The following is a 56,922-nucleotide window of genomic DNA, read 5'->3' on the forward strand; positions in this document are numbered from 1 at the left end:
CCAGCCATGAGGCGCCGTATTATGTTGAGCATGGTGTGATTCATTCTGCTATTACCAATATGCCAGCTGCCGCACAGCTTACAGCCAGTGAAGCGCTGTCACATGCGATTACACCATATGTGTTGATGCTTGCAGATGACAAATGGTCTGAAAGCTTGAAAGAAGCCATTAACGTGAAAGATGGTCAACTTATGATTGACACAGCACAAGCTTCTTAAAGCTAAAACGAATAAGAGAAAGCCGCAGTTATGCGGCTTTTTTCTTTTGTCTTGCTATAAACAGACAAAATGAACATAATGCAGGCCATGGTTGCAAAAATTCAAACAATCAGTTTAGAAGGTATTCAAGCTTCATCTGTAGAGGTGGAGGTTCAAATTGCGCCAGGTCTTTCAAGTTTTCAAGTGGTTGGTTTACCAGATAATGCCGTTAAAGAATCAAAAGACCGTATTCGTGCAGCCTTTTATAGTTGTGGTGTTGCGCTGCCAGCTAAACGTATTACCGTAAACCTTACGCCTGCACATGCCCATAAATCTGGGAGTCATTATGATTTTGCTATTGCTGTAGGTCTTCTTACCGCTCTTAAAATTGTACCGTTAGATATGGCTCGGCAAGCTCTTTATATGGGTGAACTTGGCTTAGATGGTACGCTTCACCCGGTGCCAGGTGTTCTTCCAGCTGTGCTCCATGCCATGCAAAATGATATTGAGCAAGTGTTTGTACCTGCAGTGAATGCACCTGAAGGGGCATGGTGTGAAGATGTTGCTGTGATGCCTGTACGTAATTTAACAGAGTTTTTAAGCCATGTTTCAGGTGAGGCGCCTTTACAGCCTTTGGTGCCACAGAGTATCTCAACTCAAGATATTAAAATTCAAGACAACTTCAGTGATGTGAAAGGCCAATATGCTGCTAAGCGTGCTATGGAAATAGCAGCAGCAGGTGGGCATAACCTGCTTATGTGTGGGCCTCCCGGGTCTGGTAAAAGCATGATGGCAAGCCGTTTCCCAGCTCTTCTTCCAAATATGAAAACAGAAGATGTTCTTGAAACATCTATGATTCATAGTATTGCAGGACAGTTAACAGGTGGTTTGAATTTAAAACGCCCGTATAGGTCTCCGCACCATAGTGCTTCGGCTGTTGCACTCAGTGGGGGTGGGCATAAAGCACTACCTGGTGAAATGTCTCTTGCGCATAAAGGTGTGCTTTTCCTGGATGAGCTTCCTGAGTTTCCACGAAACGTACTTGAAACATTGAGGCAGCCTTTAGAGAGTAAAGAGATTACAGTATCTCGTGCTAATCATCATGTGACTTATCCAGCATCCTTCCAGTTTATTGCTGCCATGAACCCTTGCCCTTGTGGGTATATGGGAGATGATACGCAAGTATGTCGCTGTTCTCCGCGCCAAATTGAGTCTTACAGAGGTAAACTTTCAGGACCTCTTATGGATCGTATTGATCTTCATGTTGGTGTGGAGGCTGTACCCATTGACGCACTTACGGCAGGAAGCAAAGAAGAGCCTACAGAGACTATAAAAGCGCGTGTTTTACGTGCAAGGCACCGCCAAGAGGAGCGCTACAAGGAAAATGGTTATAGTTGTAACGCAGAAGTAGGGGCCGGAGATGTTGAGCATTATATGCCATTATGTCAGCAAGGGCTTACTCTCTTAAACAAAGCTCATGAAAAATTTGCGGTTTCTGCTAGAAGCTTCCATAGAATTGTCCGTGTGGCGAGAACCATTGCTGACCTTGAAGGGTGTGACGCAATTGGCCCACAGCACGTTGCTGAATCTCTAGGTTACCGCTATCGCCCCTATACAGGATAGGCCTTTTCCTGCATAGTTAAAGAATGCGGGTATTAGGGATCCTTTTCTTATGTTTTTTATATGTTGTACCGTCCTTTTCTGAAGGGCGCCCTTTGCCGCGTTATGCCAGCCTAAGAAGCTCAGAAGTCAATGTGCGTACAGGCCCCGGTACACAGTTTCCTATTCTTTGGGTGTATCGTCGCTCTGGATACCCCGTCAAAATTATTGCAGACTACGATTCATGGCGCCAAATTGAAGACGAAGATGGTGAGCAGGGTTGGGTCTATAAAGGGCTTCTTTCATCAACACGTACTGTGACTGTACAAGGAGCAGAACCAGCAAGACTGTTTAGAAAGCCAGATGGTGTAACGGTTTTAAATTACCTTGAGCCAGGTGTTATTGCTTATTTGCTTCAATGTAACCCTATTCTATGTAAGGTTAAAGTGGATGGCCGTAAAGGTTGGGTGATGAAAGAGAAGCTCAGTATGGTTGAGGAGTTAAACAATGGCTAAAATTCAGCTGAATATCCCTCTTATGATGGCGTCTACCTCTATTTTTCGCAGGCGCATGCTAGAGGAAGTGAAACTGCCTTGTTCTTTTGAGAAACCATTGGATGAAGAAAACGATATTAAAGGTAAGGTGAGGCATCTTCCTTTCCCTGAACAGGCATTGGCTTTAGGAGCCTACAAAGGCCAAACTTTGAGTAAAAATCACCCAGATACTTATGTAATCTCAAGTGATCAAATGGCGGTATGTGAAGGTAAGGTTTATAGTAAACCTAAATCTTTAGAAGAGGGTGTAGAGCAGCTTATGGAGCTCTCTGGCAAAGTGGTTGAGCTTCATACCGCTGCAATCATTCAAAAGAGCTCACAGACAGTATGGTCTCATGTAGAAACCCCAAGAGTTCAAATGCGAAAATTCACCGAAACAGAGGCGCTTTCATATTTGCAAATGGAGCCAGAAGCCCTGTATTGCTGCGGAAGTTGCAAGCTTGAAGGCACTGGATGTTACCTTGTGCATTCTATTGATGGAGACCCTTATACGATTCAAGGCTTACCAGTCAACGCCCTTATTAATTGGCTCATGGAAGAAAAACATGTGGAGCTGGTTGCATCATGATTGTTGGGTTAACAGGTGGTATTGCAAGTGGTAAGAGTACAGTTGCACGTATTTTGAAAGAGTTTGGTGCTATTGTGTTAGATGCAGATGCTCAAGTAAGAGCTAACCAAATGATTGGTTCTGATGGGTATGAGAAGACCAAAGCCATTGTTGGCGAAGACTGTGTGTTAGAAAGCGGTGCATTTGATAGGGAAAAAATCCGAAGTAAAATTTTAAAAGATTCTACTATTCTTGACGCTCTTGAGGATAACCTTCATCCAATTGTCAGAGATTATTATGCAAAAGCCCTTAAAGATGTAGATACAAAAAATGATCTCGTTATTTTAGATGTGCCATTACTGATTGGTTACCCTACAGAGCTCTTGTGTGAAAAGATTGTTGTGACTATTTGTGCGGATGAAGAGGAGCGTAAAAAGCGTGCTTTTGACCGTGGCGGTATGTCAGAAGAGTGGTGGCAGTTTATTACCTCACGTCAACTCACAGCAGATCAGTTTAGAGATCGAGCGGATTATGTCATTCCGACAGAGTGTTCTATGGATGAAACCAAAGAGCATGTGAGGAAACTGATAAGCTTACTTACCAATACAGAAGCTTGAGAAGACCACGTCTAGCACGTCCTCACTACCAGTTTTCCCTGTAATATCTCCAATAGAGTGTGCCGCCTCACGTAAGTCTTGTGCGATGAGATCGCTCAAGCTGTAACGCGCATCAGAAGCGTTTTGCAAAACTGAAAGGGCGCGATCAAGGTGAGAAACTGCAAGCTCAGCAGCCTTTCTGTGACGTTCCCTGGTAATGAGTTGGCTATTCATATGGGCGCCATACTCTTTTTGAATCATAACTTCAAGTTCTTTAAGAATGACAGTCAGTGCAGTTTTTTCAGTAAGGTTTTCAAAAATGGAAACACCTGTTTCAGGTAAAGTGACATCACCTGATTGATCTTTCTTAGAGAAGACAGTAAGGAGTTTATCTTTTTTGTGTTCTGGAACTTTATCCAAAACAGAGAGGTCCATATCATCTGCAGCAATAACCGCAATAATCAGATCCGCTGAAGAGATACGCGCTTCTGCTTTTTCAACACCGATTTTTTCAATCACATCTTCTGTTTCACGAATACCTGCGGTATCTGCAATCGTTACAGGGAACCCGCCAATGTTAAGTCTTTTCTCAACCACGTCGCGCGTTGTTCCTGCAATAGGGCTAACAATAGCAGTGTCCTCACCTGTCAGAAGGTTAAGGAGTGTAGATTTACCAGCATTAGGCTTCCCGACAATACTGAGGGTAAACCCGTCACGCACACGCTCACCAAAGTTATTATTTAGGGCTGAAGTGAGTGTGTTGTGCATGGCTTCAATTTTTTGTCTCACGCCTGCATCTTCTAAAACATCAATTTCCTCATCTGGAAAATCAATAGCTGCTTCAACGTGAGCCAGCATATGTAGGATATCTGAGCGCCAGCCTTCAAATAGAGATGTGCTTTCTCCCTTAAGTTGGGTGAGAGCTTGTTTACGTTGAGCTTCTGTTTCACTGGCAACAATATCTGCAATACCTTCAGCTTGCAGGAGACTCATTTTTCCGTTCATAAAAGCACGACGGCTAAATTCACCCTGAACTGCAGGACGAACATGTTCATGCGCACACAGCGTTGTCATAATTTTTTCAATAACAGCCATACCACCATGACAGTGAATTTCAACAACATCTTCACCTGTAAAGGAGTTTGGACCTTTAAAAGCAAGCACAAGAACTTGGTCAATTTCTTCGCCTGAATCATCTTTAAGTGTACAGTAATGAGCATGCCTTGGTTTAAGGCTACTTGTAACACTGACCTTATTTAAGGCATCAAGGGCGTGTGGGCCTGAAAGACGTAGAATAGCAACCCCTGCGGCAAGAGGGGCAGTAGCAAGTGCGATAATCGTTTTAGAGTCATGTAGCATGCCTTGTGTTATAAAGAGATTTGTGTTTGTATGCAACCTTTAATGAAAGAGTTTAATGGATGCCAGAGCTGCCTGAAGTAGAAACCGTTATGCGCGGTATGGAAAAAGAGATGTTAGGAAAAACCCTAGATAGGGTTGCTGTACATATTCCTAAACTTCGTTGGGAGGTTCCTGTTGAACTTAAAAGCATTAAAAATGAAAAAGTTAAAGCATTTAAACGCCGCTCTAAATACGTACTTATTTATTTGGAGAGTGGGCGTATTATCATTATCCACCTTGGAATGAGTGGCCGTATACTGTTTGGAAGTGAAAAATCGCATACAAAACAAAAGCATGACCATATAGTGTTCTATTTTGGGAATGAGCAAGTTGCCATTTATAATGATCCAAGGCGCTTTGGTATGGTGGACTTAGTTGATGAAAAGGCTCTTGATGACAGCCATTATATGAAAACCTTAGGCCCTGAGCCTCTAGGTAATTGTTTTACAAAAGATTACTTCTATAAAACCCTACAAAATAGCCGTTTAGCGATAAAAACAGCTATTATGCAACCAAGGGTGGTTGTTGGGGTCGGTAATATCTATGCAAGTGAGTCTTTGTTTGCTGCTGGGTTAGACCCAAGGATACCTGCAGGAAGTTTAACACAGGCTCAGATGGATACATTGCATACATGCATTGTAGAGACTTTAAAGGATGCCATTGAAGCAGGTGGCTCTACTTTGAAGGACTATGTTCAGGCAGATGGGTCACTTGGTTATTTTCAACACTCCTTTAAGGTATATGGGCGTGAAGGGGAGCCATGTAAGACTTGTAAAAGCCCTATAAACAAGGTAGTTTTAAACCAAAGGAGCACGTTCTACTGCCCTAAATGTCAAATATAATGAACGACTTAATTTAGGTGAGTGTTTATTTACTTACAGTTTTGGCGAAATATGACCATGGGTTGTGCCCGTATAAAGAAAGAAAAATAGTTTAAATGAAGACAGAGCGTATTCTTGCTATTGAGAGTTCATGTGATGAAACCGCAGTTGCACTTGTTGATGTATCAATAAGTGATGAAGGTGTATTCACAAGTTCGGTGATCTCAAGCAATGTTCTGAGTCAAATTGATACCCATCGCGCATATGGGGGCGTTATACCAGAAGTTGCATCAAGGGAGCACTATGAAGCCCTCTCAGGGTTAGTTAAGAATTGTATTCAATCTGCGAGTGTTGAGTTGAATACAATTTCTAGAGTGGCAGCAACAGTTTCACCTGGTCTTGTGGGTGGGCTTTTGGTTGGAAGCGTCTATGCAAAAAACTATGCCTTTGGTTTGGGTGTGCCTTTTTCAGGTATAAACCATATTGAGGGGCATGTGCTTACTGTTGGCTTAACAGATGAACGCCAGCCTCCTTATTTGGTACTTCTTGTTTCTGGTGGGCATTGCCAATTTGTTTCGGTAAAGGGTATTGGTGAGTATGAGCTTATTGGTAAGACTGTGGATGACTCTGTAGGAGAGTGCTTTGATAAAGTTGCTCAAATGTTGAATCTTCCATATCCGGGAGGCCCTGAAATTGAAAAGCTTGCCATGAATGGCAACCCTGAAGCTTACGAGTTACCAAAACCAATGCTCCATAATGGTCTGGATTTTTCATTTTCTGGTTTGAAGACAGCTGTGCGTCAATTGATTGACTCTGTAGATATGACAGAGGAAGTAAAGACTGATATCTGCGCGTCTTTCCAACAAACAGTCGCTGACCTATTTGCACATAAGCTTAAAAAAGCTCTTAAAGAAACAGGCCACAATGCTTGTGTGGTTGCTGGTGGTGTTGCGGCAAATAAAACAATTCGTGCAGCGCTTGATACAGTGTGTCAAAATAATGAAGCTAAATTTATCGCGCCTCCGCTTAAGCTTTGTACAGATAATGCGGAGATGATTGCCTATACAGCGGGTGTGCGCGCACTGCTTGGTGCTGAAGACTCAGAAGCTGCTGTAAAGCCACGTTGGCCATTAGAAGATATGAACTGGAGATATGCCTAATGAAAGTTGCTGTGATTGGAGCTGGGCAATTTGGTGTTGCACTTGCCCATGAGCTTGCGCTTTCAGGTCATCATGTAAATTTATATGGTAGAGATAGGGATGTGTTTTTAACATGGTCCTCAAATGGTAAGTTTACCGGCCTATATGATGATCTTAGCCTTCCACGTCTTCTATCATTAAGTACTGACATGTCAGATGCGATTCGTGATGTGGATGTCATTTTATCTGTGGTGCCTTGTGCGGCAAACAGATCTATCGCTTTACAATTGGCACCGCTTTTAAATGAAGGACAGAAGGTTGTTCTCTGTTCTAAAGGGTTTGCTAATGAACGTGGAGATTTTCTGACAGATCTATGGAAAAGGCACGGTGTTCCAGAAGAACAGCTTCTTGTGCTTTCAGGCCCTGGCTTTGCAAAGGAAATTATTGATGGACAACCAACTTGCGTGTCACTTGCCTGCACAGATAAAAAGAACCTGCTTTCAGTAGGCTCTTTATTTTCTGGTCGTAAATTTAGACTGTATTACACAACAGATATTATTGGTGTGCAGGTTGCTGGCGCCATGAAGAACGTATTTGCTATTCTTGCAGGCCTTGTAAAAGGTTTAGGTTATGGGGACAACGCTTCTGCGGCGCTCTTGACGATGGGCCTTAGAGAAATGAGCATGGTTGTTGAAGCTCTTAAAGGAAAAAGAGAAACCCTTCTTGGGTTTTCTGGTGTAGGGGATCTTCTTCTAACTGCGACATCTCTGCAATCACGGAATACGCAATTTGGTGTAGCCCTCGCTAAATATGCAGATAAGGATAAAGCCGTTGCTGAAGTTGGTGCTACAATTGAAGGGATTGCGACTGTGGAGAAGAGTTTAGCGCTTGCGAGCCGTCTAAGCCTCAACCTTCCACTTGTGGAAGGTGTACATAGTGTGATTAGAGGGTATATAAAGGCAGAAGATCTTATTGATATTCTGTTTGATCAGGTAAGAGAGTTTGAGACACATGAAAAGAATCCTATTTAGCATCTTAGCAGTTAACCTTGTTTGGAACTTTAGCGCTGCCGCTCAAATTAGCTTAGATGAAGAGTTGGTTGATAAAACGGCTCAGGAAACATCTAAAATTACAATTCGCGTTCTTTTTGAGGGGGAGAACTTTCCTTCTTATACGTGGGATGTGCCGCAGCCTCAAAAGCCGATTCTTTTTACATGGTTAAAAGACATGGCTCGTGGCGATATTGATCGTGATCCTGTTTTGGCTGTGCATGGTAAAGTAAAAGAGTATCGTGGCCTTGAGATAGAATTCTTTGATTATGATGGCGGTAAACTTGAAACGATTACACTTTATAACGAGCTTGTGAAGAATGACTTTGGCGATATTCTTTTCCGTGATCTTGGCCGTTACTTTGAATACTGGGTGTGGAGTACAACAGATGTATTTGAGCTCCAAGATGTTGCAGCAAAAGTTCTCCCTATTTATGCGTTTGAGCAGTGCTTACGCCTAGGTAATCCTATTATTGAGACATACCCACGCCAGTGTTTGCTTGCTGATGGTGATATCTTCCTTGAAGTAAATGAAAAACCAACGCTAGAAGCGCTTCTGATTAATAACTTTGATGATTGTTTAGAGAAGGGGCAGGCTTTGATTAACACCTTCCCACGCCGTTGTGTTGCAGCTGGTGGTCACGTTTATACTGAACCTCCACGTCTTTTCACAACAACGAAGCGTCGTGAAAACACAGATAAGAAGAAGCCAGAAGGCCGGGACATCTATAAGTTAAACTAGATGATTAGATAAAGAGAAGCGCCCGTAAAGGGCGCTTTCTTTTGTAGGCGTAAGGGATTATACGTCTAGGTTCTTTACGTTCAGGGCGTTGTCCTGAATGAAGTCACGACGAGGTTCTACAACGTCACCCATGAGCATTGTGAAGGTTTCATCTGCCTTCATGACATCGTCAATCGTTACTTGTAGTAGTGAACGGTTGTCAGGGTTGAGTGTTGTTTCCCAAAGTTGGTCAGCGTTCATCTCACCAAGACCCTTATAGCGCTGTAGGTTCATACCTTCACGGCCTTTGGCAAGAACAGTGCTTACAAACTCATCAGGCGTTGTAATAGGGTTCTCAGTTGATTTGTATGTGTAGTTTCCTTCACCAAGTAGAGTCAGAACTTCGTCCTTCATCTTAATAAGGCCACGCATGCTTGTGCGGTCTAGGTGGTTTGGTGTCAGTGTAACTGTCTCTGTAAGACCTTCTTTCTGGCGAGAACATACAATTTGGAAACCATCCACTTCAAAGGCTTGAACCACTAGGCTCCATTGCTCATTGCTTGCTTCTGTCTCGTTAAGGATATCTACAAGCTTTCCTTTAAGCTTTTCAGCATCAGCTTGTGTCTTCAGGCTGTTTGCTTCAACACCAGCTTTAATGAGGCTGTATGTGAAGTTTTTAGTCAGGCCGTAACGGACACTGTTTTGGATCGTGTTTACGTAACCAGAGATCTTCTGACATGTGTGGAACGTATCTGTTAGGTCAGCACCACTACGTTGTTCACCATTTGCAAGCGTTAGCACAGCACTGTCTAGAGCCAGTGTTGAGAGGTATTCTTGAAGCTCTTCATCATCCTTAATGTAAACCACGCTCTTACCTTTAGCCACACGGTATAGAGGAGGCTGGGCAATAAATAGGTGGCCAGCTTCAACAAGGTCCGGAAGGTTACGGTAGAAGAATGTAAGAAGAAGCGTACGAATGTGCGCACCATCGACGTCGGCATCGGTCATGATGACAATCTTATGGTAACGGAGTTTTTCAATATCAAACTCGTCTTTACCAATACTTGTACCCATCGCTTTAACAAGCGTACCAATTTCTTCGTTCTGGAGCATACGGTCAAAACGTACACGCTCAACGTTAAGAATTTTACCACGTAGAGGAAGGATCGCTTGGAAGCTACGGTCACGGCCTTGCTTGGCTGTACCACCGGCACTGTCCCCCTCGACAATGTAGATTTCACATTTCTCAGGCTTACGAGACGAACAGTCTGCAAGTTTACCTGGAAGGTTTGCAACATCAAGGGCACTCTTACGACGTGTCATTTCACGGGCTTTACGCGCCGCTTCACGTGCAGAGGCACTCTCTACAACTTTTTGAACAACAGCTTTCGCAAAGTCAGGGTTCTCTTCAAAGAACTCTGCAAGCTTTTCACCAACAACGTTCTCAACAACACCACGTACTTCACTTGAAACAAGCTTGTCTTTTGTTTGAGAGCTAAATTTAGGGTCTGGAACTTTAACACTCAGTACGCATGTAAGACCTTCACGAGAGTCTTCACCGCTTAGAGAAACTTTGCTCTTTTTCATAAGGCCAGATGAGTTTGCATAACCGTTAATGATACGTGTCAGCGCAGCACGGAAACCTTGTAGGTGCGTACCACCATCACGCTGTGGAATGTTGTTTGTGAACGGGAATACGTTCTCTTGGTAACCATCGTTCCACTGAAGTGAAATTTCAACACCAACGCCGTCCTTTTCGCCTTCCATGTAAATTGGAGCTTCAACAAGGGCGTTACGGTTACGGTCTAGGTGTTTTACGAACTCAATCAAGCCACCTTCGTAGTGAAGAACAACTTCTTTCATTTCTTCTTCACGGTGATCCTGAAGGCGGATTTTAACACCTGAGTTTAGGAATGAGAGCTCACGCAGACGCTTTTCGAGCGTTTCAAATGAGAACTCAGTCGTTGTAAAAATTTTATCAGATGGGATAAAGGTAACTTTAGTACCAGTCTCGTCCGTTGTACCAACTTCTTTAAGAGGGAAGGCTGCTTCACCCATGTTGTACTCTTGGTGCCATTTTTTGCCACCACGGTTAATGTCTAGGTATAGGAAATCAGAAAGGGCGTTTACAACAGAGACACCAACCCCGTGTAGACCACCTGAAACTTTGTATGAGTTGTTATCAAACTTACCACCCGCGTGGAGCTGCGTCATAATTACCTCTGCCGCACTTACGCCTTCTTCTGGGTGCATGTCTGTTGGAATACCACGACCGTTATCGCTGACTGATACGCCGCCATCAGCGTTAAGAGAGACAACAATGTCATCACAGTGGCCAGCTAGGGCTTCATCAATGGCGTTATCAACAACCTCGTAAACCATGTGGTGAAGACCACTACCGTCGTCTGTGTCACCAATGTACATTCCTGGGCGTTTACGTACGGCATCAAGGCCTTTTAGGACCTTAATCGAGTCTGCGCCGTAATCTGGGTTATCTACTGGAACTTGTGGTGTATCTGTCATCGCTGTCGCCATATCTGTCATTGTTCTTTTTTCCTTAAACCTATTGAAGATTTACATAGGCTAAAAATATAGCACAAACGGCTAAAATTCGCTTTTAAAAAAGCAAAAAAGAGACGGAAAAACAGAGGTTTTGCCTAAAAATTAGTCAAGAGTGAGGGTGCCGTTCTCAACTTTGCAGAAAAGGGCGTCGGAAATGTTCTCAAAAGCGGCTTTTTCAGTCCCTGTCATCCAGATTTGCGCACCGTATTTTGTGAGGGCTTCGAGCATCATGTTTTTATTCTCTGCATCAAGGTGTGCAACAAACTCATCAAGTAGAATAAGGGGTGCGTTACCTTTTTGTTTATGGAGGAGCTCCGCGTGAGCTAGAAGCACATCAAGCAGTGCTTTTTTGTGCTGCCCTGTCGAGGTGCGGTTGAGCCTGTTACCTGCTGGTAGGAATGTGCCAACCACATCTGTGCGGTGTGTGCCAAAGTGTGTGCTTTGGTAAATGCTGTCACGCTTTCTGTGGCTTTGCCATTTGCTGGCAATATCTGTAGCACCCATACCTTCTAGAATAAATTTATGGAGTGGACATTCAAGTTCGAGTTCTACAAGAGAGAGAGTTTCAGCAAGGGCCTCAAAGTAATTCTTACGGTTGATAGCAATCTGGTAAGCAAGCTCGCTCGCCATGTGCTCTTCAGCGCCAATCCAATCGCTGTCTGCGTTTTCTTTAAGAAGTTTAAGACGATTTTTAATGTGGGTTTTGTAACGGTTGATAAGCGCACCATGGTTTGGGTAAAGTCCAAAAACGAGGCGATCAAAGAAATCACGTCTTGGCGCAGCGCCATCATGGAAGAGGCGATCATACCTTGGAGTAAACCAAACAATATGGCCGAGCCGTGTGAGGTCTGTTTGATGCTCTACAATATCTCCGTCCAGCATAATCTTACGGTCTTTGCCATCATAGGACATGCCGAGAGAGAAAGATTCTTCCCCACCTGTAAGTTCACTGTATAGGCCCCAAGAGAGGGAACCATCTTGGACTTGTTCAGCGCGTTTGGCTTTATGGATACCAAAGCCTGGTGAAAGAAGAGAGAGGGCTTCTAAGATGTTTGTTTTGCCGGCACCGTTTTCCCCGTACAACACAACATGGGATTTCCCTTCTGTTTGAAGGTCCAAACTTTCAAAGTTTCTAAATGTTGTGAGTTTAAGGGTGTTAATATGCATAGAGGCACTGTAACAAAAGCAGCCGTATAAGCAAAGCCCCGCAAACTGCGGGGCTTTAAATATCGATTAAAAGAGAAAGGCACAAAAAATCAGCAGGCCAATCACAGCAAGGGCTTTTTGCAGTCGAGGCTGAAGCTTTGTTTCAACTTCTTTCAGCATATCTTTGAGCATTTCAAGAACCTCTTCTTGAGACAGCTCGCGCCCTTCCTTTTGTTCAAGAGCTTTTTTGAGTTGAGTGAATTCCTCATCGTCTTCTTTGATGATGTTTGGGTCGGTAATGTATTTTGCACCAAATTTTATGGTTTTAATGCCAGCCCATACAAAGAATGCGTAGATCGCAGCACAAAGTGCAAGAATGATAAATAATGTGGTCATGATAACCTCCAAAAGGAAAGAATAAAGATATAAATCAAAACCACCCTAACAGAGTAGGGTGGCTTATCAAGTATAAATCAGCTTTTAAACTATTTATTTGTCAGAGTTTTAAGGAGGTCAGCTCCAGACATTGTGGCTGGTTTTTCTTGTGGCCTCTCTACAGGTGTGACAGGAGCAGGTTGTGCTGCTGGCTGTTCTGTACTGTGACCATTTTCTTCTTCGTGTTCGGCGCTGTGGTCTGCAAAAGGTTCCGCAACACCATCTTCACCATCATACTTTTCAAGGTCACCTTCTTCAGCAAGGCATTGGAAGTAACCACGGACACCACCTTTAACGCGGTTGAGCTGGATTACACCGTAAATATCGCTCACCAACTGGCGGCGTAAAACGTTAATGGCAGATTCCATTGTGTCACCATTAAGAAGGACACGGTTAATAACGGCATCAATGGCACTCTTAGGGTCGTTGGCGTGAATGGTTGCCATAGAACCTGCGTGACCCGTGTTAATGGCACTACAGAATGTGAAAGCGTTCTCTTTACGAATCTCACCAAGCAGGATTCGGTCTGGACGCATACGGAGTGCAGCGTTAAGAAGGGCGTTAATGTCAGGAGCATTATCTTTTTTCTCACCACTGCTAAATGTTAGAGCAACCCAGTTATGTAGAGGAACTTTAAGTTCTCGAACATCCTCTAGAGTCAGAACACGTTCTTCTTTAGGCACATACTGTAAGATCACGTTCATGAAAGATGTTTTACCTGAGCCTGTACCCCCAGAGATCAGAAGTGTCTTGTGGTTCTGTACGGCATCAATAATGTCTTTTTTATCTTTTTCACTAAGCATGTAATCATCAATGGTGAACTCACGCTCGTTGAAAAGACGAATCGCCATAGAGAAACCCATCTGGTTTTGTTCACCAGCAACAACCTGTGCACGGTGACCTCCCGGGAGGCGGAATGATAGAATAGGGTTTTTAACGTTATAACTTTCGTTGTAACGGTCAGCAAACAAGCGAAGAATATCAAGAAGTGCAGCTTGAGTTAGCTCTGGCGTTTCAATACGCTCCCAATCACCGGCAAAGGTTTCGTAAATAGCCTCGCCAGGAGTATTGATGACTAGCTCTTTACGGCCTTTTGTGTTTTCTGGAGCAAGAAGGTTCATCAGTGGTTCTGCGAGCTTCTTCTCCGTAGGGCTCATTGCAAAATCGCCTTGTTTCGCCATGCGTTTTCTCTTTCTATTTTTGTTTATGACGCGTTCTTATGGGAAGCCTTAGGAGCGTCGTGTTTATGTTTATCAATATCTCTATGTCTTAGGGTGACACGGAAGCCTTTTTCTTTAAGAGCCTCTTCAACATTCATGGCCATTGTGACACTACGGTGAGCTCCACCAGTGCAGCCAATAGCGACAGTTGCATAAGGGCGGTCTAGTGTTTCAAAGATAGGAAGCTGGAATGCCAGGAGGTCTAAAATACGATCAGCTGTTGGGGTAAAGTTATCGTCAGTTTTTACGTAAGAGCGCACCTTTTCGCTTTCGCCTGTGTATGGCTTAAGGCTGGGTTCCCAATGGGGGTTTTTTAGGTGTCTTACATCAAAGACCATGTCCGCCATAGTGGGCATGCCATGCTTAAACCCGAAGCTGGTCACAAACACTTGCATATGGGTGTGTTGTGTATCATCAAACTGTGCTTCAAGAACACTCCAGAAGTTTGCTGGTGTAAAACCAGAGGTATCAATAGAGAACGTAGCTTTATCTTTGAGAGGGGCAAGGAGAGTTTCTTCTAGGGCAAGGCTTTCATCAATAGGGCGTCCCATAGCGAGTGGGTGGCGGCGACGGTTTGTTGAAAAGCGTTTAAGAAGTTCAGCAGGTGAAGCTGTGAGATACAGAATATCAACTTTAATATCTTTAAGATGATCTAGCTCTTCTGCAAAAGTGCTTGCATGTGTTTCCAGCTCTCTTGTGCGAACATCAACGCCAAGGGCCAGTTTGTCTGGCAGAGCTGATTGATCAGAAAGGAGTGGGGCCATGAGGGAGAGGGGCATATTATCAATACATTCAAAGCCCATATCCTCAAGGCATTTAAGTGCCTCAGACTTACCAGCACCAGACAGGCCTGTCACAATCACGATACGTTTTTGAGTCATATGATCTTTTTCTTCTTTTTATCCCTATCAAATTTTTATCCCTATCAAAAAGTATGCGGGGTAAAAACCCCGCACACAATATTTTTTCGGTTTAGCCAGCAGCCTGAAGCTGTTCTGTACCTTCCCTGTGTGGCTCAACCCACCCAATCGTGCCAGATGGCTCACGGTAAACTACGTTGAGGTCACCTGATTTCGGGTTTTGGAAGATGAAGAAGTTTGTGTGAAGCAAGTCCATCTGCATCACAGCTTCGTCCACTGTAAGGGTTTGAATATTACGTACATCTTTATGCTCAATCTTTGGCATAAACTCAGCAAACATGTCATCTGGGAAATCTTCTAGAGAAGACTCTTCAACTGTTTGGTGACGTAGAGAGATGGCTTGTGCCTGCTCTTCAATAGCAACCAGACGTTCGTTTTTCTCCATACGACGGTTCAGGTGCTTGTTCATGCGACCTTTGTACTTATCAATTTGTTTGAGCAGTTTGCTGCATGCATCGTCTGTTGCAAGGTAAAGGTCTGCGCCTTCACCTGCTGCGCGCATGTTAAGTCCGCTTGCAAAAAGCGTAATTTCAGACACAAATTTGTGACCATCTTTTTTAAGACTCACATCAGCTTCATGAATTTGGCTGAAAATGTTCGTCAGTTGAGAGAGTTTTTCCTCAATATGTGCTTTGAGTGTGTCACCTGTGTCAACGTGTAGTCCTGCGATAGATAGCTTCATTTGCTACTCTCCCTTTGTTTTTTATTTTACTAAAATTAGTATAGCGCAGCTTGTGCCCCATCTAAAGATTTATGGGGTGGTGCACCAATATTTTTTCCTTAAAAACCAACAAAAATTGCATACAGAAAACATCCTTAAAAAGCCTTACTTTTAAGGGGATGTTTACCTATTTAATTTGCTGATTTTTTAGAAACGGATGCGGCGCCCCGTTGTCGATGGAATGTTCATCGCTTCACGGTACTTGGCAACGGTACGACGAGCGACGTCGACACCTTCGCGTTTTAGCATGCCCACAAGCTTCTCATCGCTGAGAGGTTTGCGTGCGTCTTCATTATCAATTAGGCGCTTAATCATTTGTTTCACACTTTCAGAAGCCACGCCAACTTGGCCACCTGTTGTGTTGATTGCGCTTGAGAAAAAGTATTTGAGCTCAAATACACCCATTGGTGTTTGCATGTACTTGCCGTTTGTCACACGTGAAACTGTAGACTCGTGAACATCAACAAGTTCAGCAACATCTTTAAGGGTGAGGGGCTGAAGGTACTCAGGACCAAACTCGAAGAAATCTTTTTGTTTTTCTAGAATAGCGCCTGCCACCTTATGGATTGTACGCGCGCGTTGCTCTAGGCTTTTCATGAGCCATTGGGCACGGCTCATGCGTTCGTTAATAAATTGTTTTTCTTCAGTGTTCTTTGTTGAGAATCCACCATTGACAAGAACCTTAGGCATCGCTTCAGCATTAAGCTCTTGCATCCATTCACCTTTTTCGTTCTTACGAATAATCACATCTGGGATGACATTTGAAGCGTTATCGCTGCCGTATTTCAGGCCTGGTTTAGGGTTGAGTGTTGTAATCGAAGCAATGAGTTCTTCAATTTGATCATGAGAAACCCCTGCCATTTTGGCAAGTTTACCAAATTCTTTGCGGGCCAAAACTTCAAGGTTATCAAGGATAACATCATGGGCTTCACTGTAGAGGCCTTCGCTTACAAGTTGAAGCTTCAGGCACTCTGCAAGGCTTCTTGCGCCTACGCCAGCTGGCTCAAATGTTTGGATCATAGAAAGAACCTGAGTGATCTGGTGTTCTTTTAATTTGAGGCGTTCTGCCATTTGTTTGGCATCTGCTTGCAAGTAGCCAGCATCGTCAATGGCATCAATCAGGTAGTGTCCGATAAAGAGTTGAACAGGATCGTTTACGGCTTCACCAAGTTGTGTTGTCAGGTGATCCTTAAGTGTAAGCTCTTTTGTAGCTGTATTTTCCCAGTAGCTATCATCTGTATCATTAAAAGATCCACCAGAAGAACTTGCTCCCATACTTGGGCTTTCATACATGTTGTCCCATGAGTGATCAAGCGCAAGGCTCTCATCATTATCGCTCATAGAGGTGTTTTCAAGGTGATCTGCTGTGTCAGTTGTTTTTGTTTCAAACTCAGCAGAAGACTCAACTTCTGTCACGCCATCATCTTTTTGAAGGAAAGGATTTTCGAGAATTTCTGAATCAATAAACTCGTTCAGGTCAACCATAGGCATCTGCAAAAGCTTAATTGCCATCTGCAATTGCGGCGTCATAACCAGGCCTTGGCCAAGTTTGATATCTAGCTTCTGTGTAAGTGCCATGATTCTTCCCCTATTTGATTGTATTATACGCTAAAGAGGCGCAGTGCTCTATATTCTATGGGAAGATAGCCAAGGGAATTGTGCTTAAAAAATCACAACTTACGAAAATCAAGGGGTTAAGAGGAGGTTTTTCCTGACATGTTTGGCATATTTTTTGCATATTGTCAGAAAATCAATCATAAGCGGCTCTCCTGACAGTACGAATTATCCAATCAATACTTTATATGGGCGATTATTTAGTTTTCTCATCGCTTAAGTACGCTTTGCTTATACTTTACACTCTTCTAAAAATAAATTTTCATCCCATAGCGCCCTTTTTAGGGCTTAAATGTATTCTTGAATAATTCGGTAAAGCTAAGAAAGCTTAAAGTCCTCACCAAGGTAGACTTTACGTACACTTTCGTTGTTTACGATGTCTTCAGGTGTGCCTTCCATAATCACACGGCCTTCATGAAGAATATACGCACGATCTACAATGCTGAGCGTTTCGCGTACGTTATGATCGGTAATGAGAACACCAATACCACGTGTTTTCAGATCAGACACAAGCGCTCGAATATCACCAATGGCAATTGGATCGATCCCCGCAAAAGGTTCATCAAGGAGAATATATGTTGGGTTAGATGCAAGGCCGCGGGCAATTTCAACCCGACGACGCTCACCACCCGACAAGGCAACAGCTGGTGCATGACGAATGCGACCAAGGCCAAAATCTTGTAGGAGTTGTTCAAGGCGGTTTTGAACCCAAACCTTATCTTTGCTCATGACTTGAAGAATGGCGCGAATGTTATCTTCAACGCTCATGCCTCTAAAAATAGATGGTTCTTGAGGAAGGTAACCAAGACCTTGACGGGCACGTTTATAAACAGGCCAGTCTGTTACGTCCTTGCTGTCCATCGTAATTTCACCAGAATCAACAGTGTTAAGACCTGCAACAGCATAAAACGTAGATGTTTTACCTGCGCCGTTAGGGCCTAGGAGGGCTACAACTTCACCACGGCTGACATGTAGCGATACATCGTTAAGAATTGTACGCTTTTTGATAACTTTTTTGAGGCCTCTCGCTACAAGACCTGCATCAGTTTGTGATGGTTGTGCTTTTTTGTTCATTATTCCCCGAGTGTAAAAGAGCCTTTAACGCGTCCAGACTCTGTTCCTTTTAGATTGATGTCCCCTGTCTCTAAGTTATAGGAGAGTGCGCTTCCTTTCAAGGCGTTTTGTCCCTGAAGCAGCACAACGTCACCAGTAAGGGTTATAACAGATGATGTTGGGTTATAGATAGCTTTTTTACCTGAAGCTGTCGTCTCATCATAAAGAATTGTTACGTTACCCTCAGCAACAATAGAGCGGAAATCATTCTCGTCTCCATCAAAATGCGCCTTAATATGATCAGCACCAATTGTGATTCTGCCTTGTGAAATCTTGACGTTACCTGTGAAATTGGCAACTTTATAGGTTTGAGAAACGTGAAGTTTATCCGCTTCAATATTGATCTTTTCTTTTGTAAGGCCTTTTTCTTCAGCGTGAAGAGTTGTAGGCAAGCTGAGGAGTAAAGTTAGGGCTAAGATTGTTTTCATTTTTTAATAAAGCCTCCTTTTTTCATATCCCAAAGAGAGGGGTCAATCGTGACTTGGATGTTACGAAGTTCGATTTCTTTGCCGTGATTGCTGGCAATAAGCTGGTCAGAAAGTAGGGACATACCAATACCGCTCATACTCAGAGGGCCAACCGTTTCAATTTCTCTATCTTTAATATTGCCAGTGATGCCTTCTGTTTTAAGAGTATAGCCATAACCAAGAACAGCAACGCTACCTGTTAGAGCAATGTCTTGTGTAATAGGGTTGAAGTGGCCTGACCTTGCATCAATTTCAATATGGCCACCGGTTGAAAGAGAAAGAAGCGCTTTAATGGCTTGTAGGCCAATATCGCTTTGGTTTTCATCTTCTGTGTGAGTCGCACTTTCCGCTTGGATATCCCATGAGCGGCCATCAGCATCCTCACCTGTATAGCGAGGAGACATCATTTTAGTTTCCCCTACGGCTTCTTGGATATCATCTGAGGTGAAAGAGCGTTTTTCGGCAGCAGGATCAAACTGAATGCGCTCAATATCATCATTACCACCCGTTGTGAACAGCAGCACAGTTGCAAGGCCTGCAAGGCCAATAAGTGCAACTTTAATAAACCAAATACGGTTGTTCACGGAAGTATCCTAACTTAGATAACGCCAGCTTGTAGGCAGTGGTGAATGTGAATCAGGCCTTTAACCTTGTTCTCGCTGTCCACAACAAAAATAGCTGTTTTGTTTGGTGGAGACGTCATCAGCTTTACAGCTTCAACAGCAAGGGCTTCATCCGAAATTGTGATTGGTGAAGGTGTCATAACATCTTCAACAGTCTTTTCAAGAAGGCCTTCACCCATGTGACGTTTCAAATCACCATCTGTAATCATACCTTTCAGAGTGCCAGTTGTATCAATGATACCTACACCGCCAAGGTTCTTTTCTGTCATCTCAAGCAGAGCGTCTGCCATAGATGTGTTTTCATCAACAAGAGGTAGATCTTTACCTGTCGCCATAATGTCGCGTACAGAAAGCATTTGGCTACCAAGTTTTCCACCAGGGTGGAACTTATGGAAATCTTCAGCTTCAAAACCTTTGCGGTGCATCACAGTAATCGCTAGAGCGTCACCGAGTGCCATTGTCGCTGTTGTTGATGTGCTCGGTGCCTTACCAACAGGGCAAGCTTCGCCGCTAATATGTGTGTTGAGGATAATATCAGAGGCTTTAGCCAGTGTAGACTCAGGCTTACTGACCATGCAAATAAGAGGCACACTGTAACGCTTGCAGTAATGAATCATATCACTGAGTTCTTTTGTTTCGCCGCTATTGCTAAGCGCAATAACAGCATCTTCTTCTGTAATCATACCAAGGTCACCATGGCTGGCTTCAGCTGGGTGAACAAAGAAACAAGGTGTACCTGTGCTGGCAAATGTTGCAGCCATTTTGTTACCAACATGGCCAGATTTACCAATACCAGTAATCACCACACGACCTTTTAGGTTTTCAAGACATTCAACAGCTTTTTTAAAACTGTCATCTAGCATGTCTGCAAGGTGTGTAAGGGCTTGTGCTTCTTCGTTTAGGACACGCTTCGCTTCGTCCAGTGAAACTTCAGAAGATTGTTTAAGGGCAACGACGTTCATAATGTGACTCTCAATACTTTAAATTAACGGTGCGAGAAAATATCTGCTTCTTCCCAACCACCAAGGTCGAGTTGAGCGCGCACAGGGAGATAGTTAAATGACGCATCGGCCAGTTCAACACGATCAAGCTCTTTGAGTTTTTCATCAAAGTAAATTTTAAGCTGGTGAAGGTAAATCACGTCACTTGCAGCGTAATGCTTTTGGCTTTCTGTAAGCTCAGGCGCTGACCAGTCGCTGCACTGCTCGCCCTTATCCATGTTTGTGCCAACAATTTGACCAACAAGAGCCTTAAGGCCGTGGCGGTCTGTGTAAGTGCGTACAAGTTTAGAAGCAATTTTGGTGCAGTATACTTTTTCAGTCATGACACCAAGGTAATGCTTCATTACGGCAATATCAAAACGGCCGTAATGGAAAATCTTTAGAATTTTAGGGTTTTGAAGAAGAGCTTTTAGGTTTGGTGCATCGTAGTTTGTGCCATCAAACTTAATGAGCCATACGTTACCTTCACCATCACCTACTTGAACAAGGCAAAGGCGGTCACGCTTAATGTTCAGGCCAAGCGTCTCTGTATCGACAGCTGCAATGCCATTATTAAAAACTACGCCATCAGGTAGGTCACCGTGGCATTCTACAATGTTTACACTCATTTCAAATATTTCTTTCTTGTGTGACACAATAAGTTTGTTTCTGGAGTTTAGGGACTCTTTTGAGGTTTTTCAAGGGGAAAGGCAAGAAAAAGCCCGCGCAAATGCGCAGGCTTTCTCGGGAGTTCGATTTAGCTGTCTACCAGACTGTTTTTGTACTCATTCAGAGCACGAAGCAGCCCTCGGGTTTGGTGTTCACACATGGTGCCTTCAAATACGAAGTAATCCAGGAAGTTTTCAGTGATATGGATCACATCTTCAAGCATGTGAATTTCAGCTGTTATGTTGCCGTTAGCAGCGACCGTGATGGTATTGATCAAGCCGTTGACATCATAGATGAGCGGGTGCATAGAGTCGTAGTGATTCGCATGCAGCTCCACATGTGCCATTTGGCGTTCATTGGAGTAAATGATCAGTGCTGCGTCTGAAACGGGAGTACCAGAATAAACATCCACAAACAGGTTATCTTTCTTGGACTTTCCAACTGTCCACTCTGCAATCGCTTGGCTGAGAGAGCATCCAAAAAAGCCATGGGCTTCACTCTCAACAACATAGATGCTTGCACCTTCATCCTCAATGGCTTCACTGACGGTATCACAAAGGAAATCAGCAATTTTGACATCAAGGAGTTCGGTGTTTTCAAGGCCGTTAGGCAGCATGCTTCCTGCAGCTTCTTCGGCTTTTGCACCTGGGTAGGCCATATCAACAAAAGCGCAGATGCTTTTGATGTCGCTGAGAACTTTGTTGCTCACGCCCTCTTTTTTCCAAGTGAGGGATGCAAACGTTTTGATTTTCTCAATTTCACTGCGAACAGAGAAAGCATCAATCATCTTGCTGACGATTTCGGCTGCATTGGGCAGAACGTTATCACGAATTGTTGTGAACTCTGTCAGGTGCAAGCGCCCCCACAGGAGGTTGTTGACAAGTGTTAGGCCGCCGTGGCTAAACGTCAACATACGCATGCCGTTATCAAAGATCACAAAATCCAGTGTGACGGAGTCTTCCTCGTCAAGGTAGAGCTGCAGGCTACTGCCTTCAAGAAGGTCGCCGTGAAAGTTATAACGAACTTTAGGAGCAAAGTTGAATTGCAGACCTATGAAAGGGTTTTCCTCCAAAGAGGTCAGAAAGCTGCCAAGTACAGGGCCAAAATCTTTGAAATTTTTGGTTTTGTACAAGGTGTCTACGTATTCTCCTTCAATGTCGCCATTAAAGGTTTCCGCATAGAACTCTACAGAGCTGATGAGAGCATCAACTTGAGTTTTCGTAAGTTGTTTGTTCATGTAGAACTCCTAGAAAAAGAACGGAAGAGATGTAATAAGTTCTGGGAACTTAACAAAAACCGCTAAAAACGTCTAGGTTATTCTGGTAAAAAACCGCCCGCTTGCATGCTCCAAAGCTTAGCGTAATGGCCTTTTTTGTTCAGGAGTTCTTTATGAGAACCATCTTCAATAATCTCACCATTATCAAACACAAGGATACGATCCATGTTGGCAATAGTTGAAAGACGGTGAGCAACTACCACAACCGTTTTATCTTCCATGAGGGTATTGAGGCTATCTTGGATATCTTTCTCTGTCACACTATCAAGGCTTGATGTGGCTTCATCCATAATCAGGACAGGTGCGTTTCTAATGAAGGCACGAGCAATGGCAATACGCTGCCTTTGGCCACCAGAGAGTTTAATGCCACGCTCACCTACAAGGGCATTGTAACCTTCAGGCGTTCGCTCAATAAAGTCATGGGCTTTAGCAAGCTTTGCAGCTTCAATCACTTCTTCGTCTGTCGCATCTAGGCGGCCGTAACGAATATTTTCCATCAGCGAGCGGTGGAAGAGGATAGGGTCTTGAGGAATCATCGCAATACCTTCACGCAAACTATCTTGCGTGTGAGTGCTCACATTTTGTCCATCAATTTTAACCGCACCACTGTTTGCTTCAAAGAAGCGAAGAATCAGGTTAACAAAGGTACTCTTACCTGCGCCAGAAAACCCAACCAGACCGACTTTTTGACCTGCAGGGATTTTAACATTTAGGCAATTAAAGACTTTTTGGCCATCTGTGTAAGAGAAGCACACATCATCAAAGTCAATTTCACCTTTTGTAACTGTCATGGCTTTTGCTTCTTGTGTATCTATAACTTCGTGCGGTTGAACAATAATATTTACGCCGTCGTTGATGTTTCCAAGGTATTCAAAGAATTCAAGGAAGCGGCGTGCAAGGCCACGTGCTTGTTCAATAAGCATGAGGGCAAGGCTCATGACCATGGCAAACTCACCAACAGTAATTTCGCCTTTTGTCCAAACATTCAGGGCTGTTAGCATCATCAGGATCATAAGGCCAAGAGCTGCGGTAAACTGGAACCAACGCATGATTTCCATAAACCAGAATTGGCGACGGGCCATCTTTACTTCGTATGTGAGGTGTTCATCAAGGTTTTTACGCTCGTAACCCATGTGCGCAAACATACGTGTGTTCATGATGTTGGTGACAGCATCTACAATTTTACCGCTCACCGCACTGCGGGCAGAGGCAAAATCTTTGGCGTATTTGCGGCATTTGCTGGCAAGGATAAATGATACAAAAATGTAAACAGAGATCCAGCTGGCAAGGGCGACCGCGAGAGATTCATGTGCGCCATAAAGTAGCGTAAGTGAAACTGCGAACGTAATTGTGATAGGTAGGAAATCAAACATGATGGTCCAAAGCAGGTGGTTTACACTCATAGAGACTTCAGCAACGCGGTTTGCTAGAGCACCAGCAAAGTTACCCATAAAGTAACGTTGTGAATGGTTTTGCAAGTAATGGTAAAGGGTTGCACGAACACGTTTACGTAGTGCTGGGGCAAGAATAACAAGCACCGTACCACTTGTACGGCTAAAGAGAAGTACACCAATGTTAAGGCCAATAAAGAGCGTGATTGGGTCTTTAAATGTTTCCCACATGGTGCCAGCCATCTGGCCATCTAGAGCCGTTGCTGTATCAATAATAGTCTTGATGGCATATGGCAAAAGAATACCGCAAGCGGCTTGGCCAACTTCTAAGAAAATCATGATAAATAGGAACCATTTATATTGGCCCAAGAAATACGTTACAAACCGAAAAGGATTAGACGGCAGACGAGGCGCCCCTGGCGCGATAGTGTGTGTAAGTTCTTTTTGCATACATGTATGCTACTACAAATAAAGCCAGCCGAGGAGAAAAATTCCAAGTGTGATGCGGTAGAGCACAAATGGCAGGAAACCAATACGGTTTACAAATCGCATGAGAAGGCCAATAGCAATGTAAGCTGTGATGAAGGAAAGCACAGCACCTGCAATAAGGTGAGAGGACTCAGCATGATTGCTAACCAATCCATCACTTGTTATAGCACTTAAAATGGCAAGCGTTGTAAGGACACCAATCACAGGAATCGCCATAAGCATAGAGAAGTGCGCGCTTTCTGTACGTGAAAGACCGAGGAAACGACCTGCTGTCATTGTGATACCACTTCTTGATGTTCCTGGAATGAGGGCAACTGCTTGGAAGAGGCCAAAAACAAAAGCATCTTTATGAGAGATATCTGTTTTATCACTTTTCTTTTTATCTGCAATCCAAAGCAATACGCCAAAACCAATGCTTGCGAGAGCAATGGGCAAAATACCGCGGAGGTCTTGCTCAATGAGATCTTTTAGAAGGGCAGCACAAATAAGAAGAGGGATAGTCGCAATAGAGAGTTTAATGAAGAGTTTACTGTTATCATGAGAGAGCTTACCCAATAGAGTATGCTTTATACCGCTAAGCATACGCAGCGTATCTGATTTGAAATAGAGCATCACTGCGCCAAGTGTTCCAAGGTGCACAGAGAGATCAAAAAGAATACCTTGCTCTAACCATCCAGTTATTTCAGGCACCACGATAAGGTGTGCACTGCTAGAGATTGGCAAAAACTCTGTAATGCCTTGAACCACACTGAGGATAAAAACTTGTAACCATTCCATAATGGCTAGCATAGGCGTTTCTTCTTCAAATGGCAAAAAAAAGCAGCCCTCCATTTCTGGAGGGCAACTTTTATCGACTTTAGATAACCAAAGAGATGACCGTGGCAACAATTGCAGCAACGGCACCTGCGCCGATGGCACCAAGAATGATGTATCTGCGAATCTTGGCACGGGCGCGTCTTTTGACTTCACCTGCGGCAAGGTCAGCAGCAGCACCAACCAATGGGGCAGCATTTTTGGCCGCTTCTACAGCGCCTCTGGCAACCTTGCCGGCAGCACCTTTTGCTGCTTCCCTAACTTTAGGGCTAGCAGCAACTTGGCCAGCTTTTTTGGCGCCACCTTTGACAACCTTACCAGCAGCGCCAGCAGCACCACCGATAATTTTTTTGAGGAATTTTCCAGGTTTAGGCATAAGGCCTCCTTGGGGTTATTGCAGGAAGGACAACAGACCGCCAAACTCAGAGAGTAAGCCGATGCCGTCGAGAATGTCTGCGAAGGGATTAGGGATGAAAACCAGCAGTGCCAGCATGACCACCAACATGATGAAATCATCATCTTGCAGGTCATTCAGGAAGTCGCCGAAAACTTGGCTGCCATGTTGTTCAGCAAACTTGAGTAAGCCGCCGCGAAGCGGGTCAGCATCCAAGCGTGCGCGCAACAGCATTGCAGCTGCGGAAATCGCAGGGCCAACCAGAGGGGTTTCGTCTTGGAATTTCCGCAGCTTTTTGTACATCTCTGGCAGGGTATTCAACACGTCTTGAGTGTTGGGCACGTCCGGTAGCATGTTTTTGCAACTGGTTGCAAAACTGCTGATGGTTTCAGTTGGGATGTTATTGGTCAATGTGTCGACCACGTTGATATTGGTCACAGCGCCTGCAGCTTTGCCAGCAACATCACTTGCTGTATCAGCTGCTTTACCTACAGCATCTGTGGCTGTATCAGCAACTTTACCGGCAGCGTCTTTTGCAAGATCTGTCAGCTTTTTTCCAAACATTTGGAGTCCTTTCGAGAGGAGAAAGAGGGACATTGAAGATAATAATCCCCTCCAGATATAGAGGGGATTGTATTCAATTTCAAGGGAAAAGTTTAAGAAACAGCTCCAAGAAGTGAAAGTGTTTCAGGTGTGCTGAGCACTTTTTGGGCCTGTGCTTTCGCATCTTCCATTGTTACGCTTTCAATGGCTTTTAAAACTTCATCCAGCTCGCGGTAGCGATCAAAGACAAAATAGCTCGATGCAATGCGGTTCATACGAGCTTCAGTACTTTCAAGGCCCATGCGCAGACCAGAGCTCATTTGAGTCTTGGCGCGGTTGAAAGCATCTTCTGAAAGGTTGTGAGCTTGATCGTTCAAAACGTCACGCGTAACTTTGAGAACTTCATCTACACCATCTTCACCGCAACCTGCATAGACACCAAAGATACCTGTATCGCTAAAGCTGCTATTGAATGAGTAGACGCTGTAAACAAGGCCGCGCTTCTCACGTATTTCTTGGAAAAGCGGAGAGGCCATACCGCCACCTACAGCATTACTCCAAATATCAAGAGCAAGACACTCTGGGGTGCCGCGTTTCAAGCTTTGGTAACCGAGAAGAACGTTGGCTTGTTCAAGGTCTCGGCGTTCAACATGTTTACCGCCTTTATACAGGCCTGCTTCTGAAACAGATTTTTGCCCCCCAGTAACGCCGTTGAAGCTGCTTTCTAAAAGAGCAAAGAGCTCTTTAGGTTCTACGTTACCTGCTACAGAGATCATCATGTTGCCAGTGTGGTAATGCTCTTTTACAAAGTTTTGAAAATCAGCACGCTGCATGTTTGAAACGGTTTCAACTGTGCCAAGGATATCGCGACCAAGAGGTTGATCTGGGAAGGCTTGGTGCTGGAAGTTATCAAATACCGCGTCGTCAGGTGTATCGTTACACATGCCAATCTCTTGTAGGATGACACCGCGTTCGCGTTCAATTTCTTCCTGAACGAACGTGCTACGAAGCATAATGTCAGAGAGGATATCAATTGCAAGCGGCAGGTGCTCTTTAAGAAGACGAATGTAATACGCAGTAGATTCACGGCTAGTGAAGGCATTCATGTAACCGCCAACATCTTCAATCTCACGAGAGATATCTTCTGCGCTGCGATTTGTAGTGCCTTTAAATGCCATATGTTCAAGAAAGTGCGCAATACCGTTTTGCTTAAGTGCGCTTTCAAAGCGAGAGCCAACAGCGGTGTAAACGCCAATGCTAACAGTTTCTACATGTGGAATAACATCACAGCCAACACGAAGGCCGTTAGAAAGGGTGTGTGCGTGAAAGGTCATAAGACTCCTCTCTCTCTCTTTAAATTGTTTAGCGGTAACGCTCTAGAATATACTTTTTCACCACTTCAACATCGTTTGGAAGTGTTTCGTAAATTTCTTCTTTATCCATCAGGTCTTCCATGTGAGAAGGAAGAATTGGGATGGCGCCAGTTGCGCGTTCAACCGCTGATGGGAACTTGGCGGGATGTGCTGTAGAAAGAACAACCATAGGTTTAAGCCCAGGTTTTGCTTCAGCGGCACACATACCCACAGCTGTGTGTGGATCAATTGTGATTTGGCGCAAGATATCAGATGATGACATTTGCTTCAGGACATCAATCTCAGTGGCTGAGAAAGCATCAAAGATACTACGAGCATCTTCAAGCTCTTGAGAGTTGATATCTTCAAGAGAGCCTGACTGACGGAATTCTTCCATGGCTGATTTAGTACGCTCAGGCATTTTACCGTAGAGGTCAAATAGGAAGCGTTCAAAGTTTGAGGCAACAAGGATGTCCATGCTCGGGCTTGAAGTGGGCTGAACCTTCTTCATGCTGTAATCACCTTCAGTGATGAAACGTGTGAGAATGTCATTGCTGTTGTTGGCAATAACCAAGCGCTCAACAGGAAGGCCACATTGCATGGCAACGTAACCTGCATAGATGTCACCAAAGTTACCTGTTGGGACACTAAAGCTGAGGCGCTTATCTTGAATAAAGGTACGAAGCCTTGACCATGCAAAAAAGTAGTAAACCACTTGTGGTAGAATGCGGGCCCAACTGATAGAGTTCACAGCTGTTGCGTTAACCTTTTCCTTGAAGTCTTCTTGGTTAAAAAGGGCTTTTACGATGTCTTGGCAGTCGTCAAACGTGCCTTCAATGGCAATCGGGAAAACGTTCTTTGCTTCACATGTTGTCATTTGGCGTTGTTGAATGGCGCTCGTTCTGTTCTTTGGGAACAGCATAAACGTTTTGGCGCGCTCAACATGTTTAAGGCCTTCAATTGCTGCGGGGCCAGTATCACCTGACGTCGCACCAATAACTGTGGCATTCACGTCATTATTATCGAGGGTGTAGTCAATCATTTGCCCAAGAAGTTGTAGAGCAATATCTTTAAATGCGAGTGTTGGGCCGTGGTAAAGCTCGAGGAGCCATGTATCATCACCAAGTTGGTTCAGAGGTGCTACATCTTCATCTGCAAAATTAGCGTAAGCTTTTTTAAGCATGCGCCTAAAGGTTTCGCGCGGGATGCTGTTACCAATAAATGGCGACATAATCACTTCAGCAACTTCCTCATAAGACAGGTACGTCAGCTCTTCCATTTTATCGAATGGGATTTTTGGATAGTGTGTTGGAACATATAGGCCGCCGTCAGGTGCGAGGCCGTCTAGAATCGTTCTTTCAAATGAAACTGGCCCAAAGCCACGTGTACTAATGTATTCCAATAAGGACTCTTATCTACTAATTGTTTTTAAAAAGTGTGTCAGGTTGCTTGTGATCATAACGGCTGTTACAAGAATAAGAACCATCCATGCCTGCTCTTTGTTTTGAAGGGCTGTGATCTTTTCTCCAAGGTATTCACCTGCAAAGTAATAGGTAATGCAAAGCAATGTTGCAAAGAGTGTAATGAACATGTAGCCCAGAGTTAGCATAGTGTGGAACCACACTGGCATGAACGTTAGGTTCATTGAGATGATTGGTAAGATAAATAACCAGATCCATCCCAGTGAGATAAAGAAGTACACAAACAGCAGAACCGCAAAGAGTACGGATGAGAGTAGTAATCTAAGTCTGGCAGCTGCTGAAAGCATATTTTCTAAACACCTATTATTCTTAAAGGCTTATGTCTGGCTCCTATAGAAGGTAAACAAACAGGAAAAGTCCAATCCATACTACATCCACAAAGTGCCAGTACCAAGCAGACGCTTCAAAGTAAAAGTGGTGCTTGTCTGTAAAGTCACCTTTGTACATACGTAGAAGCACAGCGAGGAGCATCAACGTACCAAGGAGGACATGGAAACCGTGGAAACCTGTTAGCATGTAGAAGAGTGAGCCATATACACCGCTGCTCATTGTAAATGCAGCATGGCCGTACTCATACATTTGGCAGAATAGGAAAATAAAGCCAAGGTTCACAGTTAGCAGAAGTGCAAACTTTGCTGTTTCGTACTCTCTGTGTAGAAGCGCGTGGTGTGCCCATGTTACTGTTACACCTGAAGTGAGTAGCAGGAGCGTGTTAATTGTAGGCAAAGCAATGTGTAGTGTTTCAATGTTTTCTGGAGGCCATACAGGGTTAAAGCTTCTTAGGAAGAAGAACGCTGCAAAAAAGGCCGCGAAGAACATGATTTCTGAAACAATAAAGAAGATCATACCGTAGCGGTTAGCAAGGTCTAGAACGTAAGGAACCTTTTTAAAGCCACGCGCTCGGCTTTCTACAATTAGCTTGAGGAACCATTTCATAGCGGCTGCAAATGTAAGAGCGCCACCAACAATCATAAGAGCTTTAGCAATGCTGATTGGTGTCTTCATATCTTTAAGCTCTACGCCAGATGTGTAAACCACTGCATAAGCAAGAACAGCAACAATAGCACCAAGGAAGGCAAGCTTTGTATTCTCTGACTTAAGGGCGTTTTTGATCCAAGTGAGTTTACCAAGACCAAGAACGGCAAATGCTGAGTACTGTAGAGGCAGTGCATAGTCACCAGCAAAAGCATTACCATTTAGGAATACACCTGTGTAGTAAAGAAGGGCTGCCGCACCTGCTGTCAGCATAAAGAGTCCACCACCAAAGAAAGAGGCAACAGAAACGCCGGCAACAACTGTTGCCATAAGCGCCATGAAAAGAAGAGGAGTACCAGGGTGCAAAAGAGCGATAAGGCCAAATACAAGGAACCCTACGCCGAGGCATGAGAGTGGTGGCCAAATGTTATTACCTGGGATAAAAAAGTCGTGATCTTGTGCCTGTCCAGCCATGAAATACATCCTATTTTTCACATATGTTTTAAAGAGCCTTTTTAGGCTTATATGCATTTTTACCTGATTCAGGGGTAAAAGTAAAACAGCCTTTTATGTGAGCGTTTTGCTAAAAATGCTTTTGTCACCATCTTGACCATGCTTTTTCCAACCAAGATTTTGGTAATAACCTTCAATGCCTTCATCTGCGATAAGGTAAATCACATCAAGGTATTCTGCCTTTGCTGCGGCTTCTACATGGTCACAAAGAGAACGACCTATATGCTTTTTCCGGTTGATTGGCTCCACATATAAGTTGGCAAGGGCGGGGATTGGGTTTTTCTTTTCTGCGATATGCCATGTCGTAAGTTGGACACACCCTGTAGGCTCACCATCCCATAAGGCGATCCAAAAATCACCAAACTCATCAGGAGAGAGGCGTTTGTGAAGCCATGATTCATAGTCTGATGTGTTAAGACCCGAAAGTTGTCCCCATGTTTCGCTGCACCACTTGGCAACGAGGGGGATATGTTGTGGCAGAGATTTTAGCGGTTGAATACTCAGCGCCATGGTTTTATGAAATTTTATCCAAATGTTCGACAAATGTACGTGTCAGCATCACATGCTTTTCTAAGATTGGAATATCTTCATTTGAAAAGGCTGGCTTTGTAATGGCGCGTGGCTCAAATAGGTTGTTACTGTAAGGCATAAGGAAGGCCACGTAGTTCTCATAGAAGCTAACCTCAATAGGGGCATTAAATAGGTTAAGGCTAATTTTCTGGATAAGGCTCAATGTTTCTGGATGAGCAAGGTTTGTCGCCTCTGTTTGTTGTGTCGTGTAGATATCTAGCCATGACACATTACCTGTTGCAGGAAGTTTTACTCCTGAAAGGCCTTGTTTAATTTGGGCTTCTTTTTCAAGCTTTGTTCCGCGTTTAGACGTCATGATGGTATGACCTGTAAACTTGGTAGGGCGCACAATAATCATTGACATGCCACGTGTCACAGGCAGACCTTTTACGCGTTTATCTTTTACATGTTTTGGTTTTGCGCGAGCAGGGTTGCTAACCACTGTTTCAGCAAACTCAACTTTGCTGTTGTCGATATTTCCACCAATAAAGTCTTCCATGTGGAGGGCATACCTTGGAGGAATAAGGCCACTGCGCTTAAGGGCTTTTTCGTTAAGTGGACGCTTGGGCATGTATGAAAAATCACCAAGAAGTCTTACGAGCTCAGGCATGAATTCAGCTTTAAAAGCTTTGCGGTAGCTATGTACAGGTAGGTAAGCAAAGGCGCCAATAAATAGAAAGCCTCCACCAAGAGTCTGCATGAGAACAGATTCATTTAAACCTGAAAAGAGTGTGAGGTATACACCGGCAATTAGGGCAAAGATAAGTCCTAAAATAATACGCCTGTTATGTTGCTTGAGGTAAGCAAGACGCTGTTGCTCAATTCTGTCAATTAGTCTGGTAATGTTGGTTTTTTGAGTTGGAGCACGAGAAACAAGTTCAGTGCCTTCAATAGAAACAACACCCCCTTCGCCGGATCCTTTAGACGTAAGTTCTGTAAAGTTTGGCGAAGGAGGGTTTGACATGAGGTATTAGCCTTTTGATGCCAGTGGAGACATCACCATAATCATTTGGCGACCTTCCATCTTTGGCCTTTGATCCACTTTTGCGATTTCTTTGAAATCAGCTTCAATGCGATCAAGCATTTGAGTTCCAAGATCTTTGTGTGTAATCTCACGACCTCTGAAGCGTAGGTTAATTTTAACTTTATCGCCTTTTTCAATAAACTGGCGAGCCTTCTTCATTTTAATCTGATAGTCGTGCTCTTCAGTACCTGGGCGAATAGAAATTTCTTTCACAGTCACAACGTGCTGCTTCTTACGCGTTTCAGCCGCTTTTTTCTGTGTTTGGTATTTTAGTTTACCGTAATCTTGAATTTTACAAACTGGAGGTTCAGCGTTTGGTGAAACTTCAATTAGGTCTAGGCCAGCCATTTCAGCGCGTTCAATCGCTTTTTCAAGTGGCATTACACCAAGTTGTTCACCTTCTTCCGTAATGACACGGACATTTGCTGCAAGAATTGAACGGTTGATTCTGTACAATTCATCTTTCTTTGGGGCTTGGCGCCCTCTGTAAGTATTAATGGTATCTCTCCTTATGTCTCATTTATACCGTTTGATTTATATATTGAAGCACAAGCACGCCTGACTTGTAAATGGTCAGACGTGTTTATGACATAACTTAAGCTGCTGATTTTTCTTGTGACACTTCGGGGCGTTGCCTGTTTGCAATCTCTTCCTTCAGTGCGTTAATCAAATCATCTGTGCTAAATATTGTTTGTTTTTGGCTACCAAGGCGACGAACAGTCACTTGGTCGTTTTCGATCTCGCGGTCACCAAGAACAAGAATCACAGGTGTCTTCTGGTGCGAGTGTTCACGCACTTTGTAAGACACTTTCTCGTTTCTAAGGTCGCTTTCTACACGGAAACCTTCTGCACGTAGACGTTTTTCAAGTTCTACAACAGCGTCATTATGCTTTTCGCTAATGCCCATCACGCAAATTTGCGTTGGTGAAAGCCATAGCGGCATGTGGCCTGCGTAGTTTTCAATCAGAATACCAATAAAGCGCTCAAGTGAACCAAGTAGAGCACGGTGAATCATCACTGGATACTTACGCTCGTTATCTTCAGTCACATATTCAGCATCGAGGTTTTTCGGTAGAATGAAGTCCATCTGAACTGTACCACACTGCCAGTCACGGCCGAGGCAATCTTTCAAAACAAACTCAAGCTTTGGTCCGTAGAAGGCACCTTCACCTGGGTTAAGTACCCATTCTAGGCCTGCTGCATCACATGCGTTTCTAAGAGCTGCTTCTGCATTATCCCAAACATCATCTGAGCCGGCACGTGTTTCAGGGCGGTCAGAGAATTTTACGAACATGTCCGTGAAGCCCATTTCAGAGTAAATCTCTTTAATAAGTTCACAAAGTTTAACAACTTCGCTTTCAATTTGCTCTTCTGTACAGAAAACGTGGGCATCATCTTGCGTCATAGATGTGACGCGCATAATACCATGCAGGGCACCCGTTGCTTCATTACGCATGCACGTACCAAACTCACTCATGCGGAGTGGAAGGTCACGGTAACTCTTAATGCCTTGGTTAAAGATTTGTACGTGGCAAGGGCAGTTCATTGGCTTCATAGCAAATGTACGACCATCATCTTCACGAACGATGAACATGTTTTCTTCACCAAACTTATCCCAGTGACCACTCGCTTTGTAGAGGTCATTCTTAATTAGCTGAGGCGTGTTCACTTCTTGGTAGTTATGACGCGCAAGCTTTTCACGAATGTACTTTTGTAGTTCTAGGAAAACTGTCCAGCCTTTAGCATGCCAGAATACTTGGCCTGGTGCTTCTTCTTGCAAATGGAACCAGTCGAGAGCAGGACCAATTTTACGGTGGTCACGCTTTGCAGCTTCCTCAAGCATATGTTGGTGGGCTTTAAGTTCTTTTTCTGTTGCAAAGCTAAGTCCGTAAATACGTGTCAGCATCGCGTTGTTACTGTCACCACGCCAGTAAGCACCAGCAAGGTTAGTCAGTGTGAAGGCTTTAGAGATTTTACCTGTTGATGGCACATGAGGGCCACGACATAGATCAATAAAGTCTTCGCCATTTTCTAGCTTCTGGCGGTACACAGAGAGGTCTTTACCATCAATAAGGTCACCTTTTTCAATCGCCATTTGTACGATGTCTGCTTTGTAAGTTTCGCCTTTGTCCTCAAAGTATTTCTTCACTTCGCCGGCATTCCAAAGTTCACGTTGTACAGGGTTATCTTCGGCAATAATCTCACGCATTTTCTTTTCGATCTTTGGAAGATCGTCACTTGAGATTGGCTCTTCAAAGTCGATGTCGTAGTAAAACCCGTGCTCAACAGTTGGGCCAATTGCCAGTTTAGCTGTTGGGTAAAGCATTTTTACCGCACGAGCAAGTGTTTGCGCAGTTGTTGTGTGGCGCATGACATCCATACCTTGCTCATCTTTTAAGGTGAGAAGAGAAACGGTTCGGTCAGACGCGATCGTTCGAGAAAGGTCACGCTGTTCGCCATCTACGGTCATGGCAACAGCAGCTTTCGCAAGTCCTGGCCCAATGCTCGCAGCAATGTCAAAACCAGTGATTGGACTATCGAATTCTCTTTTACTTCCATCTGGAAGAGTAATGATAGGCATCTGTTGTTTCTACTTTCTATATTTAAAACTCTTGCTTGTTCTACTGTATGGTGCTGCAAATCGTTTCTTCTTACGTGTTGGTGCTCATGTACAGTGAAGTACACTGCGCGCCAAGCCTCATAAAAAACAATTTTCGCTGGCCATACAACGAACAACCTAAAAGTTTTTGGGTTGCTTTATTAAAATGTGCTCTATTTTTACGCAAAATCAGAGGTTTTCGCAAGATAAAGCCACAAAAAAAGAACCCCTTTCAGACGAAAGAGGTCCTTTTTAAATTTGCGAGGTTACGCAGCTTTGCTTTTTAGGCGCTCAACACCCTCAACAATTACGTTTTTAGCTGCTGCAGCATCACCCCAACCGCCAAGTTTAACCCACTTGCCTTCTTCAAGGTTTTTGTAACCTTTGTAGAACTGTTCCATTTGCTCTTTAAAGAGAGCTGGAAGGTCATCGACGCTGCCCACGTTCTCAAAGCGACGGTCAAGCTTTGTGTGTGGTACACAGATCAGCTTTTCGTCCATGCCTGATTCATCTTCTGTGATCAGCATACCGATTGGACGGCAACGTACAACAGCACCAGGAACAACATCAATGTCAGTGTAAACAAAAGCGTCTACAGGGTCACCGTCACCACCAAGTGTTTGGTTGATGTAGCCGTAGTGTGCAGGGAATACCATTGGCATTGGTGCAAAACGGTCTACAAAAACTGCGCCTGTGTCTTTATCCACTTCGTATTTGATGTGTGGAAGGTGGCGTGGGTTTTCCACGATTACAAAAATATCATCAGGAGCATCTTTACCTGCTGGAACGTTCAAAAGAGACATTGTGGTCTAATCCTTTGTGTTAAATTTAAAATCTTATTTGAGTTATACCGCCCTATAGAGCTTTTCGCAAGGGGCCAAGAGCAATCATCAGTGACAAACTGAAAAAAAATTGTTAGGGTGCGTTCGTTATGAGTTGGTTAAAAGAAATTGTACGTCCAAAAATCGCAACCCGATCTAAGCGGGATGTGACGCCTAATGTGTTTTCTAAATGTCCATCATGCGCAGAAATGCTGTATGAACGTGACCTGAAGAAAAATAACCGTGTCTGCATGAGTTGTGGGCATCATTTGCGTATTGATGTGGAGACACGCCTGAACCTGATGATGGATGAAGGCTTTAAAGATGTGCCTCTTAAGCTTGACCATACAGATCCAATTGGTTTTAAAGATCGTAAGCGTTACAGTGATCGCCTCCGTGACGCAGGTTTCCAGAAGCGTGGCCGTGACGCCTATCGTGTAGTTAAAGGAACAATTGAAGGTGCGCCAGCAGTAGTCTGCGTATTTGATTTTGCTTTCATGGCAGGCTCGATGGGAACGCATGTTGGAAGTGCTCTTGTAAAAGCCGCTGAAAAAGCAGCAAAAGATAAGGCTGCCCTTATTATTGTACCCGCTTCAGGTGGTGCACGTATGCAGGAAGGGATTCTCTCTCTTATGCAAATGGCACGCTCAACCGCTGCTATTCAAGAGGTGAAAGAAAAAGGCCTACCTTATATTGTGATGCTGACTGACCCAACAACGGGTGGTGTGAGTGCATCCTTTGCAATGCTTGGCGATATTATTGCTGCTGAACCTGGAGCTCTTATTGGATTTGCCGGTCCACGTGTGATTCAACAAACCATTGGTGAAACACTGCCAGAAGGTTTCCAAACAGCTGAGTACCTGCTTGAAAATGGTATGGTAGACAGTGTCGTGCCACGTGCTGAGCAAAAAGCATGGTTTGGTAAAACGCTCAATATTTTGATGAAGCGATAAAGCGCTTTAAAGGAGAACACCCGCCATTCCGGCGGGTGTTTTGTTTAGGGAGGACTTTAAGCCACTTTGAGTTCTGTTTGTTTTTCTGCTTCTAGCATCTTGAGAGCGCGAATGATGCGCGTCACACCGATACCACCACCAAAGCGTGGGAAGAAGTCATGTGAAAGGAACTCTTCAAGCTCTGTTTCTACACGTTCTTTACCAAACTTCTTGAACAGTAAATTGGCGTATTCACCGTCTGATATCGTGTGGAAGATCTCTCGCATTTGCTCTACGTCACAGCTGCGCTCAGCAGAACCAATTGTTTCCATGCCGTACATGAGGACATCAATCTTGTTGGCGATGGTGCCTGTTTCGTTGAATTTCATGTTCCAGAATGGGCTGGTATAGCGTGGGAAGTGTGTAAGTAGGAAGGTATTACCGAAGTCTTCACCAATTTTTGTTTCTGTGTCGCCGCAGATATCAATGGTTTTGTAAGTTTTGGCCATTTCTGTGTAAGCGCCTGATGGGATGCTGGCAGCGTTGCCGAAACCTAGAAACTCAAGCAGTTCACGCTCAAGCTTTTCAAGTTCTTTAAGCCCGCCATGAGATTCAAACTCAAACATTGGGAAGATCGTTTCGTGACGACCCGGAACAGGGTTAGGTTCTTGACGATAGCTTGTTGTTTGGCAAAATACGCCTTTGTATTGTGGGTTTTCTAAAAGTTCGTGCTCTAGCCACATTTGGCCTGTTTGTGGCAGAGGCCAAACTTCGCCTTCGTATTCGTATGTTGTAATGGTTGCTGGATCTTCACAGGCAGCAAGGATGCTTTTACGACTTTGGGTATGGACTTCTAGAAATCCTTTGGCCAAAAAAAACTCCCTAAGACGGGAGGTGGCGTTATGGAAATCTTCAGTATTGATGTGTTGGTTTATCATGGTGTCTCCTAAGGAAATTCTACTATGCAATACTGCAAATTTGTTTTTTCTGCGCTTCCGCTACTCAGGTACATTTTAGTACATTGCGTTGCGGGGCTCGTAAAAACAAATTTTCGTGAATGCCTAGCGAATTTATATTTGTTTTTTTTGTTTCCTTAGGTAAGTAGTGTGGCGAGATTTTTCTGTAAAATCAACCACATTGTTTTCTTGGAGAATTTCAAAACCTGTGAGATTCTAAAGGTCTGTTCTCCTAATTCTCGGCGCCTCCTTTTTATTTTATCTTCGCTTAAGTACTTGCCTGTACTTTACGCTCATCTAAAAGAAAAAATAGCTCACCGAATAATCAGAAGAATTGTTGCTTAAAATATGGTAAATAATGGGTATGAGTAAGAAACCAACGATTTTGCAATTAACACCAGCTCTGCATCAGGGTGGGGTGGAACGCGGCACTGTGGAAATGGCGAACTTTTTACATGAAGCAGGCTGGGGCAGTGTTGTGGCTTCTGCAGGTGGATCTATGAAACGTGATTTAGAACGTGACGTTTTGCACCTCAACATTTCTATGAAGCGTAAAACACCTATTGAAATTGCAAAGGCATATTTCAAACTGGTTGCTTATATAAAAGAAAACCCAGTTGATCTCATCCACGCGCGCTCTCGTGTTCCGGCTTGGGTGGCCTATTTTGTCTCTCGTAAAACAGGAGTGCCATATCTCACCACATACCATGGTACATATGGCATGCAGAATGCCTTTAAGAAGTTTTATAACAGCGCCATGGTGCGTGGTCGCCATGTTATTGCTATTTCTAAGTTTATTGAAACGCATGTGAATCAATATTTTCCAAGCCATCCAGACATGTCTCTGGCATATAGAGGGTTTGATGTATCAAGATTTCAATACAGCAACACAGTGCTCAAGGCTGCTGAAGAATTGCGAGAGAAGTATAGCTTTCACGTAGGTGTTCCTATTTTAATGCTTCCCGGACGTGTGACACGTTGGAAAGGGCAGGTTGAGTTTATTGAAGCACTTGCAAGCTTAAAAGATCTAGACTTCTATGCCCTTCTTGTTGGAGGCGCTGAAGAAAAGCAAAAGCCGTACCTAGAAGAACTTAAAGGCATGGTTTCTAAATATGGTTTAGAAGATCGGGTAATATTTGCGGGGAATGCTGAGAACATTGTACCGTACTACGCCTTAAGTGATGTGGTGGTCGCGCCATCAAGCTCTCCAGAAGCATTTGGGCGTACGCCTATTGAAGCCAGTTGTATGGCAAAGCCTATTGTAGCAACGGCTCATGGCGGTGCACTTGAAACGATTAAAGATGGTGAGACAGGTTTTCACTTTGCAGTTGGTGACATAAAAGGTATGGCGAAAATACTACGCAGCCTCATAGAGAATGAGCCTTTAAGGAGAAAACTTGGGGAAAACGGGAAGTCTTTTGTGGAAAAAACCTTTACACTAAAGAATATGTGTAACGCGGAACTATCTGCGTATAAACAAGTTTTAAAGGTAAAGTAAATGAGACGTGTCATACTCGCACTAGATGTACAAGAACGGTTCCAGACGCCGCAAATGGTGGTACAGGGAATCCAAAAACTTGCATCTAAGTACCCGTTGGTTGCCACACTCTTTACTCATGAAGAAGAAGATGTGCCATTTGACCGTCTTGTAAAATGGAAAGGTCCAATTGAGGACTCTCTCTCTCTTCAAACAGAACATGTTTATAACCGCCACGGTTACCACCTGCCTGTAGAGCTGCTTGCGCTTCTTAAAGAGAATCAAGTAGACGAAGTTTACATTACGGGTGGGAAAAACGAGACGTTCCTGATTACTGCTGCAACAGACCTGTTTGATATTGGTATTAAGCCAAACATGGTGGCACCACTTTGTTTGACGGGTCAGTTCCACCAGATGAGTGTATTGATGCGTATGTGGGAACAGAACCTGGGCGGTGTTTACGAGAACACGCACGAACTTTAATTTTTAAAGTTTTCTTTCATAAATTCTAGCGCCACACTGAGCCCTTGCTCGCCAATATAGTGCGCCACACCTTCTTCTTTAGTCAGAGAAACGTTAAAGCCAAGCTTTTTAAGGGCCTGTTCAGACCTGCTGCTTTGTTCGTGAGGGACTACATCATCTTGAATGCCGTGAATCAGTGAGATATTTGGTTTATGGAAAGGTTCTTCTAGCTTCTCTTCCCACATCATTTTACCACTGAACCCAAGGACACCAGCAATTTTATGTTTAAATCGCGGAGCTGAAAACAGGCTCATCATTGTGCCTTGTGAAAAGCCAAAGAGGATCACTTTATCGTGTGAAATGCCAAGACCATCTACAATGTTCTCTTGAATGTAATCTTCAAGCTTGGCATGAGTTTCAACCATGCCGTCATAATCTTTAAAGGTCCAGTTGTTATCACTAAACCATTGGTACCCCATGCCCATAGGTGTTGTGGCTGGGCCGTTAGGGGCAAAGAAAGCCGTTTCTGGAAATACAGCGCTGAGCATGCCTGCTAGGCTGATGAGGTCCTCTCCATTTGAGCCAAACCCGTGTAAGAATACACAAGCATTTTTCGGGTTTTTAGGGATAAGTGTTGGGCCTTGGAGCACGGTTGTTACCTTCTGAATGTTAAGTTGCCAAAAGGGAGAAGGCCTTCTACACCATCGATGTAAATGAGAATGTCATCGCCTTTTTGTTTTTGAGCGTCTACCACAGTGCCTTGCTTGACTTCGCCAAGAGGTTTTTTAGTTGTAGGATGTAGGAGAGTAGAGGTTTCATTCACCATAGCGTAAGCAGGAAGCACCAGTTTAGGCACAGCAATAACTTCTGTTGCACTCACTCCAGTAATTTCAGGTTTTTCATCTGGTTTAGGTGTGACGACGTTTTTACCGAGTGTAAAGATAGGTTTTAAAAAATCTGGGAGCTCGCCTCTGCCATCGAGTTCATGGCCTTTCACAATGAAAACCACAATGATACCAATAATAATGATAAAAACAGCTTCTCTTGATTTGTCCATGCGGGTATTCTAGCCTTCAGCCTTATGTTATAAATGTGTGCTGATTATATTAGGAATGATCGAATGAGAGGTCAAGTGGTGCTAAGAACATCTTTTGCAATTATTTTAGGTTTAATGGCTTCTATGCCTGCTTTGGCAGAGAACTCGTCTGAGAGTTTTGAAAAATATCTGACCTCTGTGAAAACTTTAGATGGAACATTTCAACAGTATGTATCAGGGTTTATGCCGCGCACGGGATCTGTGGTGTTTGAGCGCCCTAAAAAGTTTGTGTGGCGTTACGGAGAGCCTGAGCCACAAAAACTGATTTCAACAGGCAATGCTCTATACTTTATTGATGAAAATAGCGAGCAGGTTACAACATTGCCGCAAGATATTGCGCTGACGAAACTTATGTTTGGTGAGGAGGTTGTGTTTAATAGTGAGGTGACAAAGCTCACAAGCATTACACGCCAAGAAGGCCATGCTTATGTGCATATTGATGTGCTAGACAGTGAGACGTGGCAGGCTGATATTGATGCGCTTACCTTGGTGTTTAAAGAAGAGCCGATTCAGCTAGTAGGGTTAACAACAGTTGACCGTCTTGGGAATCAGGTGGATCTATACTTTGAAAGCCTTACACTCAATAAGCCTGTAGATAGATCTATCTTTAAGTATACGCCACCTCAGTATGAGAGGTCAGACTAGAACGAAAGTGTTCTATGGTTTCTTAGTGAGTGAAGTTTTCTACCTTTGTGTGAAAGCTTAGCAAGCTCTTCATCTAGAATATCAGCCATACCAACTTTGAAAGAGAATGTGTAGATATCACAGTCTTGTTTGAAGCCTTTAAGTTCTTCTTCAAGATCGTTTGCTGTTGTGTGTTTGCTAAGGCCAGCCACATGCTGTTCAGCATTTGGAAATGACATATCCATAATGAGTGCTTTGAGGTTTTCAGCTTCATTCGCCACGCGCCATAGCTCCGGGCAAGGTGCTGTATCCGCAGAAAAGACCACAGAAGATTTTTCATCTGCAAGTTTGTAACCGAGAGTTGGAACCGTATGATCGACTGCAAAAGGCATAACGTTTAAGCCGCCAGCATTGTATATTTCGAGCGGTTTAATTTCTTTCATTGTGAACTGGCCTTTGTCTGGCGTTGGCAGCACAGAAAAATCAGGCCAAATGCGATTGTTAAAAACATGCTCTCTAAGCGTTTGAAGTGTGTAGTCAGAGCCGTAAATTGTGAGAGGTTTTTCACGACGCTCAAACGTTGCATCAAGGAAGAAGGGTAGGTCTACAATGTGGTCAAAGTGTGTGTGTGTGAAGAAGAGGTGCTCAATTTTGCAGGCACGTTCCAGTGTAAGCTCTGATTGAATTGTTCCCGCATCAATAAGAACTGTATCATTAAAGAGCAGAGACGTTGTCTTGTAGCCAAGACCTCTGCCGCCATCACATCCAAGTACATCTAGTTTCAAAAAACGGTACCACCCTTAGTAGGTTACTCTTTTGCCTCCGCCTTCTTTAGGAGGGAAGGTTGGTTCAAACTGGCCAAGCCTGTTTGCTTCCTCTAATAACGGTACCATATCTGTATTAATGGTGTCGAAAATCTGCTTCAGATCATCGATTACGTAGTAAATTGTTTGATAAATATCAATGCGGTATGGCGTACGGAACACACTTACAGGGTCATAGGGGCGTCTTTCTGGTACGTTGCTATCAATAGAATATGGTGTCTCACCTGCTGAAGAGGCAATACCTGCGCCGTAAATGCGGTTTTTGCCATTTTCATTAATGAGGCCAAATTCAACAGTAAACCAGAAGAGTTTTTGCATAAGCCAGAGATATTTCTTATCCATCTTAAGGGCTTTCTCACCATATTTTTGCATAAAGTCTGCGTAAATAGGATTAGTAAGCATTGGGCAGTGGCCAAAAATTTCATGGAAAATATCAGGCTCTTTGAGGTAGTCAAACTCTTCTCTTGTGCGGATGAATGTTGCCGCTGGGAATTTTCGCTCACTGAGGAGTGTGAAGAATTTGGTTGGGCTAATAAGTGCAGGTACAGGCTCAACTTGGAAACCTGTAATACTTTTTAGTGTTTCTGAAACTTCTTTCACTTGAGGAACACGGTCTTCTGGTAGGCCAAGAGCGTCAAGCCCATCCCAAAAAATTTGTGCAGCGTGGTCTTTGAGTGTTTCAATTTGTCGTGCATAGAGGTCTGCCCAAATCTGGTCCTCTTCCTTTGTGTAAGTAAATAGACCATTCTTATCAGGCGTTTTTGAAACGTATGTAGACTCTTTCATTTGCACTCCTTATTCAGTTTTAGAAATGTCATCCTAGATGAAGTTGGTGCTTGATATCAAACGAAACTTCGTGTTTAGTTAAAAACACTTAAAGCCATGTGGCTTTTGCAAATAATTTATAAACAGAAAGAGATGATGAAATGGACTTTTCTCAGTTTCCCCAGCTAGATGAAAATACACGCAGTCAGCTGTTTGAAACAGCGACAATGTACGGCATGCAGTTTGTTGCAGCTGTAATAACACTAATTGTTGGTTTTACCCTTGCAAAGTGGGCAAGTAAACTTGCTTACAAAGGCCTGAAGCGTATTCCTGAATTTGATGAGATGCTTGCGCGCTTCCTACAAAGCATGGTGCGTTACGCGATCCTTGCCTTCACGATTGTAGCCGTGCTTTCTAAGTTTGGCGTACAAACAGCCAGCTTGGTTGCAGTTATTGGTGCCGCCGGTCTTGCTATTGGTCTTGCTCTTCAAGGTACACTGAGCCACATTGCTGCTGGTGTCATGCTTCTTATCTTCCGCCCATTTAAATTGGGTGAGTACGTAGATGCTGGCGGTATTGCTGGTACTGTAAAGGATATGAATCTGTTCACAACCGAGCTTGCAACACCAGATAACATCCAGATCATCGTTCCAAACGGTCAAATTTGGGGTCAAGCTATTAAGAACTTCAGTTCTCCAAAAACACGTCGTGTGGATGTGGTTGTGGGTATCGATTACTCAGACAACATTGATGACGGTATCAAAATTATGAAAGATGTAATGAAGAAGGATAAACGTATCCAGACATCTCCGGCGCCAATGGCTGCAGTCACAGATCTTGGTGATAACAGCGTCAACTTTACTGTGCGTGCATGGGTGAAGACGCCTGATTTCTGGGATGTGAAGTTTGACCTAACGAAGAAGGTGAAGCTTGCTCTTGATGAAGCGGGTCTATCTATTCCATTCCCACAGCGTACACTTCACATTGTGAACGGTACGTCTGCTGATGTTGTTTCTGCTCCTAAAAAAACTGAAACAAAACCAGCAGCTGAAAAAAAGACAACTGCTAAGAAAACAGTAGCGAAGAAGACGACAACTAAAAAAGCGTCTTAATGTCTGAATGTTTAAAAGGCCACCGATTGGTGGCCTTTTTTATTTTTCTTTGTCTTCATCGACAACGGTGTAGTCCGCATCAATAATGCCATCATCAGCAAAAGTTTTACGCTCTGGTTTTTGCTGAGGGCCGCCTTGCATACCATGCATAGTAAATGAGGCACCAATGCCACCTTTAGGAACCGCTTTCATAATACCTTTAATGAGGCTTTTTTGAACAAAAGGAATGAGGAGGATAATACCTAAAAAATCTGTCATGAACCCTGGTATCATAATCAGAGAAGCAGCAAGAAAGCGTGTTAGAAGCTTGCCTCCAATATCAGCACCTGCGCCAATTTTCATGTAATCATTCATCGCTTGTTCTCTCGGAGCAGCAGACATGAGGTATTTACCCCAGTAAAAAGTGACTACTGTCCACAATACAACATGTAAAAAACCAATTTCAATGGCAGCAACAACCAGTCCTGCAATCTCAAGGATTGGAATAAGCAGTAGTAAAATAATCGGCATATGAATTCTCTTCTCTTGACTAAATCTCCAAAAGCCACCATACCACCTTTTATGAAACAGTACACACCAGAGATGATGAAAGCTCATTTAGATGAACAGGGCTTTGAATATTCATTCCACGAGCATCCAGCTGTATATACAGCAGATGAAGCCGCAGAGCATACAGGCCACCTTGTTGGAGGCCATTGTAAAAACCTTTTTGTAAAAGATAAAAAGAGCAAAATGTGGCTTATTACCGTATGTGATGAAACACGTGTAGATTTAAAAGCTCTTGGTAAAATGTTGGGTGCAAAATCAAACCTGAGTTTTGCAAATGAAGAGCGCCTAGATCAGTACCTAGGTGTGAAGCCGGGTTCAGTGACACCGCTTTCTCTTATTCATGATACAGAAGGTGAAGTAACAGCAATTATTGAAGAGAAACTCACACAGCATAATGTGATTTATGTCCACCCGCTGATTAACACGATGACAGTTGGTCTTAAAACAACAGATCTAATGAAGTTTTATGACAGTGTTGGTGGTGTAACGGTTATGGAACTCCCAGAAAGAGATATGTCTTAATGAGTGAAGGTTTAGAAAGCCGCTTGGCAGCGTTTCAGCTTTTAAATGGCGTTTATGTTGATAAGCGAACACTAGAGCAACTTGAGAAAAGAATGGTTGGTTTCTTGCCAAACCAAGATCAAAAATTTGCTATGGCTCTTGCCCATGCCACTTTGAAGTGGGATGGTGCGCTAAACCGTATGATTAAGCAGTTTGTAAAACCTAAAATTGGCCATAGTGAACGCCTGATCCTTAAGCTTGGTATGTGCCAAATGGTGTTTATGGACGGGGTCGCAGATCATGCTGCTATTCATAGTAGTGTAGAGCTTTCACGTGAAGTGGGCATTGGCCATGCCTCAAAGCTGATTAATGGTGTGTTGCGCTCTATGCAGCGCGCTAAAGTTTCAAAACACGATTACTCAAAAGTAGAAACAGTCTCAAAGTGGATTGCGCGTTCTTTGAAAGAGCATTACGGCAATGATTCTGAAATGATTGTGGCTTCTATGCTTGAGGAACCTTCTGTGTATGTGCGCAAACGTCGTGGCAATGCTACAGATGAGCGTTTAACGGTTGTTAAAGGGTTGGATGGCACATATCTGGTGCCAAAAGATTTACCCCTTAACCATTTGGAAGGTTGGGATGATGGTGCTTACATTGTGCAGGATATTAGTGCACAAGCTCCAGCACATGTTTTGGCTGATTTATATAACAAGCAAAGCCTTAAAGGCAGTGTGGTTGATATGTGCGCCGCGCCGGGTGGAAAGACAGTTCAGTTATTTGATCTACTTCCTGATGCGGAACATGTGGCATGTGAGTTGAGTGAAAAGCGTGCCAAGCGCATGCAAGAAAACTTGGAGCGTTGCAAGGTTAAGGCAGATGTTAAAGTGCAAGATGCAGGCACACTTGAAGGCACATATGATGCTGTTCTTCTTGATGCACCGTGCAGTGCTACAGGAACAACAAGACGCCACCCTGATGTGTTCTTTACAAGATCAAAAGATGGTGTGAAAGAGTTGACACATCTACAAGAAAAGCTCCTTGGTAAGGCTGTGGATCTGGTTTCAAAAGATGGTGTTGTGGTTTACGCGACATGCTCTCTATTGCCTGAAGAAAACGAGAAGCTTATAGAGACATTCTTGGAAAAAAATAAGTCGGTTGAACTTATTGATTTATCGGCGTACACATGGCCGTCACAAATTAAAGCGCCTATGGGGGGCACACTTCGTTTGTCACCAAGCAAAGGCGGAGATGGTTTTTTTGTCGCCGCACTGAGAAAAGTTCAGTAGTATATTTTTTATGAAAATTGCTCCTTCTATTTTGTCCGCCGATTTTGCCAATATGGCAAGAGATCTTAACGCCTTAAAACCTGCAGGTGCAGACTGGGTGCATGTTGATGTGATGGATGGTCACTTTGTGCCAAACATGACGTTTGGTGCTCCGCTCATTAAGCAATGGCGTGCTCACACAGATTTGCCATTTGATGTGCATTTGATGATTGAAAAATCTGATGACTGGGTGGACGCATACCTTGATGCTGGTGCAGATATTCTCACGCTTCATATTGAGTCTACATCTGATGTGAAGACTTGTGCAGATAAGGTACATGAAGCAGGTAAAAAGTTTGGCTTGTCTGTTAAGCCGGGAACGCCTGCGGAGGTTCTTTTCCCTTATATGGATCTTCTTGATCATATTCTAGTGATGACGGTTGAGCCTGGTTTTGGTGGGCAGTCTTTCATGCATGATATGCTTTCTAAAATAACAGAGCTTCGTGCTGCAATTGATGAAAGTGGTCGAGATATTACGCTTTCTGTGGATGGTGGTGTGGATGTAAGTACGTTGCCACTTTGTGCAAATGCTGGCGCAGACGTGTTTGTGGCAGGCAGTGCTGCTTTCAAAAACGGTGAACTGCAAAAAAATATCACAGCCCTGAAACAAAGTGTTCAGTAATTGAACATTTGAGTTGACCCTCACTCTTCTCAGCTTTACCCTACCCTAGCTTGATAACAAAAATAGGTGTACTGCATTGCTTCCAACAGTACTTTCAGCTGAACAAAGAACATGCCTGATAAAGGTGGGTTTGCTGAGTGCTATTGAGCAGGAAAAAGGTTTAAGCCAAAGGCAGCTTGCAGGAGAGTTAGGTATTGCTCTTGGTGCAGCAAATGCTCATCTTAAAGAGTGTGTGAATGATGGCCTTTTACAAAAAGTTCCAAGCTCTCAACAGAAAACGGGATACCGCCTTACGCCTAAGGGTGTTGTTGAAAAAAGCCGTATGGCGTCCGGTTTGATTATCGAAAATATGAATTTTTACGATCGAGCGAAGGATTCAGTCTTTCAATCTCTTCTTGGGGCCTTAGAAAATGGTTTTAAACACGTTGTTGTTTATGGTGACGACGCGCTTTGTGATATTGCTTACCTTGCTGATATGAAATTAAAAAAACGGTGCGTGGTTGGCAGGCTTGGGCCAACCGATACCTACTGGAAAGACATTGGTCTATATGAAGAAGAGGCGTTGCCAGAAAATATTGATGGTATTTTGTTTTTACAGCTGTTAAACCCTCTTGAGCATTATATGAGGCTTAGGGATAAGTGGGGTGCTGAAAGGGTGTTTGTGCCATCAGTGATGGATAGTGTTTTAATGTATAGAGGGAAATAAAATCTTTATGACGATGGAAAAACAAAAAATTATTAGTGTGATCGGGACACGTCCAGATGCCATTAAAATGGCACCTGTTATTCGTGCGTTGAGTTCAGATGATCGTTTTGAGTCTGTTGTTGTAAATACAGGTCAGCATAAAGATATGATTCAAGGTGTTCTTGAATGGTTTGACCTTAAACCTGACTACACGTTAGATGTTATGACACCAGGGCAGCCTCTAAGCTACCTTGCAGGTAAAGTAATGGCTGGTCTTCATGATATCTTTGTAAAAGAAAACCCTCATATTGTTGCTGTGCACGGTGATACAACAACAGGATTTGTTGCCGCTCTTGCCGCACATTACTGCTATAACTTTAATGAAAAACGCCCAATTCGCGTAGCGCACGTTGAAGCAGGGCTTCGTACGGATAGTTTGTACGCACCATACCCTGAAGAAGGAAACCGTCGCCTGATTGCGCCTCTTGCTTATTGGCACTTTGCACCAACAGAAACAGCTGCAGAAGCTTTGTTTGAAGAGAATGTAACAGGTAATGTCTTTATTACTGGAAACACTGTTATTGATGCACTGTATGATACCGTTGATACCTTAAAAGCAAATCCAAGGCCATCTCCTGTAGAGCTTGAAGATGGTAAGCGTATGCTTCTTGTGACTGGGCACCGTCGTGAAAATTACGGTGATGGTTTTGATAATATTTGTGAGTCATTGAAGCAGCTTGCAGAAGCCAATGCTGATCTTGAAATTGTGTACCCTGTACATATGAACCCTGTGGTTAAAGAGGCCGTAGAGAGCCACCTTGCAGGTATTGGAAATGTTCACCTTATTGAACCTCAAGATTACCCTGACTTTGTCGCCCTCATAGAGCGTAGTGATATTATTCTGACGGACTCAGGAGGGCTTCAAGAAGAGGCGCCATCTCTTGGTAAGCCAGTTCTTGTAATGCGTGATGTGACAGAGCGCCCGGATGCGGTGCTTTCTGGTACTGTGAAGTTGGTAGGGACAGATATTGATCGTATTGTGCCAGCCGTACAGGAGCTTCTAGATAGTGAGGTTTCCTATAAGAAGATGGCAATGGCAAGCAACCCTTATGGGGACGGGCTTGCGGCTCAACGTATTGTAAACATTCTAAGTGGCGGCCTTGGTAAGGAAAACACCTTCCACGCAGTTGCTTGATTTTGCGTGAGGGTTCACGCATAATCCCAGTAGAACTTTCAAAGAAAGGTTATTTTTATGAAACAGATTTTTATGACACTGGCTTGCTCAGCGCTTCTGCTGTCTGCATGTACGCAAGGTCAGGGCCCTAATAAGCAACAGATGGGTACAGCTCTTGGTGGCGTGCTTGGTGGTATCGCTGGTAACCAAATTGGTCAAGGCTCTGGTAACACGGCTGCAACAATTGGCGGCACACTTCTTGGTGCTTTCCTTGGCAACTCGATCGGCGCGTCTCTCGATCGTGCAGATATGATGTACTACAACCAAGCTGCTTCTCAAGCTTACAGCGCGCCAATCGGTCAGCAAATTAACTGGGCAAATCCACAGTCAGGGAACTCAGGAACCATTACACCTGTACGTGATGGTCGTGCAAGTAATGGAAGTTACTGTCGTGAGTTTCAGCAGACAATCTTTGTGGATGGTATGAACCAAACTGCTTACGGTGTGGCATGCCAACAGCCTGACGGAACTTGGAGAATCGTTAACTAACGTCTTCAAAATGTGTTAAAAAAGCACACCTATGCGCCCCCAAACCTTTGGGGGCGTTTTCTGTTTGTATGCAAATTGTTGATTTTGTTATTTGTGCTCCGTAGCATAGAAGGTGAATGTTTTTAAATTTGTAACAATAAAATAAAAGGCAAAATCAATGACTCAACCAGTTAAGCCGCAGCCAAAGATGTTTAACCCTTTGCGCGACTTCCTGCAGATGGAAGCAGCCGGTGGTATTATTCTTGTAATTTGTGCGGTTCTCGCAATGTTTATCGCAAATATCGAACCATGGGGGCACATGTATGAAGATATTCTTCACCATACACGTGCAGCTGTTTCTATTGGCGATTGGTCTATCAATAAAGATATCATTCACTGGATTAACGATGGTCTTATGGCAATTTTCTTCTTCCTTGTTGGTTTAGAGATTAAGCGTGAAGTGCTTGAGGGTAAATTAAAAGGGCGTTCTCGCTATATGCTTCCAGTACTTGCTGCGATTGGTGGTATGGCTGCTCCGGCTCTTATTTATACGTTCCTTAACATGGGTAACGATCAAGCAATGGTTGGGTGGGCGATTCCTGCTGCAACAGATATTGCCTTTGCTGTGGGTGTGATTATTCTTCTTGGTAAGCGCGTGCCTGTTGCACTTAAGGTTTTCCTGCTTGCGGTAGCAATTATTGATGATCTTGGCGCGATTATTATTATTGCCCTGTTCTACACAAGTAACATGAAGGTGGAAATGCTTTTATGGGCGCTACCATTCTTGTTTGGTTTATTTGCTCTTAACAAGATGAATGTGAACCGTTCTTCACTTTATGTTTTCCTTGGTATTTGTCTGTGGGTATGCGTGCTTAAGTCAGGTATCCATGCGACACTTGCAGGTGTAGTTGCCGCTTTTGCTGTGCCACTTTACGTGCCTCAGGAAAAGCGCTCTCTGCTTAAACAACTAGAACATAGTCTTCACCCATTTGTGGCCTTTATTGTTCTGCCAGTCTTTGCGTTTGCAAATGCAGGGGTTGCGCTTCATGGTGCTTCAGTGGATATTCTGTTTGAATCTGTAACCTTGGGCGTTATTCTTGGTCTTGTTGTTGGTAAGCCTGTTGGTATCTTCCTGTTTACTTGGCTTGCAGAAAAATCAGGCCTTGCAAAGCTGCCTGATGGTGTGAATTATAAGCACGTGATCGGTGTAGGGTGTCTTGCTGGTATTGGTTTCACAATGAGTCTCTTTATTGGTACGCTTGGCTTTGTTGGAAATGAGCACTATTTAATGGACGCAAAGCTTGGAATTATGACGGGTTCTGTTATTTCTGCCATGCTTGGTGCTGTGCTGCTTATTATGGCTTGCCCTGCTGCAGTTGAGCAAGACTATAGTGAGCCTGGTTACGGTAAAGAGCCTAAGCCTGTAAAGGTGCCGGCTAAAAAAGCTGCGCCGAAGGTTGCTGTCAAAAAGCCTGTAGCTAAGAAAGCTGCACCGAAGAAGGCGCCAGCCAAAAAGGCTGCACCAAAAACAGCTGCCAAAAAAGCTCCAGCTAAAAAGCCGGCTGCTAAAAAGCCGGCTGCTAAAAAGGCACCAACTAAGAAAACAACGAAAAAATAAGTTGTTTGATCTTTAAGGAAAGGGTGCTGTGCGCACCCTTTCTTTTTTCCTGTGAATACAGTGTGGAAAACACTTGGGATTTAGATCTGTTTAAGCTAAAGTGAGCCCATGCAACGCGTTAAAAATATAGGTCCATTTTTAAGGACAATTCGTTATGTGCCACCAAGTAATTTGGTGCGTCGCATTGTACGACGAGTGAAGTCTTCTTATTACACAACACCAGCATTTTCATTGTTTGAAAAGGTGCATAATCCAGTAGATAGCTTGATGCTTAGCCCACCAGCTTTATGGAAGGGTGACGCTAAGAAGGGGGCTCTTGTTGCTGAAAATCAGTTTAGCTATGTAGGGCGTGATGTGAACTTTGGTACACAGATTGATTGGTTCCCAAAGCAGGTTTCAGCGTTGTGGATGTTTCATTTACACTATCATGATGACCTTGCAGATTTTGCTGCAATGAAGAGTAAAGGTGTTGAGCCTGCTGTAAACTATATCCGTAGTTGGATTGACGAGTGTGGTGGCTACCATAAAACAGCTTGGCACCCATACCCAATGTCTTTGCGTTTGGTGAACTGGTTTACTTACTACGATTCTTTTGAAAAAGGTATGGATGACGAGTTAAGAGCTGACTTTTGGGAATGTGTTTCTTGGCAGGTTGAGCTCCTAAAACGTTCTCTTGAAACAGACATTGGTGGAAACCACCTCATTAAAAATATTAAAGCGCTTATCTATGCCGGCCTTTGCTTGAAAGGGCATCAATCAGACTATCTAGATGCCATGGCGCTTCTTCTTCAAGAAATTAAAATTCAAGTGCTGCCAGATGGTGGTCACTATGAGCGTAGCCCTCACTATCATGCAATTGTTTTGAAAGACCTTCTTGATATCCATGCGCTTGTTCTAAAAGCAGGTCAAACACCTCCGCATGAATTAGATGCTGCCATTGATGCTATGGCTGAAGCACTTGCCTTTATGGTTTACCCGGATGGGCACCTCGGATTGTTTAATGATAGCGTTTTAGGAAATGCTAAAGATATTACAGCAATCATGAAGCGCACTGGTGTGAAGAACACGAAGAATGCACAGTTAGCTGAAACAGGTTATGTGCGTTTGAATCGTAAAAAGACATTCTTGTTTATGGATGCGGGGCTATGTTGCCCTGATAGTTTACCTGGTCATGCTCATGCAGATATGCTGTCTTTTGAGCTTTCAATTGGTGGCGAACGTGTGATTGTGAACCAAGGCACATACGGCTATCAACATAAAAACCGTAATCAAATGCGCGGTACTCAGGCGCATTCAACGCTTTGCTATGATAAGCAGGATAGCGCTGAGGTATGGCATGTGTTTAGGCTTGGTCGACGCCCGCGTAAAGTGGAGGCTCTTCTAAAAGAAGAAACAGGAACAGGTATTGGTGTAGATGCCTCTCATGATGGTTATAGGCATCTTGGCCTAACGCATCATCGACGTATTTTTATGTCAGAAGATGGTTTGGACATTCGTGGTGAGGATACGCTTATTTCTAAGCGTAACAAAAATGGTGAAAAGAGTGCGACTATTCATTTCCATTTATCACCTCATGTGCATGTGCAGCAGCGCAATGAAAAAGAAATTGAGATCCAGACAAAAGATAACGGTAAGATTTCATTTAAAGTGCAAGGTGCACGTTTGTATGATGCGCAAAGTGTTTACGCTCCGCAGTTTGGTGAAAAAGAGCTTTCACGACAGATTGTGCTAAGTGTTCCTGTTAAAGGAAAAGAAACAACGGTAAGATGGGCACTTAAAGTGCTGAAAAATGGAAGGTAGAGGCATGAAGCGCCCTGAAAATAAATCGTTTATTATTATTGGTGGAATGCTCGTGGCTTGGGTTATTTTTATTGCGATTGGTCTTGCGATGCGCCCAGAGAAAGCAAACCCTGTTGCTGAAATTCTCGCACAATTTGAAGCGGCTCAAAAAGCACTACAAAATGAAGATTTGAGAACACTGAAGGCGCTTGCGGATATGAACGCGATTGCCTCAAGTGTTGCTTCAGATATTGTAGATATTCCAGATGAACAGTCAGCAATGGGCTCTGCTATTGTTGATAATGTTGCAAAATCTCTTCTTTCTGAGTTTGAAACATTGATGAAAGATCAAGCTGGTGAGGCGCCTGCACCTCATACTGTGTTGGGGCAGGTGTATTTGAGTCTAGTCGGTTCAAACTCTGCACAAATGCATTTAAAGGGTGTTTCTGTGACAGATGTTGTCGAAAGTTCAGCGCTTATGACCATGACATGGCAGCGTGATGATGTCAGCCTAACCTTCCCTCTTTCTATGGAGATGTTTGTGAAGGATGATCTATGGACATTTGGTACTGTAAGGGGGTTGGAAGAAGCTTTTGAGATGATTAATGAGCGCCAAGACGCTTTACTCGAAGCAAAAAATAAGAAAATTTTAGATGCGCTTAAAAATACTGTTGCACTCGATCGAGCTGAAATTTCTACAGCAATTTCTACAGAAGAAGGTGGCGCGCCACGCGTGATGTTGTTTATGGCTGTGAAGAATATTTCAGAGAAAGATATTAAAACATACCATGCAACAGTTTCTATTGCTGATAATGAAGGAACTATTTTAAAGGCATTTGACCTTTCAGATACAGACACGTTTGTATCTGGTAAGCTTACAGAAAAGTCATGGCCAATCTTTTTGGATATTGATGATGATTTTGAAAAACAAATTTTAATTAAGCCTGCAGAAGAACTTTCTATTAGTTTAAATGTGAATGAAGTGACTTACGCTGATGGAGAGGTTCTTATGCCTCTTTCTAAAGGTGAGAGACAAGGAGAATAAGCCGTGAAAATATGGTTGATTTGTCAATTTTTTGGACCTGAACCAGGGGCACCTTCTGCACGCCTTGGTGGGTTTGCAAGTTTTTGGAATCGTTCTGACCAGAATGTAACAGTTCTTACAAGTATGCCAAATCATCCGTACGGTAAAGTGTATGGGGAGTATAAGGACAAAGGCTTCTTCCACGAGGAAAATATTGATGGTGTTTCTGTTAAGCGCCATAGCTATTATATGACAGCCAATGAAGGGATTGTGTTGAAGGCGCTTTCTCAATTGATGTTTGCTTTTGTAGTTCTGTTCAAAAACTTGTTTGCTGCGCAACAAGAGCGTCCAGATGTGATTGTAGTGAGCTCGCCTTCTTTCTTTGTTGCTATTACGGCATGGATTCTTTCTAAGCGCTATAAAGTGCCATTTGTTTTTGAGGTGCGTGATATTTGGCCAGGTATCTTCTTGGAGCTTGGCGTTCTGAAACGCGGTTTCTTGTATAACCTGTTAGAGAAAATAGAGCTGTTTCTATACCGTCGTGCTGCAGCAATTGTGACAGTAACACGTGGCTTTGGTCAGGATATGATTAACCGCGGCATTGATGGCAGTAAGATCTTTATTATTACAAATGGTGTGAGTGAGCATGATATTGCACGTGCTTCTGACCCTGAGCTAGATAACAAAGTTGCAAAGCTTAAAACGGATTTACAAATTAATCCACTTAGCAAAGTTATCCTTTATATTGGTAACCATGGTGTATCTCAAGCCCTAGGGCAGGTGGTTGATGCGGCGCGTATTTTAATGGCGCGCACAGATTTTGTATTCGTATTTGTAGGTGAGGGTGGTGATAAAGACCGTTTGAAACGCATTGCCACAGGTATGCCAAACATTCAATTTTACCCTTCTCAGCCAAAAGATAAAGTTTGGGAGTTTTACCACCTTGCTTATGCGTGCCTTGTACCGCTGAAGGACATTAAAGGCTTTGATACTTTCATCCCTTCTAAAATGTTTGAGGTTATGGCAAGTGGAACACCTGTACTTGGGTGTGTACGTGGTGAAGCTGCACAAATTATGGAAGATAGTGGCGCCGCTGTTGTGCTTCCACCAGAAGAACCTGAAAAACTTGCACAAGCAATTATGAACCTTGTTGATGACGCGTCTTATGCAGAGCGCCTTTCTGCTGCTGGGCCTGAGTTTGTGAAGAAGAAGTACAGTCACGCTCTACTTGCTGGTCAATACCTCAATATTCTTCAGCAGGTGACAGGTCAAAAAGAAGCTCCTAAAGAAGAGACTGTAAAGGAGCAAAATGTCGGCTAAACGTGTCCTCCTGATTGGAGCAACAGGTTTTACAGGGCGAAGGCTTTATCATACATTGAAAGACAAGGCTGATGTGATATGTTTTGTACGTCAAACTTCTGATGTCTCTAGCCTTGGCTCTGACGTTAAACTGGTTTACGGAGACCTCTCTGATATTGATGCTTTAAAAGCAGCAATGCACGATATGGAAGAGCTTATTTATGCTGCGCCTTTAGAGGGTGGCCATGGTGAAAATGCTGTTCAGGCAGCAGAAGCATCAGGAATTGGACGTGCCATCTTTATTTCTACAACAGGTATCCTAACAACGCTTGATCCAGAGCTGAAAGAGAAACGTCTTGCTGTTGAAAAAGCCATTCAAGACTCAAGCCTGTCATGGACAATTATTCGACCAACTATGATTTACGGCCGTGCTGGAGATAGAAACATGGAACGCCTTGTGAGATGGTTGAAGAAATATCCAGTGTTCTTTATGCCGGGGGGCGGTAAGTGTTTGCAGCAACCTGTTCATGTTGATGATCTGGTTGATGGTATTATGAGGGCTTGGTCTAAAAAGATTGCGCGTAAGAAAATCTATACGATGAGTGGTAAAGAATCAGAACCACTGGTTGATGTTGTAAAGACCATTGCAGGAAAACTTCATAGAAAAGTGTGGGCGATTTCTGTCCCGATTATGCCTTTTGTTTTAATGTTGCGCTTTTATGAACGCTTCACTTACAATTCAAAGCTAAAAGCTGATCAAATTCAAAGGCTCAGCGAAGATAAAGCCTTTGATCATGACTTGGCAAAAGAAGACCTTGGGTTTAAACCCCGCACATTTGCAGAGGGAATAGATATTTTAATAAAAGAGCTCGCAGTATGATTGATTTTGCATTGGTATTTGGAAGTTTCTTGCTTACGGCCCTGCTTATGGGGCGTGTAATTGCATGGAGCAAATCTTTTGGACTTATTGATGAGGTGAACAAACGTTCTTCTCATAAAGAGCCAACGCCAAGGGGGGGTGGTATTATTATTGTGCTGATGACACTTCTTGCAGGTATTGTTTATACAGGTTATTTAATGAAATCAGCAGATGGAGCAGTGCCTTGGTTTCTTATTGCTCTGTTAGGTGGAGGCGCTCTTGTTGCTTTTGTTGGTTTGATGGATGATAAGCACGGTCTTTCAGCGAAGGTTCGTCTTTTGTCACAGGTTGTAGCTGTTGCGCCTGTTGTTTATTTTTTACCTCATATTATGACGTTTATGCCGGTATGGGCAGATAAAGCAATTTTCTTCTTCCTGTGGATTTGGTTTATTAACCTGTACAACTTTATGGATGGTATTGATGGTTTAGCTGGTGCTCAAGCAGTCTTTCTTGGCGCTGCTATGAGCCTGTTTAGCCCGTTCTTTAAACCTATTGCTCTTGTAATTGCTGGAAGCTCAATGGGATTCTTACGTGTAAATGTTTCTGTAAAACGCCCAGCTAAAATCTTTATGGGTGATGTGGGCAGTACGTTTCTTGGCTATATGTTTGCAGGGCTTATTTTTTATTCTGCAACATGGGATACGCTTCTGGCGTTCCTTGCGTTAACACTTGTGTTTAGTGGGGATGCAACATTTACACTTATTAAACGCCTGATGCAGGGCAAAAAGCCTTGGCATGCACATAAAGAACACTTTTATCAGCGTGCCGTTCATAATGTTGGGATGAGCCATACAGATGTGGTCGTGAAAGCAACCTTTGTAAACACAGCCCTTCTTGTTGCTGTTATGGTTGGTCTGGTTTCTGGTTTTGGTCCTTGGGTCTTTGTTGTAGGTCTTGCGATTGTGGCATACCCTGCACACCGTATTTCTAAGTTGGAAGGAAAATAATGCGCGGCCTTATTACTCTTTTTTATGATGCGATCATTGGTGGTGCTGCGCTTTATCTTGCACTTCTTTTACGCTTTGGTGGAGAAATCCCAGCAACGTCAGAGGCACCACTCTACGCTGTGCCTTATGCCATTATTTGCCTAATTACTTTTGGTCTTTTAGGGATGCAGCGCCGCATGTGGCGTTATACCTCTACATCAGATGCAGTTGCACTTTCATATGCGGTTGCACTTTCTATTATGGTTACAGCGAGCCTTATGTTTACAGTGACGCGCCTTGAGCATTTCCCGCGTACAGCTTTTCCAATTCTATTGATGTTGCATGTGGCTCTTTCTATGTTTCCGCGTTTTATTTACAAGCGCATGTCTGAGA

The 56,922-nt window shown here is 43.6% G+C and carries 59 protein-coding genes and 1 pseudogene (1 of these 60 only partly in view); 27 read left to right on the forward strand and 33 right to left on the reverse strand.

The features are described 5' to 3' along the window. From VX730_09130 to coaE, 5 genes are all read left to right on the forward strand, one after another. A partial coding sequence (locus VX730_09130; GenBank protein ID MEC9292550.1) for an alanine dehydrogenase occupies positions 1-218 on the forward strand: 218 nt, incomplete at its 5' end. 69 nt (positions 219-287) lie between these two features. Then, a complete protein-coding gene (locus VX730_09135) occupies positions 288-1,820 on the forward strand; it encodes a YifB family Mg chelatase-like AAA ATPase (GenBank protein ID MEC9292551.1) in 1,533 nt (510 codons plus the stop codon). Between the two features lie 92 nt (positions 1,821-1,912). After that, on the forward strand, positions 1,913-2,311 hold the full coding sequence (locus VX730_09140) for an SH3 domain-containing protein (GenBank protein MEC9292552.1): 399 nt from the start codon (positions 1,913-1,915) through the stop codon (positions 2,309-2,311). Then, positions 2,304-2,918, forward strand: a complete 615-nt coding sequence (locus tag VX730_09145; GenBank protein ID MEC9292553.1) for a Maf family protein — start codon at positions 2,304-2,306, stop codon at positions 2,916-2,918. Before VX730_09140 ends, VX730_09145 begins: the two co-directional genes overlap by 8 nt. After that, positions 2,915-3,514, forward strand: coding sequence for a dephospho-CoA kinase (gene coaE, locus VX730_09150; GenBank protein MEC9292554.1), 600 nt, complete (start codon positions 2,915-2,917; stop codon positions 3,512-3,514). The genes VX730_09145 and coaE overlap by 4 nt, the downstream gene beginning before the upstream one ends. Here coaE and mnmE read toward each other — a convergent pair. Next, positions 3,491-4,852, reverse strand: coding sequence for a tRNA uridine-5-carboxymethylaminomethyl(34) synthesis GTPase MnmE (gene mnmE / locus VX730_09155; protein ID MEC9292555.1), 1,362 nt, complete (start codon positions 4,850-4,852; stop codon positions 3,491-3,493). The genes coaE and mnmE overlap by 24 nt on opposite strands. Positions 4,853-4,911: 59 nt before the next feature. Between mnmE and mutM the strand changes: the two genes are divergently transcribed. The 4 genes from mutM to VX730_09175 all read left to right on the forward strand — a co-directional run bounded on the left by mutM (position 4,912) and on the right by VX730_09175 (position 8,642). After that, a complete protein-coding gene (gene mutM / locus VX730_09160; protein ID MEC9292556.1) occupies positions 4,912-5,733 on the forward strand; it encodes a bifunctional DNA-formamidopyrimidine glycosylase/DNA-(apurinic or apyrimidinic site) lyase in 822 nt (273 codons plus the stop codon). A 95-nt stretch (positions 5,734-5,828) separates the two neighbouring features. Then, positions 5,829-6,872, forward strand: a complete 1,044-nt coding sequence (gene tsaD / locus VX730_09165) for a tRNA (adenosine(37)-N6)-threonylcarbamoyltransferase complex transferase subunit TsaD (protein ID MEC9292557.1) — start codon at positions 5,829-5,831, stop codon at positions 6,870-6,872. After that, the gene (locus tag VX730_09170; GenBank protein ID MEC9292558.1) at positions 6,872-7,882 is read left to right on the forward strand and encodes an NAD(P)H-dependent glycerol-3-phosphate dehydrogenase; all 1,011 of its coding nucleotides are present in this window, start codon (positions 6,872-6,874) and stop codon (positions 7,880-7,882) included. Before tsaD ends, VX730_09170 begins: the two co-directional genes overlap by 1 nt. After that, entirely contained in the window at positions 7,863-8,642 is a 780-nt protein-coding gene (locus VX730_09175) for a hypothetical protein (protein MEC9292559.1), read from the forward strand. Before VX730_09170 ends, VX730_09175 begins: the two co-directional genes overlap by 20 nt. A gap of 57 nt (positions 8,643-8,699) precedes the next feature. On the opposite strand, the gene gyrB is transcribed toward VX730_09175, so the two are convergent. The 26 genes from gyrB to ppa form a co-directional block, all read right to left on the reverse strand. Further along, positions 8,700-11,156, reverse strand: a complete 2,457-nt coding sequence (gene gyrB / locus VX730_09180) for a DNA topoisomerase (ATP-hydrolyzing) subunit B (protein MEC9292560.1) — start codon at positions 11,154-11,156, stop codon at positions 8,700-8,702. Positions 11,157-11,285: 129 nt separating this feature from the next. Then, positions 11,286-12,350, reverse strand: coding sequence for an AAA family ATPase (locus tag VX730_09185; protein ID MEC9292561.1), 1,065 nt, complete (start codon positions 12,348-12,350; stop codon positions 11,286-11,288). A gap of 66 nt (positions 12,351-12,416) precedes the next feature. After that, a complete protein-coding gene (locus VX730_09190) occupies positions 12,417-12,725 on the reverse strand; it encodes a hypothetical protein (GenBank protein MEC9292562.1) in 309 nt (102 codons plus the stop codon). Between the two features lie 89 nt (positions 12,726-12,814). Next, positions 12,815-13,945 (reverse strand): ATPase, T2SS/T4P/T4SS family, encoded by a 1,131-nt coding sequence (locus tag VX730_09195; GenBank protein ID MEC9292563.1) that lies wholly within the window; start codon positions 13,943-13,945, stop codon positions 12,815-12,817. 23 nt (positions 13,946-13,968) lie between these two features. Further along, entirely contained in the window at positions 13,969-14,865 is an 897-nt protein-coding gene (gene rapZ / locus VX730_09200) for an RNase adapter RapZ (GenBank protein ID MEC9292564.1), read from the reverse strand. Between the two features lie 91 nt (positions 14,866-14,956). Next, positions 14,957-15,586 carry a ribosome-associated translation inhibitor RaiA gene (gene raiA, locus VX730_09205; GenBank protein ID MEC9292565.1) on the reverse strand — a complete coding sequence of 210 codons (630 nt, stop codon included), beginning with the start codon at positions 15,584-15,586 and terminating at the stop codon, positions 14,957-14,959. A gap of 186 nt (positions 15,587-15,772) precedes the next feature. After that, positions 15,773-17,203: an RNA polymerase factor sigma-54 gene (gene rpoN / locus VX730_09210; GenBank protein MEC9292566.1), complete on the reverse strand. Its 1,431-nt coding sequence runs from the start codon at positions 17,201-17,203 to the stop codon at positions 15,773-15,775. A gap of 354 nt (positions 17,204-17,557) precedes the next feature. Further along, positions 17,558-18,313 carry an LPS export ABC transporter ATP-binding protein gene (lptB, locus tag VX730_09215; protein ID MEC9292567.1) on the reverse strand — a complete coding sequence of 252 codons (756 nt, stop codon included), beginning with the start codon at positions 18,311-18,313 and terminating at the stop codon, positions 17,558-17,560. After that, positions 18,313-18,780 carry a lipopolysaccharide transport periplasmic protein LptA gene (gene lptA, locus VX730_09220; GenBank protein ID MEC9292568.1) on the reverse strand — a complete coding sequence of 156 codons (468 nt, stop codon included), beginning with the start codon at positions 18,778-18,780 and terminating at the stop codon, positions 18,313-18,315. Before lptA ends, lptB begins: the two co-directional genes overlap by 1 nt. After that, positions 18,777-19,403, reverse strand: coding sequence for an LPS export ABC transporter periplasmic protein LptC (lptC, locus tag VX730_09225; GenBank protein MEC9292569.1), 627 nt, complete (start codon positions 19,401-19,403; stop codon positions 18,777-18,779). Before lptC ends, lptA begins: the two co-directional genes overlap by 4 nt. A 14-nt stretch (positions 19,404-19,417) precedes the next feature. Continuing rightward, positions 19,418-20,404 carry a KpsF/GutQ family sugar-phosphate isomerase gene (locus tag VX730_09230; GenBank protein MEC9292570.1) on the reverse strand — a complete coding sequence of 329 codons (987 nt, stop codon included), beginning with the start codon at positions 20,402-20,404 and terminating at the stop codon, positions 19,418-19,420. A 23-nt stretch (positions 20,405-20,427) separates the two neighbouring features. Further along, positions 20,428-21,051, reverse strand: a complete 624-nt coding sequence (locus tag VX730_09235) for a ribonuclease D (GenBank protein MEC9292571.1) — start codon at positions 21,049-21,051, stop codon at positions 20,428-20,430. 128 nt (positions 21,052-21,179) lie between these two features. After that, positions 21,180-22,328: a hypothetical protein gene (locus VX730_09240; GenBank protein ID MEC9292572.1), complete on the reverse strand. Its 1,149-nt coding sequence runs from the start codon at positions 22,326-22,328 to the stop codon at positions 21,180-21,182. A 77-nt stretch (positions 22,329-22,405) separates the two neighbouring features. Further along, on the reverse strand, positions 22,406-24,097 hold the full coding sequence (locus tag VX730_09245; protein MEC9292573.1) for an ABC transporter ATP-binding protein: 1,692 nt from the start codon (positions 24,095-24,097) through the stop codon (positions 22,406-22,408). Positions 24,098-24,220: 123 nt separating this feature from the next. Then, entirely contained in the window at positions 24,221-25,024 is an 804-nt protein-coding gene (locus VX730_09250) for an undecaprenyl-diphosphate phosphatase (protein ID MEC9292574.1), read from the reverse strand. 79 nt (positions 25,025-25,103) lie between these two features. Further along, on the reverse strand, positions 25,104-25,436 hold the full coding sequence (locus VX730_09255; GenBank protein MEC9292575.1) for a hypothetical protein: 333 nt from the start codon (positions 25,434-25,436) through the stop codon (positions 25,104-25,106). 15 nt (positions 25,437-25,451) lie between these two features. Then, positions 25,452-26,018: a hypothetical protein gene (locus VX730_09260; protein ID MEC9292576.1), complete on the reverse strand. Its 567-nt coding sequence runs from the start codon at positions 26,016-26,018 to the stop codon at positions 25,452-25,454. Positions 26,019-26,110: 92 nt separating this feature from the next. After that, positions 26,111-27,331 (reverse strand): pitrilysin family protein, encoded by a 1,221-nt coding sequence (locus tag VX730_09265; protein MEC9292577.1) that lies wholly within the window; start codon positions 27,329-27,331, stop codon positions 26,111-26,113. Between the two features lie 28 nt (positions 27,332-27,359). Next, positions 27,360-28,751, reverse strand: a complete 1,392-nt coding sequence (gene thrC, locus VX730_09270) for a threonine synthase (GenBank protein ID MEC9292578.1) — start codon at positions 28,749-28,751, stop codon at positions 27,360-27,362. 9 nt (positions 28,752-28,760) lie between these two features. Beyond that, positions 28,761-29,117, reverse strand: a complete 357-nt coding sequence (locus VX730_09275; protein MEC9292579.1) for a hypothetical protein — start codon at positions 29,115-29,117, stop codon at positions 28,761-28,763. Between the two features lie 43 nt (positions 29,118-29,160). Then, a complete protein-coding gene (locus tag VX730_09280) occupies positions 29,161-30,279 on the reverse strand; it encodes a cytochrome c oxidase subunit 3 (protein ID MEC9292580.1) in 1,119 nt (372 codons plus the stop codon). A gap of 93 nt (positions 30,280-30,372) precedes the next feature. Then, positions 30,373-30,828 (reverse strand): GNAT family N-acetyltransferase, encoded by a 456-nt coding sequence (locus VX730_09285; GenBank protein ID MEC9292581.1) that lies wholly within the window; start codon positions 30,826-30,828, stop codon positions 30,373-30,375. A 4-nt stretch (positions 30,829-30,832) separates the two neighbouring features. Further along, complete coding sequence (locus VX730_09290) at positions 30,833-31,852, reverse strand: DUF3137 domain-containing protein (GenBank protein ID MEC9292582.1); 1,020 nt, start codon at positions 31,850-31,852, stop codon at positions 30,833-30,835. Positions 31,853-31,858: 6 nt separating this feature from the next. Beyond that, positions 31,859-32,368, reverse strand: coding sequence for a translation initiation factor IF-3 (gene infC / locus VX730_09295; protein MEC9292583.1), 510 nt, complete (start codon positions 32,366-32,368; stop codon positions 31,859-31,861). 139 nt (positions 32,369-32,507) lie between these two features. Then, positions 32,508-34,493 carry a threonine--tRNA ligase gene (thrS, locus tag VX730_09300; GenBank protein ID MEC9292584.1) on the reverse strand — a complete coding sequence of 662 codons (1,986 nt, stop codon included), beginning with the start codon at positions 34,491-34,493 and terminating at the stop codon, positions 32,508-32,510. A gap of 284 nt (positions 34,494-34,777) precedes the next feature. Further along, complete coding sequence (gene ppa / locus VX730_09305; GenBank protein ID MEC9292585.1) at positions 34,778-35,314, reverse strand: inorganic diphosphatase; 537 nt, start codon at positions 35,312-35,314, stop codon at positions 34,778-34,780. 128 nt (positions 35,315-35,442) lie between these two features. Between ppa and accD the strand changes: the two genes are divergently transcribed. Continuing rightward, positions 35,443-36,285 (forward strand): acetyl-CoA carboxylase, carboxyltransferase subunit beta, encoded by an 843-nt coding sequence (gene accD / locus VX730_09310; GenBank protein MEC9292586.1) that lies wholly within the window; start codon positions 35,443-35,445, stop codon positions 36,283-36,285. Positions 36,286-36,341: 56 nt separating this feature from the next. Here accD and VX730_09315 read toward each other — a convergent pair whose 3' ends face one another. Continuing rightward, positions 36,342-37,202, reverse strand: a complete 861-nt coding sequence (locus VX730_09315) for an amino acid--tRNA ligase-related protein (protein MEC9292587.1) — start codon at positions 37,200-37,202, stop codon at positions 36,342-36,344. A 382-nt stretch (positions 37,203-37,584) separates the two neighbouring features. Here VX730_09315 and VX730_09320 point away from each other — a divergent pair, with 382 nt between their 5' ends. Beyond that, a complete protein-coding gene (locus VX730_09320; GenBank protein ID MEC9292588.1) occupies positions 37,585-38,718 on the forward strand; it encodes a glycosyltransferase family 4 protein in 1,134 nt (377 codons plus the stop codon). Then, the gene (locus tag VX730_09325) at positions 38,719-39,180 is read left to right on the forward strand and encodes a hypothetical protein (GenBank protein ID MEC9292589.1); all 462 of its coding nucleotides are present in this window, start codon (positions 38,719-38,721) and stop codon (positions 39,178-39,180) included. On the opposite strand, the gene VX730_09330 is transcribed toward VX730_09325, so the two are convergent. Both VX730_09330 and VX730_09335 read right to left on the reverse strand, forming a co-directional pair. Next, a complete protein-coding gene (locus VX730_09330) occupies positions 39,177-39,809 on the reverse strand; it encodes a dienelactone hydrolase family protein (protein MEC9292590.1) in 633 nt (210 codons plus the stop codon). The genes VX730_09325 and VX730_09330 overlap by 4 nt on opposite strands. Before the next feature lie 5 nt (positions 39,810-39,814). Then, a complete protein-coding gene (locus VX730_09335) occupies positions 39,815-40,216 on the reverse strand; it encodes a hypothetical protein (protein ID MEC9292591.1) in 402 nt (133 codons plus the stop codon). Positions 40,217-40,279: 63 nt separating this feature from the next. Here VX730_09335 and VX730_09340 point away from each other — a divergent pair, with 63 nt between their 5' ends. Then, positions 40,280-40,900: an outer-membrane lipoprotein carrier protein LolA gene (locus VX730_09340; GenBank protein MEC9292592.1), complete on the forward strand. Its 621-nt coding sequence runs from the start codon at positions 40,280-40,282 to the stop codon at positions 40,898-40,900. Here VX730_09340 and VX730_09345 read toward each other — a convergent pair. Both VX730_09345 and VX730_09350 read right to left on the reverse strand, forming a co-directional pair. After that, entirely contained in the window at positions 40,897-41,664 is a 768-nt protein-coding gene (locus VX730_09345) for a 3',5'-cyclic-nucleotide phosphodiesterase (GenBank protein MEC9292593.1), read from the reverse strand. The two genes, VX730_09340 and VX730_09345, sit on opposite strands and share 4 nt — an antisense overlap. A 15-nt stretch (positions 41,665-41,679) precedes the next feature. Continuing rightward, positions 41,680-42,489 carry a phenylalanine 4-monooxygenase gene (locus VX730_09350; protein ID MEC9292594.1) on the reverse strand — a complete coding sequence of 270 codons (810 nt, stop codon included), beginning with the start codon at positions 42,487-42,489 and terminating at the stop codon, positions 41,680-41,682. Between the two features lie 140 nt (positions 42,490-42,629). Between VX730_09350 and VX730_09355 the strand changes: the two genes are divergently transcribed. Continuing rightward, entirely contained in the window at positions 42,630-43,580 is a 951-nt protein-coding gene (locus tag VX730_09355; GenBank protein MEC9292595.1) for a mechanosensitive ion channel domain-containing protein, read from the forward strand. Between the two features lie 39 nt (positions 43,581-43,619). Here the strand turns inward: VX730_09355 and VX730_09360 are convergent, their stop codons facing one another. Next, on the reverse strand, positions 43,620-44,090 hold the full coding sequence (locus tag VX730_09360; protein MEC9292596.1) for an FxsA family protein: 471 nt from the start codon (positions 44,088-44,090) through the stop codon (positions 43,620-43,622). A gap of 51 nt (positions 44,091-44,141) precedes the next feature. On the opposite strand from VX730_09360, the gene VX730_09365 reads away from it, so the two are divergent. The 13 genes and pseudogenes from VX730_09365 to VX730_09425 form a co-directional block, all read left to right on the forward strand. Then, positions 44,142-44,651 (forward strand): prolyl-tRNA synthetase associated domain-containing protein, encoded by a 510-nt coding sequence (locus VX730_09365; protein ID MEC9292597.1) that lies wholly within the window; start codon positions 44,142-44,144, stop codon positions 44,649-44,651. Continuing rightward, positions 44,651-45,916 (forward strand): RsmB/NOP family class I SAM-dependent RNA methyltransferase, encoded by a 1,266-nt coding sequence (locus tag VX730_09370; GenBank protein ID MEC9292598.1) that lies wholly within the window; start codon positions 44,651-44,653, stop codon positions 45,914-45,916. Before VX730_09365 ends, VX730_09370 begins: the two co-directional genes overlap by 1 nt. A gap of 10 nt (positions 45,917-45,926) precedes the next feature. After that, positions 45,927-46,577 carry a ribulose-phosphate 3-epimerase gene (gene rpe, locus VX730_09375; GenBank protein MEC9292599.1) on the forward strand — a complete coding sequence of 217 codons (651 nt, stop codon included), beginning with the start codon at positions 45,927-45,929 and terminating at the stop codon, positions 46,575-46,577. A 76-nt stretch (positions 46,578-46,653) separates the two neighbouring features. Next, positions 46,654-47,283, forward strand: coding sequence for a winged helix-turn-helix transcriptional regulator (locus VX730_09380; GenBank protein MEC9292600.1), 630 nt, complete (start codon positions 46,654-46,656; stop codon positions 47,281-47,283). A 13-nt stretch (positions 47,284-47,296) separates the two neighbouring features. Beyond that, complete coding sequence (gene wecB, locus VX730_09385) at positions 47,297-48,457, forward strand: UDP-N-acetylglucosamine 2-epimerase (non-hydrolyzing) (protein MEC9292601.1); 1,161 nt, start codon at positions 47,297-47,299, stop codon at positions 48,455-48,457. 57 nt (positions 48,458-48,514) lie between these two features. Next, positions 48,515-48,985, forward strand: coding sequence for an RT0821/Lpp0805 family surface protein (locus VX730_09390; protein ID MEC9292602.1), 471 nt, complete (start codon positions 48,515-48,517; stop codon positions 48,983-48,985). A 187-nt stretch (positions 48,986-49,172) separates the two neighbouring features. After that, positions 49,173-50,333, forward strand: a pseudogene (nhaA, locus tag VX730_09395) (Na+/H+ antiporter NhaA). Positions 50,334-50,690: 357 nt separating this feature from the next. Continuing rightward, entirely contained in the window at positions 50,691-52,382 is a 1,692-nt protein-coding gene (locus VX730_09400; protein MEC9292603.1) for a heparinase II/III family protein, read from the forward strand. A gap of 4 nt (positions 52,383-52,386) precedes the next feature. Continuing rightward, the gene (locus tag VX730_09405) at positions 52,387-53,406 is read left to right on the forward strand and encodes a hypothetical protein (GenBank protein MEC9292604.1); all 1,020 of its coding nucleotides are present in this window, start codon (positions 52,387-52,389) and stop codon (positions 53,404-53,406) included. A gap of 3 nt (positions 53,407-53,409) precedes the next feature. Next, positions 53,410-54,705, forward strand: a complete 1,296-nt coding sequence (locus tag VX730_09410) for a glycosyltransferase family 4 protein (protein MEC9292605.1) — start codon at positions 53,410-53,412, stop codon at positions 54,703-54,705. Then, entirely contained in the window at positions 54,695-55,564 is an 870-nt protein-coding gene (locus VX730_09415) for an NAD(P)H-binding protein (protein MEC9292606.1), read from the forward strand. The genes VX730_09410 and VX730_09415 overlap by 11 nt, the downstream gene beginning before the upstream one ends. Further along, positions 55,561-56,550 carry a glycosyltransferase family 4 protein gene (locus VX730_09420; GenBank protein ID MEC9292607.1) on the forward strand — a complete coding sequence of 330 codons (990 nt, stop codon included), beginning with the start codon at positions 55,561-55,563 and terminating at the stop codon, positions 56,548-56,550. The genes VX730_09415 and VX730_09420 overlap by 4 nt, the downstream gene beginning before the upstream one ends. Beyond that, on the forward strand, positions 56,550-56,922 hold the beginning of the coding sequence (locus VX730_09425) for a nucleoside-diphosphate sugar epimerase/dehydratase (protein MEC9292608.1). 1,493 nt of this gene lie beyond the right edge of the window; the window shows 373 of its 1,866 coding nt (coding positions 1-373); the start codon lies at positions 56,550-56,552; the stop codon falls past the right edge of the window. Before VX730_09420 ends, VX730_09425 begins: the two co-directional genes overlap by 1 nt.

The organism is Pseudomonadota bacterium (assembly GCA_036141575.1).
GTDB lineage: Bacteria > Pseudomonadota > Alphaproteobacteria > UBA2136 > JAPKEQ01 > JAPKEQ01.

What these genes read in the sequence shown, in the direction of transcription:
- VX730_09135 (MEC9292551.1), top strand. Translation starts at nt 288, where the DNA reads ATGAACATAATGCAGGCCATGGTTGCAAAAATTCAAACAATCAGTTTA.
- VX730_09145 (MEC9292553.1), top strand. Translation starts at nt 2,304, where the DNA reads ATGGCTAAAATTCAGCTGAATATCCCTCTTATGATGGCGTCTACCTCT.
- coaE (MEC9292554.1), top strand. Translation starts at nt 2,915, where the DNA reads ATGATTGTTGGGTTAACAGGTGGTATTGCAAGTGGTAAGAGTACAGTT.
- mnmE (MEC9292555.1), bottom strand. Translation starts at nt 4,852, where the DNA reads ATGCTACATGACTCTAAAACGATTATCGCACTTGCTACTGCCCCTCTT.
- mutM (MEC9292556.1), top strand. Translation starts at nt 4,912, where the DNA reads ATGCCAGAGCTGCCTGAAGTAGAAACCGTTATGCGCGGTATGGAAAAA.
- tsaD (MEC9292557.1), top strand. Translation starts at nt 5,829, where the DNA reads ATGAAGACAGAGCGTATTCTTGCTATTGAGAGTTCATGTGATGAAACC.
- VX730_09170 (MEC9292558.1), top strand. Translation starts at nt 6,872, where the DNA reads ATGAAAGTTGCTGTGATTGGAGCTGGGCAATTTGGTGTTGCACTTGCC.
- VX730_09175 (MEC9292559.1), top strand. Translation starts at nt 7,863, where the DNA reads ATGAAAAGAATCCTATTTAGCATCTTAGCAGTTAACCTTGTTTGGAAC.
- gyrB (MEC9292560.1), bottom strand. Translation starts at nt 11,156, where the DNA reads ATGGCGACAGCGATGACAGATACACCACAAGTTCCAGTAGATAACCCA.
- VX730_09185 (MEC9292561.1), bottom strand. Translation starts at nt 12,350, where the DNA reads ATGCATATTAACACCCTTAAACTCACAACATTTAGAAACTTTGAAAGT.
- VX730_09190 (MEC9292562.1), bottom strand. Translation starts at nt 12,725, where the DNA reads ATGACCACATTATTTATCATTCTTGCACTTTGTGCTGCGATCTACGCA.
- VX730_09195 (MEC9292563.1), bottom strand. Translation starts at nt 13,945, where the DNA reads ATGGCGAAACAAGGCGATTTTGCAATGAGCCCTACGGAGAAGAAGCTC.
- rapZ (MEC9292564.1), bottom strand. Translation starts at nt 14,865, where the DNA reads ATGACTCAAAAACGTATCGTGATTGTGACAGGCCTGTCTGGTGCTGGT.
- raiA (MEC9292565.1), bottom strand. Translation starts at nt 15,586, where the DNA reads ATGAAGCTATCTATCGCAGGACTACACGTTGACACAGGTGACACACTC.
- rpoN (MEC9292566.1), bottom strand. Translation starts at nt 17,203, where the DNA reads ATGGCACTTACACAGAAGCTAGATATCAAACTTGGCCAAGGCCTGGTT.
- lptB (MEC9292567.1), bottom strand. Translation starts at nt 18,313, where the DNA reads ATGAACAAAAAAGCACAACCATCACAAACTGATGCAGGTCTTGTAGCG.
- lptA (MEC9292568.1), bottom strand. Translation starts at nt 18,780, where the DNA reads ATGAAAACAATCTTAGCCCTAACTTTACTCCTCAGCTTGCCTACAACT.
- VX730_09230 (MEC9292570.1), bottom strand. Translation starts at nt 20,404, where the DNA reads ATGAACGTCGTTGCCCTTAAACAATCTTCTGAAGTTTCACTGGACGAA.
- VX730_09235 (MEC9292571.1), bottom strand. Translation starts at nt 21,051, where the DNA reads ATGAGTGTAAACATTGTAGAATGCCACGGTGACCTACCTGATGGCGTA.
- VX730_09240 (MEC9292572.1), bottom strand. Translation starts at nt 22,328, where the DNA reads ATGAACAAACAACTTACGAAAACTCAAGTTGATGCTCTCATCAGCTCT.
- VX730_09245 (MEC9292573.1), bottom strand. Translation starts at nt 24,097, where the DNA reads ATGATTTTCTTAGAAGTTGGCCAAGCCGCTTGCGGTATTCTTTTGCCA.
- VX730_09250 (MEC9292574.1), bottom strand. Translation starts at nt 25,024, where the DNA reads ATGGAATGGTTACAAGTTTTTATCCTCAGTGTGGTTCAAGGCATTACA.
- VX730_09255 (MEC9292575.1), bottom strand. Translation starts at nt 25,436, where the DNA reads ATGCCTAAACCTGGAAAATTCCTCAAAAAAATTATCGGTGGTGCTGCT.
- VX730_09260 (MEC9292576.1), bottom strand. Translation starts at nt 26,018, where the DNA reads ATGTTTGGAAAAAAGCTGACAGATCTTGCAAAAGACGCTGCCGGTAAA.
- VX730_09265 (MEC9292577.1), bottom strand. Translation starts at nt 27,331, where the DNA reads ATGACCTTTCACGCACACACCCTTTCTAACGGCCTTCGTGTTGGCTGT.
- VX730_09275 (MEC9292579.1), bottom strand. Translation starts at nt 29,117, where the DNA reads ATGCTTTCAGCAGCTGCCAGACTTAGATTACTACTCTCATCCGTACTC.
- VX730_09280 (MEC9292580.1), bottom strand. Translation starts at nt 30,279, where the DNA reads ATGGCTGGACAGGCACAAGATCACGACTTTTTTATCCCAGGTAATAAC.
- VX730_09285 (MEC9292581.1), bottom strand. Translation starts at nt 30,828, where the DNA reads ATGGCGCTGAGTATTCAACCGCTAAAATCTCTGCCACAACATATCCCC.
- VX730_09290 (MEC9292582.1), bottom strand. Translation starts at nt 31,852, where the DNA reads ATGTCAAACCCTCCTTCGCCAAACTTTACAGAACTTACGTCTAAAGGA.
- thrS (MEC9292584.1), bottom strand. Translation starts at nt 34,493, where the DNA reads ATGCCTATCATTACTCTTCCAGATGGAAGTAAAAGAGAATTCGATAGT.
- ppa (MEC9292585.1), bottom strand. Translation starts at nt 35,314, where the DNA reads ATGTCTCTTTTGAACGTTCCAGCAGGTAAAGATGCTCCTGATGATATT.
- accD (MEC9292586.1), top strand. Translation starts at nt 35,443, where the DNA reads ATGAGTTGGTTAAAAGAAATTGTACGTCCAAAAATCGCAACCCGATCT.
- VX730_09315 (MEC9292587.1), bottom strand. Translation starts at nt 37,202, where the DNA reads ATGATAAACCAACACATCAATACTGAAGATTTCCATAACGCCACCTCC.
- VX730_09320 (MEC9292588.1), top strand. Translation starts at nt 37,585, where the DNA reads ATGAGTAAGAAACCAACGATTTTGCAATTAACACCAGCTCTGCATCAG.
- VX730_09325 (MEC9292589.1), top strand. Translation starts at nt 38,719, where the DNA reads ATGAGACGTGTCATACTCGCACTAGATGTACAAGAACGGTTCCAGACG.
- VX730_09335 (MEC9292591.1), bottom strand. Translation starts at nt 40,216, where the DNA reads ATGGACAAATCAAGAGAAGCTGTTTTTATCATTATTATTGGTATCATT.
- VX730_09340 (MEC9292592.1), top strand. Translation starts at nt 40,280, where the DNA reads ATGAGAGGTCAAGTGGTGCTAAGAACATCTTTTGCAATTATTTTAGGT.
- VX730_09350 (MEC9292594.1), bottom strand. Translation starts at nt 42,489, where the DNA reads ATGAAAGAGTCTACATACGTTTCAAAAACGCCTGATAAGAATGGTCTA.
- VX730_09355 (MEC9292595.1), top strand. Translation starts at nt 42,630, where the DNA reads ATGGACTTTTCTCAGTTTCCCCAGCTAGATGAAAATACACGCAGTCAG.
- VX730_09360 (MEC9292596.1), bottom strand. Translation starts at nt 44,090, where the DNA reads ATGCCGATTATTTTACTACTGCTTATTCCAATCCTTGAGATTGCAGGA.
- VX730_09365 (MEC9292597.1), top strand. Translation starts at nt 44,142, where the DNA reads ATGAAACAGTACACACCAGAGATGATGAAAGCTCATTTAGATGAACAG.
- VX730_09370 (MEC9292598.1), top strand. Translation starts at nt 44,651, where the DNA reads ATGAGTGAAGGTTTAGAAAGCCGCTTGGCAGCGTTTCAGCTTTTAAAT.
- rpe (MEC9292599.1), top strand. Translation starts at nt 45,927, where the DNA reads ATGAAAATTGCTCCTTCTATTTTGTCCGCCGATTTTGCCAATATGGCA.
- wecB (MEC9292601.1), top strand. Translation starts at nt 47,297, where the DNA reads ATGGAAAAACAAAAAATTATTAGTGTGATCGGGACACGTCCAGATGCC.
- VX730_09390 (MEC9292602.1), top strand. Translation starts at nt 48,515, where the DNA reads ATGAAACAGATTTTTATGACACTGGCTTGCTCAGCGCTTCTGCTGTCT.
- VX730_09400 (MEC9292603.1), top strand. Translation starts at nt 50,691, where the DNA reads ATGCAACGCGTTAAAAATATAGGTCCATTTTTAAGGACAATTCGTTAT.
- VX730_09405 (MEC9292604.1), top strand. Translation starts at nt 52,387, where the DNA reads ATGAAGCGCCCTGAAAATAAATCGTTTATTATTATTGGTGGAATGCTC.
- VX730_09415 (MEC9292606.1), top strand. Translation starts at nt 54,695, where the DNA reads ATGTCGGCTAAACGTGTCCTCCTGATTGGAGCAACAGGTTTTACAGGG.
- VX730_09420 (MEC9292607.1), top strand. Translation starts at nt 55,561, where the DNA reads ATGATTGATTTTGCATTGGTATTTGGAAGTTTCTTGCTTACGGCCCTG.